This is a genomic window from Actinocrinis sp., from assembly GCF_035650855.1.
Classification (GTDB): Bacteria; Actinomycetota; Actinomycetes; order Streptomycetales; family Catenulisporaceae; genus Actinocrinis.
Window position 1 is genome coordinate 1 of the sequence record NZ_DASRGV010000092.1, and the last position, 49,341, is coordinate 49,341.

Annotated in this window: 35 protein-coding genes and 2 pseudogenes; 15 read left to right on the forward strand and 22 right to left on the reverse strand. The window is 70.1% G+C overall.

All coding sequences use genetic code 11. From position 1 onward, the window contains the following. Nucleotides 1-663, forward strand: a 663-nt coding sequence (locus tag VFB40_RS07280) for a 2-phospho-L-lactate transferase CofD family protein (RefSeq protein ID WP_324848524.1), incomplete at its 5' end; no start/stop codon positions are given. Beyond that, the gene (locus VFB40_RS07285) at nucleotides 660-1,982 is read left to right on the forward strand and encodes a coenzyme F420-0:L-glutamate ligase (protein WP_324848525.1); all 1,323 of its coding nucleotides are present in this window, start codon (nucleotides 660-662) and stop codon (nucleotides 1,980-1,982) included. The genes VFB40_RS07280 and VFB40_RS07285, both read left to right, overlap by 4 nt. Nucleotides 1,983-2,019: 37 nt before the next feature. On the opposite strand, the gene VFB40_RS07290 is transcribed toward VFB40_RS07285, so the two are convergent. The 3 genes from VFB40_RS07290 to VFB40_RS07300 are packed head-to-tail and all read right to left on the reverse strand — an operon-like array spanning nucleotide 2,020 to nucleotide 5,816. Beyond that, nucleotides 2,020-3,015: a DNA-3-methyladenine glycosylase family protein gene (locus tag VFB40_RS07290; RefSeq protein WP_324848526.1), complete on the reverse strand. Its 996-nt coding sequence runs from the start codon at nucleotides 3,013-3,015 to the stop codon at nucleotides 2,020-2,022. Further along, entirely contained in the window at nucleotides 3,005-4,108 is a 1,104-nt protein-coding gene (gene manB, locus VFB40_RS07295) for a mannose-1-phosphate guanylyltransferase (RefSeq protein ID WP_324848527.1), read from the reverse strand. Before manB ends, VFB40_RS07290 begins: the two co-directional genes overlap by 11 nt. Next, nucleotides 4,101-5,816 carry a DUF2079 domain-containing protein gene (locus tag VFB40_RS07300; RefSeq protein ID WP_324848528.1) on the reverse strand — a complete coding sequence of 572 codons (1,716 nt, stop codon included), beginning with the start codon at nucleotides 5,814-5,816 and terminating at the stop codon, nucleotides 4,101-4,103. The genes manB and VFB40_RS07300 overlap by 8 nt, the downstream gene beginning before the upstream one ends. Nucleotides 5,817-5,919: 103 nt before the next feature. Here VFB40_RS07300 and VFB40_RS07305 point away from each other — a divergent pair, with 103 nt between their 5' ends. After that, on the forward strand, nucleotides 5,920-6,696 hold the full coding sequence (locus VFB40_RS07305; protein ID WP_324848529.1) for a TIGR03089 family protein: 777 nt from the start codon (nucleotides 5,920-5,922) through the stop codon (nucleotides 6,694-6,696). Nucleotides 6,697-6,847: 151 nt separating this feature from the next. Beyond that, on the forward strand, nucleotides 6,848-8,164 hold the full coding sequence (locus VFB40_RS07310; protein WP_324848530.1) for an LCP family protein: 1,317 nt from the start codon (nucleotides 6,848-6,850) through the stop codon (nucleotides 8,162-8,164). Between the two features lie 61 nt (nucleotides 8,165-8,225). On the opposite strand, the gene VFB40_RS07315 is transcribed toward VFB40_RS07310, so the two are convergent. Both VFB40_RS07315 and VFB40_RS07320 read right to left on the reverse strand, forming a co-directional pair. Continuing rightward, a complete protein-coding gene (locus VFB40_RS07315) occupies nucleotides 8,226-9,293 on the reverse strand; it encodes a glycosyltransferase family 2 protein (RefSeq protein WP_324848531.1) in 1,068 nt (355 codons plus the stop codon). 95 nt (nucleotides 9,294-9,388) lie between these two features. Further along, nucleotides 9,389-9,907: an acyl-CoA thioesterase gene (locus tag VFB40_RS07320; protein ID WP_324848532.1), complete on the reverse strand. Its 519-nt coding sequence runs from the start codon at nucleotides 9,905-9,907 to the stop codon at nucleotides 9,389-9,391. A gap of 163 nt (nucleotides 9,908-10,070) precedes the next feature. Here VFB40_RS07320 and rfbC point away from each other — a divergent pair, with 163 nt between their 5' ends. Further along, the gene (rfbC, locus tag VFB40_RS07325; RefSeq protein ID WP_324848533.1) at nucleotides 10,071-10,679 is read left to right on the forward strand and encodes a dTDP-4-dehydrorhamnose 3,5-epimerase; all 609 of its coding nucleotides are present in this window, start codon (nucleotides 10,071-10,073) and stop codon (nucleotides 10,677-10,679) included. Between the two features lie 75 nt (nucleotides 10,680-10,754). On the opposite strand, the gene VFB40_RS07330 is transcribed toward rfbC, so the two are convergent. Both VFB40_RS07330 and VFB40_RS07335 read right to left on the reverse strand, forming a co-directional pair. Further along, nucleotides 10,755-13,289, reverse strand: coding sequence for a hypothetical protein (locus VFB40_RS07330; protein WP_324848534.1), 2,535 nt, complete (start codon nucleotides 13,287-13,289; stop codon nucleotides 10,755-10,757). A 245-nt stretch (nucleotides 13,290-13,534) separates the two neighbouring features. Then, nucleotides 13,535-14,734 (reverse strand): cellulose-binding domain-containing protein, encoded by a 1,200-nt coding sequence (locus VFB40_RS07335; protein ID WP_324848535.1) that lies wholly within the window; start codon nucleotides 14,732-14,734, stop codon nucleotides 13,535-13,537. A 387-nt stretch (nucleotides 14,735-15,121) separates the two neighbouring features. Here VFB40_RS07335 and VFB40_RS07340 point away from each other — a divergent pair, with 387 nt between their 5' ends. After that, nucleotides 15,122-18,190 carry an RICIN domain-containing protein gene (locus tag VFB40_RS07340; protein ID WP_324848536.1) on the forward strand — a complete coding sequence of 1,023 codons (3,069 nt, stop codon included), beginning with the start codon at nucleotides 15,122-15,124 and terminating at the stop codon, nucleotides 18,188-18,190. A gap of 125 nt (nucleotides 18,191-18,315) precedes the next feature. Here VFB40_RS07340 and VFB40_RS07345 read toward each other — a convergent pair whose 3' ends face one another. Further along, a complete protein-coding gene (locus VFB40_RS07345; protein ID WP_324848537.1) occupies nucleotides 18,316-19,344 on the reverse strand; it encodes a LacI family DNA-binding transcriptional regulator in 1,029 nt (342 codons plus the stop codon). A 442-nt stretch (nucleotides 19,345-19,786) separates the two neighbouring features. Here VFB40_RS07345 and VFB40_RS07350 point away from each other — a divergent pair, with 442 nt between their 5' ends. After that, a complete protein-coding gene (locus VFB40_RS07350; protein ID WP_324848538.1) occupies nucleotides 19,787-21,901 on the forward strand; it encodes a glycoside hydrolase family 127 protein in 2,115 nt (704 codons plus the stop codon). A gap of 196 nt (nucleotides 21,902-22,097) precedes the next feature. Here VFB40_RS07350 and VFB40_RS07355 read toward each other — a convergent pair whose 3' ends face one another. Beyond that, on the reverse strand, nucleotides 22,098-23,933 hold the full coding sequence (locus VFB40_RS07355) for a protein kinase domain-containing protein (protein ID WP_324848539.1): 1,836 nt from the start codon (nucleotides 23,931-23,933) through the stop codon (nucleotides 22,098-22,100). Nucleotides 23,934-24,123: 190 nt separating this feature from the next. Continuing rightward, on the reverse strand, nucleotides 24,124-25,287 hold the full coding sequence (locus VFB40_RS07360) for an acyl-CoA dehydrogenase family protein (RefSeq protein ID WP_324848540.1): 1,164 nt from the start codon (nucleotides 25,285-25,287) through the stop codon (nucleotides 24,124-24,126). A gap of 136 nt (nucleotides 25,288-25,423) precedes the next feature. On the opposite strand from VFB40_RS07360, the gene VFB40_RS07365 reads away from it, so the two are divergent. Further along, nucleotides 25,424-26,755: a UDP-glucose dehydrogenase family protein gene (locus VFB40_RS07365; RefSeq protein WP_324848541.1), complete on the forward strand. Its 1,332-nt coding sequence runs from the start codon at nucleotides 25,424-25,426 to the stop codon at nucleotides 26,753-26,755. A gap of 13 nt (nucleotides 26,756-26,768) precedes the next feature. Here VFB40_RS07365 and purE read toward each other — a convergent pair whose 3' ends face one another. Together purE and VFB40_RS07375 are read right to left on the reverse strand one after the other, a co-directional pair. Continuing rightward, nucleotides 26,769-27,299: a 5-(carboxyamino)imidazole ribonucleotide mutase gene (gene purE / locus VFB40_RS07370; RefSeq protein WP_324848542.1), complete on the reverse strand. Its 531-nt coding sequence runs from the start codon at nucleotides 27,297-27,299 to the stop codon at nucleotides 26,769-26,771. After that, on the reverse strand, nucleotides 27,292-28,416 hold the full coding sequence (locus VFB40_RS07375) for a 5-(carboxyamino)imidazole ribonucleotide synthase (protein WP_414642053.1): 1,125 nt from the start codon (nucleotides 28,414-28,416) through the stop codon (nucleotides 27,292-27,294). The genes purE and VFB40_RS07375 overlap by 8 nt, the downstream gene beginning before the upstream one ends. 416 nt (nucleotides 28,417-28,832) lie before the next feature. Here VFB40_RS07375 and VFB40_RS07380 point away from each other — a divergent pair, with 416 nt between their 5' ends. Next, nucleotides 28,833-29,402, forward strand: a complete 570-nt coding sequence (locus VFB40_RS07380) for a GtrA family protein (RefSeq protein WP_324848544.1) — start codon at nucleotides 28,833-28,835, stop codon at nucleotides 29,400-29,402. A gap of 184 nt (nucleotides 29,403-29,586) precedes the next feature. On the opposite strand, the gene VFB40_RS07385 is transcribed toward VFB40_RS07380, so the two are convergent. The 4 genes from VFB40_RS07385 to VFB40_RS07400 form a co-directional block, all read right to left on the reverse strand. Beyond that, a complete protein-coding gene (locus tag VFB40_RS07385; RefSeq protein ID WP_349260140.1) occupies nucleotides 29,587-30,846 on the reverse strand; it encodes a sensor histidine kinase in 1,260 nt (419 codons plus the stop codon). Nucleotides 30,847-30,910: 64 nt separating this feature from the next. Continuing rightward, entirely contained in the window at nucleotides 30,911-31,582 is a 672-nt protein-coding gene (locus VFB40_RS07390; protein WP_324840214.1) for a response regulator transcription factor, read from the reverse strand. Between the two features lie 187 nt (nucleotides 31,583-31,769). Continuing rightward, nucleotides 31,770-33,722 (reverse strand): ABC transporter ATP-binding protein, encoded by a 1,953-nt coding sequence (locus VFB40_RS07395; RefSeq protein WP_324848545.1) that lies wholly within the window; start codon nucleotides 33,720-33,722, stop codon nucleotides 31,770-31,772. 5 nt (nucleotides 33,723-33,727) lie between these two features. After that, nucleotides 33,728-35,680 (reverse strand): ABC transporter ATP-binding protein, encoded by a 1,953-nt coding sequence (locus VFB40_RS07400; RefSeq protein WP_349261380.1) that lies wholly within the window; start codon nucleotides 35,678-35,680, stop codon nucleotides 33,728-33,730. Nucleotides 35,681-36,030: 350 nt separating this feature from the next. On the opposite strand from VFB40_RS07400, the gene VFB40_RS07405 reads away from it, so the two are divergent. Both VFB40_RS07405 and fdhD read left to right on the forward strand, forming a co-directional pair. Continuing rightward, nucleotides 36,031-36,234: a cold-shock protein gene (locus tag VFB40_RS07405; protein ID WP_324848547.1), complete on the forward strand. Its 204-nt coding sequence runs from the start codon at nucleotides 36,031-36,033 to the stop codon at nucleotides 36,232-36,234. Between the two features lie 171 nt (nucleotides 36,235-36,405). Then, nucleotides 36,406-37,344, forward strand: a complete 939-nt coding sequence (gene fdhD, locus VFB40_RS07410; RefSeq protein ID WP_324848548.1) for a formate dehydrogenase accessory sulfurtransferase FdhD — start codon at nucleotides 36,406-36,408, stop codon at nucleotides 37,342-37,344. A 27-nt stretch (nucleotides 37,345-37,371) separates the two neighbouring features. Here fdhD and VFB40_RS28480 read toward each other — a convergent pair. The 5 genes and pseudogenes from VFB40_RS28480 to VFB40_RS07430 all read right to left on the reverse strand — a co-directional run. Continuing rightward, nucleotides 37,372-37,560: pseudogene (locus VFB40_RS28480) on the reverse strand (helix-turn-helix domain-containing protein); the annotation flags it as partial. A gap of 75 nt (nucleotides 37,561-37,635) precedes the next feature. After that, nucleotides 37,636-37,806 (reverse strand): annotated as a pseudogene (locus VFB40_RS28485) (response regulator transcription factor); the annotation flags it as partial. 163 nt (nucleotides 37,807-37,969) lie between these two features. Continuing rightward, nucleotides 37,970-39,898 carry an ABC-F family ATP-binding cassette domain-containing protein gene (locus VFB40_RS07420; protein ID WP_324848550.1) on the reverse strand — a complete coding sequence of 643 codons (1,929 nt, stop codon included), beginning with the start codon at nucleotides 39,896-39,898 and terminating at the stop codon, nucleotides 37,970-37,972. A 63-nt stretch (nucleotides 39,899-39,961) separates the two neighbouring features. Continuing rightward, complete coding sequence (locus VFB40_RS07425; protein WP_324848551.1) at nucleotides 39,962-41,992, reverse strand: glycoside hydrolase family 31 protein; 2,031 nt, start codon at nucleotides 41,990-41,992, stop codon at nucleotides 39,962-39,964. Nucleotides 41,993-42,094: 102 nt separating this feature from the next. Continuing rightward, a complete protein-coding gene (locus VFB40_RS07430; RefSeq protein ID WP_324848552.1) occupies nucleotides 42,095-43,120 on the reverse strand; it encodes a LacI family DNA-binding transcriptional regulator in 1,026 nt (341 codons plus the stop codon). A gap of 503 nt (nucleotides 43,121-43,623) precedes the next feature. Here VFB40_RS07430 and VFB40_RS07435 point away from each other — a divergent pair. Beyond that, the gene (locus tag VFB40_RS07435; RefSeq protein WP_324848553.1) at nucleotides 43,624-44,616 is read left to right on the forward strand and encodes a hypothetical protein; all 993 of its coding nucleotides are present in this window, start codon (nucleotides 43,624-43,626) and stop codon (nucleotides 44,614-44,616) included. A 118-nt stretch (nucleotides 44,617-44,734) separates the two neighbouring features. Further along, nucleotides 44,735-45,133, forward strand: a complete 399-nt coding sequence (locus tag VFB40_RS07440) for a hypothetical protein (protein WP_324848554.1) — start codon at nucleotides 44,735-44,737, stop codon at nucleotides 45,131-45,133. A gap of 106 nt (nucleotides 45,134-45,239) precedes the next feature. On the opposite strand, the gene VFB40_RS07445 is transcribed toward VFB40_RS07440, so the two are convergent. Next, nucleotides 45,240-47,267 carry a dolichyl-phosphate-mannose--protein mannosyltransferase gene (locus VFB40_RS07445; protein ID WP_324848555.1) on the reverse strand — a complete coding sequence of 676 codons (2,028 nt, stop codon included), beginning with the start codon at nucleotides 47,265-47,267 and terminating at the stop codon, nucleotides 45,240-45,242. Nucleotides 47,268-47,321: 54 nt separating this feature from the next. On the opposite strand from VFB40_RS07445, the gene rsmI reads away from it, so the two are divergent. Then, nucleotides 47,322-48,245 carry a 16S rRNA (cytidine(1402)-2'-O)-methyltransferase gene (gene rsmI / locus VFB40_RS07450; protein ID WP_324848556.1) on the forward strand — a complete coding sequence of 308 codons (924 nt, stop codon included), beginning with the start codon at nucleotides 47,322-47,324 and terminating at the stop codon, nucleotides 48,243-48,245. A 110-nt stretch (nucleotides 48,246-48,355) separates the two neighbouring features. Continuing rightward, the coding region (gene metG / locus VFB40_RS07455) for a methionine--tRNA ligase (RefSeq protein ID WP_324848557.1) at nucleotides 48,356-49,341 on the forward strand (986 nt) is incomplete at its 3' end.

A 49,341-nucleotide genomic window follows, 5' to 3' on the forward strand; every position in this document is an offset into this window, starting at 1 on the left:
CTGGTGCGCACGCAGATGCTCGACGCCGGATATCCGCTTTCCGCGGTAACTGAGGCGCTGTGCGCGCGCTGGAAGCCCGGTGTGCGGCTGCTGCCTGCCACGGATGATCGCGCCGAGACGCACGTGGTGCTGCGCGACGAGGAGGGCAAGCGGCGGGCCGTGCACTTCCAGGAGTACTGGGTGCGGATGCACGCTCCGGACGCCGAGTCGGTCGTCTTCGTGGGCGCGGAGAAGGCGCAGCCGGCGCCCGGAGTGCTGGAGGCGATCGTCCAGGCGGACGTGGTGGTGTTCCCGCCCTCGAACCCGGTGGTGTCGATCGGGGCGGTGCTCGCGGTGCCGGGCATCCGCGAGGCGCTGATCGCGGGTACCGCTCCGGTGGTGGGGCTTTCTCCGATCATCGGATCGGCCCCGGTGCGCGGGATGGCGGACAAGGTGCTCGCGGCGATGGGCGTCGAGGAGACGAGCGCGGCAGCGGTCGCCGAGTACTACGGCGCGGAGCTGCTGGACGGCTGGCTGATCGACGAGAGCGACGCGAAGCAGGCGGAGCGGGTCGAGGCGGCCGGAGTTCGCTGTCGGGCGGTGCCGCTGTTGATGCGGGACGTCGACGCGACGGCGGCCATGGCGCGGGCCGCGCTCGACCTGGCGGCGGAGCTGCGGTCATGACGGAACGTCAGACGCCGAGCAGCTACTCGGTTTTCGGGCTCGCCGGGCTGCCGGAGATCGAGCCCGGCGCGGACCTGGCCGGCTTGATCGCGGCCGCGGCGAACGAAGGTGCCGCGCTCGCGGACGGCGACATTCTCATCGTCACCTCGAAGATCGTCTCGAAGGCGGAGGGGCGCGTCGTCGCGGCGGCCGATCGCGAGGCCGCGATCGACGCGGAGACTGTGCGCGTCGTCGCCCGGCGCGGGCCGCTGCGGATTGTCGAGAACCGGCAAGGTCTGGTGATGGCCGCCGCGGGCGTCGATGCGTCGAACACGGCCAAGGGCACGGTGCTGCTCCTACCGGAGGATCCAGACCGTTCGGCGCGTGAGATCGCCGACGGCGTGCGTACGCGGCTCGGCGTGTCCGTGGGCGTCATCGTCTCGGACACCTTCGGGCGGGTGTGGCGCAACGGGCTCGTGGATCAGGCGATCGGAGCGGCCTACATCTCGCCGGTCGAAGACCTGAGAGGTCGTCAGGACAGCCACGGCAATCCGCTGGCGGTAACGGTTACCGCGCTCGCCGATGAGTTGGCGTCGGCCGGTGAGCTGGTGAAGGGCAAGCTCGGCGGGGTACCGGTCGCGGTGGTGCGCGGCTTCGGGCATCTGGTCGGCGAGGATCCCGGCCCCGGCGCGCGGGTGTTGTTGCGTCCGGCGGAGGAGGACTTGTTCTCGCTCGGCACGGCGGAGGCGCGAGCGTCCGCGGTAGCGAATCGCCGCACGATCCGGGGGTTCACCGACGCCGACGTGTCACCGGGAGCGATCCGGCGTGCGGTCGCCGCTGCGATTACCGCGCCGGCGCCGCATCACACGACGCCGTGGCGTTTCGTCGAGGTGCGTTCTGAGGGGGCGCGCAAGGCGCTGCTCGACGCGATGCTCGCGGCCTGGGTGCAGGACTTGCGCGGCGACGGCTTCAGCGAGCAGTCGATCGCGCGGCGGGTGCGGCGCGGCGATGTGCTGCGTGGCGCGCCTGTGCTGGTGGTCCCCTGCCTGGAGATGGCGGGTTCGCACACGTATCCGGACGCGCGGCGCAATGCGGCCGAGCGGGAGATGTTCTTGGTCGCCACCGGGGCTGGTGTGGAGAATCTGCTGATCGCACTGGCGGCGGAGGGGCTGGGCTCGGCCTGGGTGTCCTCGACGATGTTCTGCCGCGAGGTCGTGCGCTCGGTGCTGGACCTGCCGGAGAGCTGGGATCCGATGGGGGCGGTCGCGGTCGGGCACCCGGCGCAGCCGCCGCGCGACCGGCCGCCGCGCTCCCCGGATGACTTCCTGGTTGTCAGATAACGTCGCCCGATCCGCGGACGAGATAGGCGCGCCGCGCTCAGTGCCAGCGATGGTCCTGGATGCGGGCACGCGGAGTGTGGCGCGGCTGGCCCGGCCCGGTGAGCAGGATCAGTCGCGCCGCCCGATAGCGATGCGGGCGGAAGGGCTCAAGCAGTTCGATCATGCGCGCGTCGTCGGCGTCGCGTTCGCCGGTCAGCGCGTATCCGATGTGCTTTGAGAGGTGCAGGTCACCGACTGACAGCGCGTCAGCGTGCCCGTGCGAGCGTTGTGTTGTCTCGGCAGCGGTCCAGATGCCGATGCCGGGAATCGTGCACAGGCGTCGTACCGCTTCCTCGCCGCTCATCGTCCCGGTGCGTTCCAGCCCGTTCGCGACGCGTACTGCACGCATGATCGTCGACGATCGGTGGACGTCGACACCGTGCCTGTGCCACTCCCATGAGGGGATACGTGCCCACGCCTCCGGGGGCGGCGGGACGCGGAGTTCCTGCGGTGCCGGGCCGGGAGCCGGTGAACCGTGCCGCTCGACGATGCGACGCCAGGCACGGAAAGCCTCCTTGGTCGTCACCCGCTGCTCCAGGATCGCCGGAATCAGCGACTGCACGACCAGGCCGGTGCGGACTAGGCGCAGCCGCCGCAGCCGACGGTGAGCCTCCGCGAGCAGCGGATGCCCGGCGACCAGGTTCGCAAACTCGCCGAGGTGGTCGTCCGCGCCGATCATCGCGGGGCCCCGATCCACGAGCCAGTGCGCCCCCTCGCCCCAGGCCGCGATCTCCACGTGCTCGCCGTTGCGGCGGAGACGGATGGAACCGGGGCCGTGCGGCGTCAGGCAGGCGCGCCAGATGGCTCCATCAGGTGCCATGCGGTACGTCGGATCCCCCGGTCCCCGGCGCAGCACACCGAGGGAGAGGGGGAGGTCGACGTCGCAGTGCACTGTGGCGACGGCGTCCGGCAGCGCTCGCGGATCCGGCGGCTCCTGCCGTGGCTGCGGGACCGCGAGCGACTGCCTGTGTTCCTCGTCAGTCTCAGGACTCATCGGCGGAGAAGCGTACTGCTCCGTCGCCGAGGACCACATCGCACCAGACTCGGGCACCGCCGCGCAGCTCGTTGCGAGCGCCGACCCGCGCGCCGTCGCCGATGACGACCCCGTCGAGCACCGTGCCCGCGCCGACCCGCGCGCCGCGCCCGACGATCGAGTCGCGCACCACGGCCCCGGCCTCGATGTGCGCGCCCTCGCTGATGACCGAGCCGGTAACCTCCGCGCCGGAGGCGATGCGGGCCCGCGCTCCGACGGTGCTGCCGCCGCCGACCTTCACGTCGACGTCGAGGTCCGCCCCCGGCAGCACCAAGGCGTCGGCCAGGTCGGCGCGCGTGGTGGCCGGGATCGCCGCGGACTCGATCGCCCCGAGCACGAGGTCGGCCGAGCCGTGCACGAACGCCTCGGGCGTGCCCAGGTCCCGCCAGTAGGACTGCTCGACCACGCCGAGCAGGTTCGCGCCCGCCTCCAGCAGGCCGGGGAAGGTCTCGCGTTCCACCGACACCGGGCGGTCGGCCGGGATGCCGTCGATGATCGAGCGGCGGAAGACGTAGCAGCCGGCGTTGATCTGGTCGGTGACGATGTCCTCGGCGCGCTGCGGCTTCTCCCGGAACGCGGTCACCCAGCCGTCGGCGTCGGTCGGCACCAGGCCGAAGGCGCTCAGCTTCTCCCGGGCGACGCAGGTCAGGTGCAGCGTCACGTCGGCCTGCCGGGCGCGGTGCGCCTCGACGAGCGCGACCAGGTCGACCCCGGAGAGGATGTCGCCGTTGAAGATCAGCACCGGCTCGTCCGGCCCGCTGCGCAGCCGGTCGGCCACGTTGCGGATCGCGCCGCCGGTGCCCATCGGCTCGGTCTCGGTGACGTAGTCGAGTTCGAGACCGAAGGCGGAGCCGTCGCCGAAGTAGGCCTCGAAGACCTCAGGCCGGTACGCGGTGGCGAACACGATCCGGTCGATGCCGGCGGCCTTGGCCCGGACCAGCTGGTGGCTGAGGAAGGGCACCCCGGCGACCTCGAGCATCGGCTTGGGTGTGTGGACGGTCAGCGGCCGCAGCCGGGTCCCCTTGCCCCCCACGAGAAGGATCGCTTCAGCCACTGTTCCTGTTCTCCTGACCGGCTCTGGTGAGAGGCGCTGCCGCGCCGTGACTGTCGGTGATAGACGCAGGTCCTTGGTGATACACATAGACCTTCGCCTGGTTGAAGACAAGCTGGTAGCCGTTCTCGCGCAGCCAATCGCCACGCCTGACCGCCGAAAGGATGTCATTGAGCGGGTACGACGGCTGCGCTGTCTGCAGCACCACCCACGGACAGCCTCGCGGCACCTGATCGAGCAGGATCACCTGATCCCGGCTGCTCAGATGGGTCGCGATGTCGTCGTCCGCCTCCACGCAGACGCCGCTGGGGATCACCGCGGTTGCCGCGGCCTCGGCCGTGGTGAGGCTGTCGGAGGCCCACTGATCGGCGTTGAACACGCTGCGGATCGGGAACGTGTGCGTGATCACCACCGCGAACAGCAGGATGAGCGCGGGCCACGCGACCGCGACCCACGGGCGCGCGCCGGGGAGGCGCCGGAAGCGGTGCATACGGCCGAGACGGCGCAGCGGCTCGAACCGGGAGAGGCCGCGCACCACCCGGATCAGGCCGTCGACCGCCGCCATGAGCAGGATCGCGGCGAGGAACGCGTTGTAGTGCTGATCGAGGGTCCAGTGCTCGGGTTTGTCGGAGAACAGCCGCTCGGCGAGCAGCGGCACCGCGAGCAGGCAGACCGGCGAGGCCAGGCTGAGGTAGAGGTAGGGCCAGAACAGGAAGTACAGCGTGTTGATCTTCACCTCGGGCTGGGTCGCCACCTGGTAGGCCGTCCCGGGGGCGGTGACCAGGGTTTTGAGCGCGCCAAGCATGTCCGGGCCGAGCTGACCGTAGTACCAGTAGAAGCCGACTCGGCCGCCGAAGGCCGGAATCCACAGGTGCAGCACGGCCATCGCGAAGGCGACGCCGCCAACACCGAGGCAGGCTCCGGTGATGCGGTAGCGGCGGCGTTCGGCGCGGTCCAGCGGTTCGCCGTTGACGTGTCGGGTGACGATCAGCAGCAGCCCGAAGGCGGCCACCACGTACCCCATGTCCTCCTTGACGAACAGCAGCGCCAGCGCGCACGCGACCGCGTGGCCGAGCCGCCTGGCCTGGTACCGCTCGATCATCAGCGCACTGAGCGGTACGAAGAACGCGACCTCGTGGAAGCCGGCCTGGGTCGCCTCCTGCAGCGGCCAGCAGAGCGCGAAGGCGGCGGAGGCGAGGTAGGCGCCGAGGGCGGCCGCACGCGGCGGGGCGATGCGCAGCAGGGCGCGGCGGCTGAAGGCCCACACGCTCGGCACCGCGAGCGCGAACAGCACGGCCTGGGCCAGCAGCAGCACCTGCGGGTTGTTCCAGATCCAGTAGAGCGGGGCGAGCAGCGCCAGGATCGGCGAGAAGTGGTCGCCGAGGATGGAGAACGGCTGGGTGTAGTCGGGGGCGGCCTGCGCGGCGTCGTGCACGTTCTTGAACATGGAGACCGGCGGGTGGCCGTGCGCGTAGTTGCGGATCGCCTGGTCGAAGATCACCAGGTCGTAGGCGCCGACCCGGAACCGGTGGTACTGCTGCACCTCGAAGGCGCCCTGCAGCAGCGCGGCGGCCGCGGTCAGCGCGGCCACGCCCCAGAAGTGCGCCCTGGTCACGAGCGCGTGCAGCGCGGTGCGCGCCCGGGCGAGCCGCGGTATCGGCCGGCGGATCGCAGCGGGCAGTGCGGAGGCGCGCGCTGCTGACTGGGTCACGGGCTTACAGCCTAGAGGGAGGGGCGGGGGTCCTTCGGCGTGCGGGCCCGGTGACACGGCGCCGGGCGGCTGGGCGCGCGCCCGGATGCGTAGGCTCGCTCCCGTGACTATTCCCTCTTCCGGTGGCGACCAGCGCGGACTCGCGGGTGCTCGTGACATTGCGTCGGCGTGGCAGCGCCTTATCGCGACCAAGGCGGCGCAGCCCTTCCTGACTTATCACGACGACACGACCGGTGAGCGGGTCGAGCTGTCATACGCGACCTTCGGCAACTGGTTGGCCAAGACCGCGAACCTGGTGCAGGACGATCTGCTGGCCGGGCCCGGCGACCGGATCGTGGTCAGCGCTCGGCCGCATTGGCTGACCGCGGTCTGGCTGGTGGCCCCGCTGCTGGCGGGGGCGGTGGTCGATCCGTGGGGCGAGGCGAAGTCGGCGCACACGGTGGTCGCCGGACCGGACGAGCAGGCGTTGGCGGCGGCGCGGGAGTGCCCCGGTGAGCGGCTGGCCCTCTCCCTGTTGCCGCTCGGGCGGCCGTTCGACGTCGTCCCGGACGGCTTCCGCGACTATTCGGCCGAGGTGCGCGCGTTCGGAGACCGGTTCGCCTCCTTCAATCCGCCGCGCCCGGACATGGACGCCTTGGTGCTCGACGGCGAGACGGTCACGCACGGCGAGCTGATCGAGCGCGCCGCCGGCTGGGAGGGGACGGGCCGGCTGCTCGTGGACGTGCGGCAGGATCGGTTCACCGGAGACGCCCTGCTGAGCTGGCTGTTCGGGCCGCTGCTGACTGGCACGGCGATCGTGTTGGTGCGCGGAGCCGGGCCGGAACGGCTGGACCGGATCGCCGAGATGGAGCGGACTACGGGCAGGTTCACGCTGGGCTGAGCGGCACTCACCGGTTAACACTTCGGTATCCGCAAGGGCCGAAAGGTAGCAGCCTTCGAAAGTCACAGCGAAAATTCATGCGAGGCGCGCAACCAGGCGGTGGGCCGGATGGTCTCTCATTGCGCACCGGCTGGTCTAGAGGGGTGGGGCAATGGCAGCGCTGGGACGACGGCGGTTGCGCGAGTTGCGGGTGGCGGTCGTGGTGGCGTCAGCGCTCGCGATCGCCATCAGTGGCGCGCTCGGCTACATCTATCTGCACTTGAACGGCAATATCAAGACGTTCAGTGACGTCGGCGTCTCCAAGAGCAGGCCGCCTGCGGCGACCCCGGCCACCACCGCGCCCGGCGAGCCGGCCGCGCAGGCCCCGATCAACCTGCTGCTCATCGGCTCGGACACGCGGGCCGGCGGCAACGAGTCGCTCGGCGGCGGCGTCGCGGTGCAGGGCGCGCGCTCCGATACGACGATCCTGCTGCACGTCTCCGGCGACCGTAAGCACGCGATCGGCGTCTCCATACCGCGCGACGCGCTGGTGAACATCCCGGCCTGTTACGCCAACGGCAGCTGGCTGCCGGCGCAGACCGGCGTGATGTTCAACTCCGCGTTCTCCGAGGGCGACCTGGCCGCGGGCAACCCGATCTGCACGCAGAACACGGTCGAGGCGATGACCGGCGTCCGGGTCGACCACACCGTCGTGATCGACTTCTCCGGCTTCGCCGCGATGAGCAGCGCGGTCGGCGGGGTGCCGGTGTGTGTGCCGACGGTGGACAGCCCCTATCTGGAGCACGAGTACGGTGTCACGCTGAACCCCGGGATGCAGACTCTCTCCGGCCAGGCGGCGGTGGAGTACGTGCGCGCCCGGGAGGGCTTCGGTGACAACAGCGACATCGGCCGGATGAAGCGCCAGCAGGCGTTCCTGTCCGCGCTGATGAAGAAGATGCTGAGCAGCGGCACGCTGGAGAACCCGGTCAGGCTGTATCAGCTCGCGGACTCCGCGACGAAATCGCTGACCGTGGACAGTTCGCTGGACTCGGTCAGTGCCCTGGTGTCGCTGGGGGCGGAGCTCAAGGCGGTGCCGTTGTACAACTTGGAGTTCGTTACGACGCCATGGCAGTACGACGGGGCGCGCGTTGACCTGATCCAGCCGGACACCGACGTGCTGTGGTCGCTGCTGCGCGCGGATCGGACGCTGGAGGGGCAGGACGCCTCCGGCGCGACCCCGGCGACCGGCACGAACGGCAGCGGAGCCACGCCGGGGGCCACGCCATCGCTGTCTGCGACCCCCGGGCCGAGCGCGGCGAGCGAGCGGATGCAACTGCAGTCGCTGAGCGGCACCGCGGCCAATTCCACCGCGCCGGCCACCGCTTCGGCTTCCGGCGCGAGCACGCCGAGCGCGATTCCCAGCGGCATCACCCAGAACATCCGCCGCGCGGACTCCGACCCGTGCTCGGATCTGTCCTACGGCAACTGAGGGCGGCGTCCGGGGCCTCCCGCCCCGGACGCCCAACGCCTGACCGGCTAACGCCTAGCGCCTAACGCCGCGTCGACTCGTACAGCGAGCGCGGTGAGGTGAGGAAGCCCCAGCCCCAGGTGAGGTGCATCGTCGCGAGGACCAGCGGGAGCCGCGTACGCACCGCGCCGTCCTGGCCGCGCGACTCCAGCAGCGCGCCGAGCGTGATCAGCAGCGCGTAGCCGACGGGTGCGACGAACCCGATCGCCAGGAGGGGCAGGCCCGCGGCGAGGCCGGCGATGCCGAGCAGCGTGCCCAACGTGACGGCGATAAGCACGATCGGCGGGGCGAGGTACCGCATACTCGCGGTGCCCTCATGCGTGCGCATGACGACGCGGCGCCAGCGGCCGTACTGCCGGTACTGGTTCGCCAGCGCTTTGAGGTTCGGCCGGGGACGATAGGTGACGCGCAGCTCGGGCGAGAAGTAGACCAGTCCCCCGCCCTGCCTCAGCCGGTGGTTCAGCTCCCAGTCCTGCGCGCGGATGAACGCCTCGTGGTAGCCGCCGAGCTTGTCGAGGACCGCGCGGCGGAACACCCCGAGGTACACCGTGTCGGCGGGCCCGGCCTCGCCGCCGGTGTGGAATTTCGCGTTGCCCACGCCCAGCTTCGAGGTCATCGCCACCGCGACGGCGCGTTCGAACGGAGTCTCCCCCTCGGCGTGCATGACGCCGCCGACGTTCTGCGCGCCGGTCTCCTCCAGCAGCCGGACCGCGGTCGCGATGTAGCCGGGCGTCAGCAGGCCGTGCCCGTCCACGCGCACGACGATCTCGTTGCGCGAGGCGGCGATCGCGGCATTGAGCGCACTCGGGGTGCGGCCGGACGGATTCGGCACGGTGCGCACGCGCGGATCGGCCGCGGACAGCTCGGCGGCGATCTGGTCGGTGCGGTCGCGGGAGGGACCGAGCGCGATGATGATCTCGAGCTCGCCGGAATAGTCCTGCCCGAGGATGTGCCGCACGGCCGAGGCGAGGTGCCGCTCCTCGTTGAGCACCGGCATGATCACCGAGACCGAGGGCCAGGAACGGCCCGGTGCGGCCGGGGCGGGGGCCTGGCGGGCAGGCTCCGGTTCTATCGTCGCATTGGCGTTCATTGGGCCTGCACTCTATCGAAGCCGGGGCCCGCGAAATCCGGTCCGGCGGCTTCGCGGCCGGGCGGTCGCGCCGACTCGCGGCGGCCCGGTCCGGCTCAGGGCGCCTCGCGGGAGGCGAGGATGGCGGCGCGCCGGGCGAGCCGGTGCGTGCGCCGGATGCCGGCCTCGTGGTTGCGCCGCTCGTCCTCGTGCGTCTCCATCAGCAGCGGAGCGGTCGGGCGCGGCTTGCCGTCGGCGTCGATCGCGACGAAGACCAGGTAGGCGCTGGCGACGTGCGCGGGTTCGGCCCCGGCCTGGTCCCAGCGCTCCGCCTCCACGCGCACGCCGATCTCCATCGACGTGGTGCCCGTCCAGTTCACCTGCGCGTGCGTGTGCAGCAGGTCGCCGACGTGCACAGGGTTGAGGAAGGCCATCTCGTCGACGAACGCGGTGACCGCAGGGCCGCCGGAGTGCCGGGTCGCGACCAGCCCGGCGACGTCGTCGACGAGTTTCATCATCACCCCGCCGTGCACGTTGCCCAGCAGGTTGACGTCGAGCTGGGTCATCACGCGGGCGAGCGAGACCCGCGTCTCGGAGACCGGTTTCCCGGGTAGCTGGTCTGGCGTCTGAGGCATGATCACACGATAGGCCGCCACACGAGGGAACAACCACCGGGTAGGGTGCGACGCGACGGCGGGCATCCGAGCCGCAGAGACTCGGAGTCAGTCCGAGCCAGTCAGTCAGAGACAGTTCAGAGTCAGTCAGCGCCGAACCGAGCCGAACGCCACAGAGGTCCGCATGAAGATCACGCCGCTGTCCGTCCCCGGAGCGTGGGAGATCCTGCCGCAGCAGCACGGCGACCCGCGCGGCCTGTTCATGGAGTGGTACCGCTCCGACAAGCTCGCCGAGGCGGTCGGCCATCCGCTGGACCTGGCCCAGGCCAACCTGTCGATCTCCGCGAAGGACGTGGTGCGCGGCGTCCACTTCGCGCAGGTGCCGCCGAGCCAGGCCAAGTACGTCACCTGCGTGCGCGGCGCGGTCCTCGACCTGATCGTGGACATCCGGCTCGGCTCGCCGACCTTCGGCCGCTGGGAGTTCGTCCGCCTCGACGACGAGGAGCGGCGCGCCGTATACATCGCCGAGGGCCTTGGGCACGGCTTCTGCGCGTTGTCCGATGACGCGACGCTGGTCTACGGCTGCTCGGCGACCTTCAACCCCGAGCGGGAGTTCTCGATCAACCCGCTCGACCCGGAGCTCGGGATCGAATGGCCTACCGAGACCCCGCAACTGTCCGCCCGTGACGCAGCGGCCCCCTCGCTCGCCGACATGCGCGCGGCCGGCACGCTGCCCGAGTACGAGGCCTGCCTGGAGTTCTACGCGGCCAAGTCGGCGCAGTTCTCCGGCTGACGCGCCGCACCTGGAGCGCTGTGGCCCGCACCCTGGACGGATGCGGGGCCACAGCGTTCTGCTATGCGGGGCCGATCAGCTGAAGTAGCCGAACATGTCGGCGATCAGGTCGGTCGTCCCCGCGCTCGCGTTGAACAGGTTCACCGTTCCGCTGCCCGCGCTGACCATGACCATGTTCGGCACGGTCTGCCCGGCCGAGAAGTCCAGGTTCGACGCGGTCGGCCGGGGCGCCGTGGACGGATAGGCCGTGATGTAGCCCCCTGACTTCGGGTTGGTGACCGTCACGTTGAGCACCAGCGCGCTCTCGTCATGGACCTCGTCGCCGACAAACCACACCGCGTTGCTTTCCGACGCCACCGGAAGCGGGTTGGCCGACTCCTGCCCGGTCCCGATGCGGGTGTCCAGCAGGCGCCGCGGATCGGTCGGCACCAGCGCGTGGCCGCCGGTCGTCGAGTAGTAGCCGGCGACGTCCGCGATGAGCTGGACGGTGCCCGACGAGGTATTGCGCAGGTCGATCTCGCCGTCGCTGCCAACCTTGACCACGACCATGTTGGGCACGGTCTGCCCGGCCGAGAAGTCCAGGTTCGACGCCTTGGGCATCGTGGTCCCGTCCGGGTACACGGTGATGTATCCACCACCGGCCGGGGCCGTGACGGTCACGTTGACCGCGACGGCCGATACGCCGGACGCCGGGATGCCGCTCACGCCCTCGACCTTCAGGACCACCGTGCCGCCCGGGGCCACCGCCTTCGCCGGAGCACCGATGCCCTTGCGCGTGTCGAGCAACCGGGTCGGCGCCATCGGCACATAACCACTCCCGGCCGCGTCGACGTAGTAGCCCTGGACGTCGGCGACCAGATCCGTCGTGCCCCCGGAGCCGTTGTAGAGGTCGATCTTGCCGTTGCGTACCTTCACCGTGACCAAGTTCGGCACGGTTTGGCCGGCGGCGAAGTCGAGGTTGCTCGCCTTCGGCCGGGCCGTGCCGTCCGGATAGGCGGTGATGTAGCCGCCGCCCGCCGGGTTGACCACCAACGCGTTGAGTACCACAGCGGTGATGGTGTCCGCCGCAGGTGCGCCCACGACGCTGTTGGTCACGTCGACGGCCAGGATGCCACCGGCGGCGACCCTGGCCTGCGGGGCGCCGGTGCCGTTGCGCGTGTCGAGCACGCGGGTCGGGGCCACCGGGACATAGTCGCTGCCGTGAGTCGTCACGGTCAGCGTCTTGGTGACCGTCTGCGCGTCGTCGGTGACCGTCTCAGTGATCGTGTGCGGTCCCCTGGACGCGTACATGTGGTTGTATTCGAAGGTGCTCGAGCCGGTCGCACTCTGGGTGGAAGCGGCGCTGCCGTCACCCCAAGCCACGGTGTACATAGCCGACTGGCCCCAGGCGAAGCCGTGCAGATCGAGTCCGACGGTCACCCGCTGCGGCTCGTCGAGATAGGCGAAGCTCGTAACGCCCGCAGCCGAGAACTCCTGGTACTCCACGGCGCCGCGGTCGTAGTACGAGTACGTGCCCGAGCCGGTGTTGGGAACGGACGAGTCGTCGGTGCGGGAAGCGCCGCTGATGTCTGTCGCCGGCTCTCCCGGAGCGTCCGAATTCGCCGAGTCGATCGCCGGGTTGTCGCTCGAAATGACGCTGGGGTTCAGATCGAAGGTCGGCGGGTCGATGTCGGCCGTCCCCTGGCCGGTCGCCGTCTGGAACGCGGCCTGGCTCGGGTACTCGGTGCCGCCCCAGGAGTACGGGGCGGCATTGCTGTTAGCGGTCGTGAAGATGTTGTAGCCGACAGTGGTAGATGCTGTGGAAGCCGCGTCCACCACCAGGTCGGCCGGGTAGCTGGAGCAGAACGCGGACTGCACGGCGACGTTGTTCTCAACGCTCGCCTGCGTGACTGCGGACAGCGTGATGGCCGGGTCGCAGTTGGGCGAGAGTGTGTTTCCGGTGACGTTCAGACCGGTGGTCCCGGTTGCGGCGACGAGCGCCGAGCCCGGCATGAACGCGGTGAGCCGGTTGGTCGAGACCGTGATGTTCCGGGCCTGGCTGTCGATCTGGATCGCGTGGCCTGGGTTCCAGCTGGAGAAAGCCGAGCGCTCAACAGTGTCGTTCGTCGCGGTGCCGGTGAACTGCACGACGGTGGGACCACCGCCTCCGGCGGATGATTCGTCGATGACGTCGTTCGCTCCGGAGACGACGATCGGCGGGTTTGAGCCCACCGAGCTCACCGATGCACCCTCGACTTGGATGTAAGAGCCGTTGAGTTGGAGCGACGTATTGTTTCCGTAAATGCGGAACGTCTCCTGCGCGGCCTTGATGATGATGGGCGCCGACGCGGTTCCCGAATTACTGACGACGACGTTCTCGCCATAGGTGGCGTAGCCCCAGTCATCGCCGCTGATGAGCACGGTGTCTCCGGCTACCGCGGCGTTGGCTGCGGCCTGGATGGTGCAGTAGGGCGCCGCCTGGGTGCCCGTGCCGGAGTCGGTGCACGTGGCCGCGCCGCGGTCGACGTAGAGCGTTGTGGCACCGGCAGCTAGCGCCGGTTGTTGAAATGCCGTGAAACCCGCCGCCACGATGGCGAGCGCGGCTGTCGACGCCAGTGAGCGAATGCGCACCGGATCCCCCTCGTTCGTGTTTATCGTCCCGAACCCCGCCCCGGCCCGTTTGTGACCGCGGCCCTACCGAACAGGTCGGCGGTTGATACTCCCACGGGTGACAGGCCGAGGCTGATACCGCAGGGATATCGCCCTTGTCACAGCCCCGTGACCGGTCAGGACGCGCTGTGGCCCCGCACCGCTCGCCGGATCGAGCGGCGCGGGGCCACAGCTTTTCAGCGGCGCGAGGCCGTCAGCCGTCCGCGTCAGTCGGCGATGGCGCAGCCGCTGTCTTGGTTGGACCAGACAGAGGTGACGGGGAAGGAGCCGGTGGTCAGGGTCAGGTTTCCGTCGGGGCCGCACAGGTCGGCGACCTCGTTGGTCTTGTCCGCGGTGGTCCAGCCGGCGTTCACGTCGGTCATGGTCTCGGCGTATTCGTGGGAGGTGACGATGGTGTTCTGTTCGCCGTAGGCGGCGTTGATCACGTTGTAGCCGTCGGAGGTGGTGGTGTGCCAGGAGTAGCCGCCGCCGGCGGAGGTGCCGGCCGGGGAGAAGATGATGAAGATGGAGCGGGCCAGCTGGCCGGTGGCGCCGAAGTGGGCGGCGGCGCTGCGCGCTTCGGTGATCAGGTCGTCGCCGGGTTGCGCGGGGGCGGGCTTGGAGGAGTCGAACCAGGTGCCGCCGTACACGGTGCTGGTGGGATACGGGATGTGCACGGCACCGGCGGGGCAGGTCTGGGTGCCGGCGGGTACGGCATTGCAGTACTGGGTCAGCACGTTGGACCAGCGTTCCCCGCCGGTGCCCAGACCTTTGAAGAAGCCTTCGTTCTGGGTCTGGGTGGAGCCGCCGGTGCCGCCCCATTGAGAGCCGTAGAAGACCAGGTAGACCTTCGGGCTCTGGGTGATCACGCCGTTGCTGCCGCCGTTGTACTGCACACACGTACTCGCGTGGCAGGCGGCGGGCGGCGGGGAACTGGGCGTCGGTGAGGCTGACGGCGAGGGCGAGGCGGAGTGCGTGGGCGTCGGGCTCGGTGAGCCGGGGGTGACGCTGCCGGTGCAGGTGACGCCGTTGAAGCTGATCGCGCTCGGGGCTGAATTCGTGCCCGAATACGAGCCGTTGAAGCCGAAGCTGACCGACCCGTTCGTGCCGACCGAGCCGTTGTAGGACGCGTTGGCGACGGTGACCGACTGCCCGGACTGGTTCGCGGTGCCGTTCCACAGCTGGGTGATCTGCTGGTTGCCCGGGAAGGTCCAGGCCGCCGTCCACGAGGTGACCGCGCTGCCGAGGTTGGTGATCGACACGTTGGCCGAGAACCCGGTGTTCCACTGGCTGGCGATCGAATATGTGGCCTGACATCCGGTCGCGGCGCTCGCGTTCGTGGTCGTGACGGCGACCAGGGCCGCGGCGATCGGCGCCAGCGGCGCGAGCAGCAGGGCCCGCTTGTGCCGGAGTAAGTGCTGATACATGACGGTCTTCCTTCGCTGGCGGCGCGCCTGAATCGCTGCTTCGGTGGGTGCTGCGCCAGGCGGCCTGGGGTCTACGGGCATGCGGTCAGGTCGCGCGGACGGGAATCACGCGCGCCCGCTGGTCGTCATGGGGTGCCCGCGCGCAGAACGGGAACTGCGCGCCCCTGCCATCAGCGTCCTGACCCGCGGACGCGGCCGCGGGTCGGTCGGGCTGGACAGTACGACGGCGGCTGCCGAGCGTCAAGGTGCGTCGAGGTCGGCGGCCCGATAGCGGCTCGGACTGCGGAAACTTGCATGTGGCGTTGACAGGTCGGCGCGGCGGCTCTACGGTTCCCGCGATATCCGGGCACCGATTCATCCCTTCATGGCAACAGGGAGCGGTAGCCCATGCGTGTCAGACCTCGTATCAAACCCCTCAGACACCGGCGGGTCGCGGCCGTAGCGGTCGCGGCGTTGTTCGCCGCCGGGCTGAGCGCGATCACCGGAGCGGCGCCGGCGGCGGCCTCCGTCGCCTTCACCTCGACCGCGGCGAATCAGGGCGGTGGCGGCTGCCTCGACGACCCGAACTCCTCCACGAGCACCGGCACCCAGCTGATCCAGTGGACCTGCAACGGCGGCACGAATCAGAACTGGACCTTCACGCCGGTCGCCGGCACCAGCGCCTCCTACACCGTCACCAACGGCGCCTCCAACCTGTGCATGGACGTCTCCGGACGCTCCACGGCCGACAACGCCCAAGTCATCCAGTGGACCTGCAACGGGCAGACCAACCAGCAGTTCACCCTGGTGCCCGCCTCCGGCAGCAACGTCTTCGAACTGCAGGCCGTGCACTCCGGTAAATGCGTCGTGCCCAGCGGCGACAGCACCGCCAGCAACACCGTGATCGTCCAACTGCCCTGCTCCACCGCCAACACCCGCACCTGGCAACTGCCGGCGTACAGCAGCGGCGGCACCGGCGGAAACACCGTCTCCGTCTCGAATCCGGGAACGCAGACCACGACTGTGGGCAGCTCGGTCTCGCTTCAGATCAGCGCCAGCGACTCGGCCTCGGGACAGACGCTGACCTACTCCGCCTCGGGCCTGCCCGCCGGACTCTCGATCAGCTCGTCCGGCCAGATCACCGGAACGCCGAGCACGGCCGGGACCTCCAGCGTCGTGGTCACCGCCAAGGACGGCACCGGGGCGTCCGGGACCGCGTCCTTCAGCTGGGTCATCACCGCCTCCGGCGGCCAGACCTACCTCGGCATACCAGCCGTTGCGCCCAACGCCTGCGGCAACTCCAGCCTGCCCAACGCCTACGGCACCAACTTCCCGACCCCGACCGACCCGTACGGTCAGGGCTTTTACAACGAGACCGCGCTCGGCTGGGACGGCAACTACTGGCCGGTGTTCGAATACCTGTCAGGGTCCTTCTTCGCGCGCGGCGTGCCAACCACCTACAACGCCAACGGCACCACGATCTGCGGCGCGATGTACTCATTCAGCATCTACAACCTGAACGGCAACCGGGCGGCGCAATCCGTGCAGTGGACTGAGGAATCCGGCTACCTGCCCGCGATGACCACCTCCTTCTCCTCCGGCAGCACCGCGGTCGCGATCAAGGAGTTCGAGGACAAGGTCACCATCGGCGGGCACCCGGTCGGCGTAATCTACGCGCGGGTCTCGGTCACCAACAACGGCGGTTCGGCGATCACCGCCGATCCGGGCGGCTCCGGACCGAACCTGGTCCGGCTGACCAGCACCTCGCTCAACACGGTGCAGCCGGGCGCCACCAACAACAACGACTACCTCGTCGCGGTGGACAACTTCGGCAGCGGGGCGGCCCTGCCGACCGGCTCGACGCTGTCCTCCAGCGCCCCCGGCTTTGACACCGCGGACAGCCAGATGGCCGCCTACTGGAACGGCCGCATCGGCGAGACCGCCTCGTTCTCGCTGCCGAACCTGAGCCTGCCCAACACCGGCAGCCTGGCGAACCCGGGCACCGCTCTGGTCAACGCGTACAAGGCCGGAACGGTCTACAGCCTGATGATGCAGGTCGGCGAGGCCCAGTTCTCCGCGGCGGACAACTACGCCTGGCTACTCAACCACGACGTGCCCGGCGAGCTGAACGCGCGCCTGGAGACCGGCGACTACCACGACGCGCAGAACCTGCTGCTCACCGCGCGCATCTCGCAGAACCCGAACTTCGACGAGCACGGCGCGAACTGGTACTACGACGGGGACTGGAAGACCCCGAGTTCGTGGGCTTACTACCTGGCCAAGACCAACGACACCGGGTTCGTGAGCCAGTACTTCCACGACGACGCGAGCGGCTCGAGCCAGTGGGGACCGAGTCTGTACACGATCATGCACTCGATCTACACCGGGCAGCTGGCCTCCGACGGAGTGCTGTCGACGAGCTTTGACAACGACTCCTCCGGCCGCTGGCTGTTCGACGACTACTCGGCGCTGCAAGGGCTGGCGGCGTACAAGTACATCGCCACCCGGATCGGCAACACCAGCGAGGCGCAGTGGGCTGATTCGGCGTACACCTCGCTGCTCAGCCATCTGAACACGGTGGTCGGCAACAACGAGTCGGCGCACGGCTTCAACTACCTGCCGTGCACGGTCGACCAGACCAACTCGGCCAACCGGTGCAACACCTACAACGACGCGAACTGGGCCTCGCCGGTCTGGGTCGGGCAAAATCAGTGGTCGACGATGCTGATGGGTGGCACGCTCAACGGCGTGGTCGGCGACCCGGCGCAGGCGGACAACATGTACGCCTGGGGCTTCGCGCGGCTCGCGTCCAACGGTCTGCCGTATCCGACCTTTGGCGCGTTCAACGGATATTCGACCGCTTACAACACCGCCTACGCGAACGACGGGCTGTACGGCACCAACTACCGCGACCTGCCGATCACCAGCTACGCCTGGCAGATCGCGACCACCACCGGCGGCCCCAACGCCTGGTGGGAGGCGAACGGCTCGGGACCGAGCTCGAGCAACCCGTGGATCGGCAACCATGCCGGCCCCGAGTTCGGCGCCTGCCCTTACGCCTGGCCGATCTCAGCCCAGCAGGAGGGTCTGCTGCAGTCCATCGTCGCCGAGGGGCTGACCGCGACCGGCAGCGGCCCATACACGTACACCCGTCCGCTCTACATCGGCCGTGGCGTTCCGAACACGTGGATCGCGGCCGGGCAGACGATCTCCGCGAGCAACCTGACTACGTCCTATGACATGAGCAGCGGCTCGCGCAGTACCTACGGCGTGTCGATCGCGGTCACCAAGCCGTCGACGCGCGTGGTGACCATCAACCTCTCCGGCAGCCTGCCGGGTGGCGCGGTGCTGATTCAGCTACCGATCTTCAACTCGGTCGGCGTGTCCTCAGTCGGCGGCGGAACCTACAACTCGAGCACGCACACGGTGACCGCGAATTCGGGAGCCACCCAGGTGGTGGTCACCCTGGCCAGCTGACGGATATCCCAAGCAGGTGACGGGCTGGGGCGTCCACGCGGCGCCCCGGCCCAGCGCTACCCGCAGTGGCTTCGCCACAGCGACGAAATGACGCTGGCTACACAGCAGCGGCTCAATGCCAGCGCCTACATGACAGAGGACTCACGCACCACCAGCCGACACGGCACCGTCTCGACCCCCGCGGCCTGACGGCCGCCGATCGCGTCGAGCAGCCGCAGCGCCGCGATCCGGCCGATCTCGGCCAGGTTGAGGTCGACCGTGGTCAGCGGCGGACGGCCGGCGGCCGCGATCAGCTCCCAGTTGTCGTAGCCGACCAGGGCCACGTCCTCGGGGGTGCGCACCCCGGCCTCGCGCAGCGCGTCGGCGACCCCGCGTGCGATCAGGTCGTTGCCGCAAAAGATCGCGTCGCAGTCGGGGTCCGCGCGCAGGATAAGGCCGGCTGCGTGGCGGCCCCACAGTTCGGTCCACTCGCCGTGATAGATCCGGCCACCGGACAGTTCGAGGTCTGATTCGATGAGCCGCTGCCGGGCGTTTTCGGCGCGCACCACCGCGGCGGCGTGGTGCGCGGGACCGGTGACGTGGGCTATCCGGGTGCGGCCGGAATCGATCAGGTGCGCCACCGCCATGCGCGCTCCCCCGGCCTCGTCGGGCACGACCGAGGTGTCGCGGGGGTCGGTGGACGGGCCGAGCGCGTACACGGTGGGCACCGAGGGCCGCCCGGCCAGCGGCGGTCGGGGGTCGGTGCGCCGTCCGGTGACGATGATGCCGTCGATTCGGCGGGCCAAGAGGTTGCGCAGATGCTGCTGCTCGCGGATCACGTCACCCCGGCTGTCGCAAAGCAGCACTGAGATTTGCTCAGGGCCGAGGGCGTCCTCGGCGCCGAGCAACACGGGAATGCTGAACCGCCCGATGCTGTCGGTGGTCAGCAGGCCGACGGTCCAGCTGCGCCCGGCCAGCAGGCCGCGGGCGAGCGGGTTCGGCTGGAAGTTCAGCTGCTCGGCGGCCTCCAGGACCCGCTGCCTGGTCTCCGGCCGCAGCCGGCCGCGGTTGTTGAGCGCCTTCGACGCAGTGCCGACGGTGACCCCGGCGAGGGCCGCGACATCGCCCAGCGTTGGCGGAGCCGAGCCGGACTCGCGCCGGGCACGCGAGGCCAAAGCTGACGCGGATTGCGGCTGCGCGGACGAGTCAGTACCCAACTCACGCCGGGCGCGCGAAGCCGCGCCGGAACGGTCCTCCGTGGGCGCAGCCGTCGCCGACCCGTTCCCGGCATCCCGCGCCGTAATGGGGTTTTCGGCGTTTTCGGTCCCGTCGCCGGCCCGCTCCTGCGCGACCGGCGCGGCCGGGTAACTTTCACGGTCGTCGAGCGCGGGCCGCCGCGCCGCGGACGTTCGCTCTCGCCCGCGTGCTGCTTCCGGCTCCGGCATCGAACAACCCCTTTCCCACCACCCCGGTAAGGATCTCACGCCGCAAACGTCCACCCGCGGTCTTGACGCGGCGGGCCCGGAAGCCTACCTTCCGGAGTTAGGAAAAGGTTTTCCTCATCTTTCCTAGCGCAGCGTTCCGAAGGTGTCTCGCCGCGAAATCCGGGAGCCGAGCTTGACCAGTCGCCCACAGTCCAGGACAGCGAACCGGGTCGGTCCGCTGCGTCCGACTGCCGGTGCGCACTGCGTCCTGCGGCCGGCCGGATGGTCGCGGATCGCCGGCGGGTTCTGGGGCGAGCGGCGGCGGATCAACGCCGAGGTCTGCGTTCCGCAGGGCCCTGCCTTGCTTGAGGCGGCCGGGAATCTGCACAACCTACGGCTCGCGGCCGGGCAGGCCGAGGGCGCCTATCGGGGTATCTACCCCTTCCTCGACACCGATGTGTACAAGTGGCTGGAAGCGGCGGCGTGGCAGGCTGCTGATGACGACTCGGCCGATGAACACTCGACCGCCGGACTCACATCAGTCGGGTCAGTCAGATCAGTCGAATCAGAGCACTCATCGGGCAGCGCGACGGCAGACATCGAAGACATCGATGCGATAGTCGCCCTGATCGCCGCGGCGCAGCGGCCCGACGGGTACCTCAACAGCTGGTTTCAGGTGGTGAAGCCCGGCGAGCGCTACACCGATCTGCGCTGGGGCCACGAGTTGTACGTCGCCGGCCATCTGATCCAGGCCGCGATCGCGCTGCATCGCAGCACCGGCCGCGTCGACCTGCTGCAGGTTGCGTGCGGATTCGCGGACCAGGTCGACGCGACCTTCGGCCCCGGCAATGCGGTCGACGGCGTGTGCGGCCATCCCGAGGTGGAAACCGCGCTGGTCGAGCTGTACCGGGAAACCGGCGAGCCGCGTTACCTCTCCCTCGCCCGGTATTTCGTCGATCGCCGCGGCCACGGCCTGCTCGCTCCGCCCGACCAACGCGATGCAGTAGTCGGACCGGTGTACTGCCAGGATCACGTCCCGGTACGCGAGGCCACCGAGGTCGCCGGCCACGCGGTGCGGCAGCTGTACTTGCTCGCCGGGGTCACCGACGTGGCCGCGGAGGCCGACGACCAGGAGTTGCGGGCCGCGGCCGAGCGGCTGTGGGCGGAGATGGTCGCGCGCAAGACGTACCTGACCGGTGGTATCGGCTCGCATCACGACGATGAGGACTTCGGCGACCCGTACGAGTTGCCGAACGAGCGGGCCTACTGCGAGACCTGCGCGGCGGTCGCCTCCGTGCAGTGGAGTTGGCGGATGGCGCTGCTCACCGGGCAGGCGAAGTACTCGGACTTGATCGAGCGGACGCTGTACAACGCGGTGCTGCCGGGCGTCTCGCTGGACGGCGAGCGGTGGCTCTACATCAATCCGCTGCAGGTGCGCGACGGCTACCAGCACCCTGACGGCGACCACGGCGTGCGCCGCACCCCCTGGTTCCGCTGCGCCTGCTGTCCGCCGAATGTGATGCGGCTGCTGGCCAGCTTGCCGCACTACTTCGCCTCGGCCGACGACTCAGGACTTCAGCTGCACCAATACGCGACCGGGCGCTTTGGCGACGAGACGACGCGGGGCCGGTGCGCAGTACGCGTGGCAACCGACTACCCCTGGCACGGCCGGATCTGGATCGTCGTGGACGAATGCCCCGCCGACACCGCCCCGTGGACCCTGTCGCTGCGAATCCCCGCCTGGTGCAAGGGTTTCCGGCTCGTCGTCGAGGGCGAGCCGACCGAAGCAGTGCCCGAAGAGGGCTGGCTGCGCCTTCGCCGCGCCTGGCGCCCCGGTGACGCGCTCGAACTCGAACTCTCCCTCGATCCACGGCTGACGGTCGCGGACCCGCGCGTCGACTCCGTGCGCGGCTGCGTGGCGATCGAGCGCGGGCCGCTGGTGTACTGCGTCGAAGGGGTCGATCACCCCGGCGGTGGCCTCGACGACCTAGTCTTCGACCCGTCGGCCGGACTCACCGAGAAGCACGATCCGGGCCTGCTCGGCGGCGTGACGGTGTTGCACGGCACCGGCCGACGCCGCGTAATTCCAGCTCTGGACGGTACACGAGGTGGAGGGGACGGTACGGCCGCCTGGTGGCCGTACCGCAGCCTCGAGCGAGCGAAGCGCGCAAGCGCTAGCGTCACCGCTGACTCCCATGCCGCTGCCGATGCGGACGCCGCCGGACAGTTCGAGCTGACTGCGATTCCCTATTTCGCGTGGGCGAACCGAGAGGACGGACCGATGCGGGTCTGGCTGCCCACGTCCTGACACAGACTCCGCTGCCGCCGCACGGTGCCCGCGGCGGCAGCGGCTTTATCCACTACTGCGACGGAACCAGAGGAGGAGAAGCCGCCAACGGTCCGACCGGAGCCGGCCGATCTCGGCCCTGAACGCGTCCCGGTTTTTCGCGGCAGCTTTGCCGGCGTACACGAGGACGTCTCGGGTTTTGTTCAACGCCTGAATTTCAGTCCCAGGACCACTGCTGGTGCGTCTGACCGCTGCACGGTTCGAAGTCCAGCTGCGTGCCGTTGTCGTTTCCCGGCGCGTTCACGCACAGGCCGGAGTGGTCGCCGACGAGCGAGCCGTCGGATCGCATCGTCCATCGCTCATGCGATTGGCTGCCGCAGGTGAACAGCTGCGGGTGCGTGCCGGTCGCGTCGGCGGAGGTGGCGTCGGCGAGACAGTACTGGCCGCCGTCGACGGTCAGCTGCCCGGTCGAGGCCAGCGTGAAGACCTGCCCGATTCCGTTGTCGCAGGTCCAGATCTGCTCCACCACCCCGTTGGCGAAATAGCCGCCGGAGGTGTCAAGGCACGTACCGGAGCCCGCGTTGAACAGCCGGCCGGTGTGGCTGACCTGCTGGCCGGAACCCGACGGGCTCGGCGCGGGAACGGCCGGGGTGGACGCGGCGGCTGACGCGCTGGGCGCATTCCGGCTCGGTGACGGCGTCGCTGATGCGGTGCTGCTCGGCGTTGGAGAGGCGGTCGCGGACGACGTGCTCGTCGGCGCACCAGTCACAGTGCTCTGTGACGTTGCGCTGCCTGCCGGTCCGATGAGGACAGCGCGCGTCGGGAGCGTGGACGCGTTCGCGTGCGGGGAACCGTGCGTCGCCAGACCGAAGGTGATGAAGGCCGCGAGCGCGACGCCACACAGCGATGCGGCGAGGATCGTCCACGGCTGGGTGCCGCGCGTTCGCCGGGTCGCCCGCCCGGCGCCGTGGGCCGCGACGACGGTGCCCGCTCGCCGCGCGACGCCCGTCCCACGCTTCTCGACCAGCGCGGGCAGCCGATCCTGCTGCGCTGCCTGTCCGTCGTCGCCGAAGAAGTCCAGATTCGGGCCAGGAGCGACCTCGACGGCGGGCGGTGGCGGCACGAATTCCGGCGCAATGGCAGCCTCCCGCAGGACGACGGCGAATTCCGCGGCGGAAGGTCTATGCCGCGGGTTCTCGTCGAGGCAGGCGATAAGCGCCTCAGCCACCGCGTCCGGTATATCGGCGGGCATTACGACCGGAGGGGGCACGTCACGCCGCGCCTGTCCCTGCGTCCTACGGCTGAAGGGCGGCTCGCCGGTCAGGGCCTCGCAGAGCACGACCGCGGCGGCGTACACGTCGGCGGACTCCGTCGACGCCTCCCCCGCGCCCAGTTCCGGTGCGACATAGTCGCCCGCCGCGTTCGCCGCCGCGATCTGCGGCGCCACGGTCTGTTGCACCACGGCCCGGCCGAGCAGCGCGGCGATGCCGAAGTCGGTCAGCCGCAAAGCGATGTGCGTGTCCGGATCCGGTTCAAGAAGGAGATTCGACGGCTTCACGTCACCATGCGCGACGCCGACATGCCGCGCGGCCGACAGCGCGTCGCACAGTTGCGCGGTGAGCGAGAGGGCCTGACCGGTCGGCACCGTGCCTTGCCGATCGAGTAGCGCGCGAAGGCTCTCGCCAGGCACCAGCCGGGAGACCAGCGCCACCGTGCTGTTCTGTGACGCAGCGCTGTTCTGTGACGCAGCGCCGTTCTGTGACGCAGCGCCGTCCTCTACCTCTGCGCCGTACTGCATCACGAGGTCATCGACCGGGACGATGTTCGGGTGAGTCAGCTGGCTGATCCACGCGATCGTGGCGCGCAGCCTGGCCAGCGCGCCCTCGTCCTGGACGAGTTCGGGGCGCAGCAATTTCACCGCGCATTGCGTGTCCGCGCTCTCGTCCTGCGCGCGCCAAACCTCCCCGGCGATCCCCTCGCCAAGTCGTTCGAGCAGCGTATAGCGGTCGCCCAGCCGCCATGCGGGATCCGGCATGTCAAGCCCCGTCGTCATGAGCACTGCGTACCAAAAGCGGATTGTATTAATTTGGGCCTGCAGCCAGGGCTATTTTCGGCAATCCACGCCGCGCGTCAATACTTCCACTCTGTCAGAGGCTCATGACACCGTGCGAAAGTTCGCATGTAGCGAAGCGCCGCACCGCCCGGAAACTCAGGCGGTGCGGCGTTCGGCTGAGGGGTCCCGCTCAGCCGCGCAGCAACTGGCGCGCCATCACGACGCGCTGGACCTGGTTCGTGCCCTCGTAGATCTGCGTGATCTTGGCGTCACGCATCATCCGCTCCAGCGGGTAGTCCTGCGTGTAGCCGTAGCCGCCGAGCAGCTGGACCGCGTCCGTGGTGACCTCCATCGCGGCGTCGGAGGCGAAGCACTTGGCCGCCGCGCCGTAGAAGGTCAGGTCCTTGTCGTTGCGCTCGGACTTGGCCGCCGCGGCGTAGGTGAGCTGGCGCGCGGCCGCGATCTTCATACCCATGTCGGCGAGCATGAACTGGACGCCCTGCAGCTCCGCGATCGGCTTGCCGAACTGCTTGCGCTGCTTGACGTACTCGGCCGCGTAGTCGAGGGCGCCCTGCGCGATGCCGAGCGCCTGCGCCGCGATGGTGACGCGGGTGTGGTCCAGCGTGCGCATCGCGGTGCGGAAGCCGGTGCCGGGCTCGCCGATGATCCGGTCGCCCGGGATCCACACGTCGTCGAAATACAGCTCACGGGTCGGCGAGCCCTTGATGCCGAGCTTCTTCTCCTTGGCGCCGAAGGTGAAGCCCGCGTCGCTCTTCTCCACCACGAAGGCGGAGATGCCCTTCGTCCCGATGCCCGGCTCGGTGACCGCCATGACCGTGTAGTACTCCGAGACGCCCGCGTTGGTGATCCACCGCTTGACGCCGTTGAGCCGCCAGCCGTCGCCGTCGCGGACCGCGCGCGTGGTCATGCCGCCCGCGTCGGAGCCGGCCTCGGGCTCGGAGAGGGCGTAGGAGAAGGTCGAGCGGCCCTCGGCGACCGGACGCAGGTACTTCTGCTTCAGCTCCTCGGACCCGGACAGGATCAGCGGCATCGTGCCCAGCTTGTTGACCGCCGGGATGAGCGAGGAGGACACGCAGGCGCGCGCGATCTCCTCGATGACGATGCAGGTCGCCAGGGCGTCCGCCCCGGCGCCGCCGTACTGCTCCGGGATGTGGATGGCGTGCATGTCCGCGGCGTGCAGCGCGTCGTGCGCCTCCTGCGGGTAGCGCGCCTCCTCGTCCACGGCGGCGGCGTACGGCGCGATCTTCGTCTCGACGAGAGAGCGCACCGACTCGCGCAGCAGCTCGTGCTCCTCGCGGACGGTGAAGAGGTCGAAGTCCTGGTCCTGGGTCACCCCGCCATTGTTACTCACCGGTAAGCAGCGCGCCAGCCCCGCCTACCGCGACTACAGCGAGGCGCGAGTCACAGTCATTGGCGGCTGACGCGTTAGGGTCGGTTGCGTAGAAGCGCGCAATGGAAGGGGACGGCACGTGGCCGCACGAATCAGCGTGATCGGCACCGGATACCTCGGCGCCACGCATGCGGCCTGTATGGCCGAGCTTGGCTATGAAGTCCTGGGCATGGACGTGGACGCGGAGAAGATCGCCGCGCTCACCGCGGGCACCGTTCCCTTTTACGAGCCCGGTCTCGACGAGTTGCTGGCCAAGCACGTCGCGAGCGGTCGGCTGCGCTTCACCACCTCGTACGCCGAGGTCGCCGGCTTCGGCGCCGACGTGCACTTCATCTGCGTGAACACGCCGCAGCGCAAGGGCGAGTACGCGGCGGACCTGCGCTACGTCGAGGCGGTGGTGGACGGGCTCGCCCCGCATCTGGACCAGCCGACGGTGATCGCGGGCAAGTCGACGGTTCCGGCGGGAACGGCGGTCCGGCTGGCCGAGCGCTTCCTGGAGCTGGCCCCGGCCGGCGCCGGCGTGGAGCTGGCGTGGAACCCGGAGTTCCTGCGCGAGGGCTACGCGGTCGGGGACACGCTGCGGCCGGACCGGCTGGTGATCGGGGTCGCCTCGGAGCGTGCCGAGGCTGCGCTGCGGGACGTCTACGCGCCGCTGATCGAGGCCGGCACACCGCTGGTGGTCACCGACCTGGCCACCGCCGAGCTGGTGAAGGCCGCCGCGAACGCGTTCCTGTCCACCAAGATCTCCTTCATCAACGCGATGGCGGAGGTCTGCGAGGCGGCGGGCGGCGACGTGATGCAGCTGTCCGAGGCGCTGTCCTACGACGCGCGGATCGGCGGCAGGTTCCTGGTGCCCGGTCTCGGCTTCGGCGGCGGCTGCCTGCCCAAGGACATCAGGGCCTTCATGGCGCGCGCCGGAGAGCTGGGCGTGGACCAGGCGCTGGCGTTCCTCAAGGAGGTCGACGCGATCAACATGCGCCGCCGGGTGCGGATGGTGGACCTGGCCCGCGAGCAGTGCGACGGCTCGTTCCTCGGCAAGCGGGTCGCGGTGTGGGGCGCGGCGTTCAAGCCGAACTCGGACGACGTGCGCGACTCCCCGGCGCTGAACGTGGCGGCGTCGATCCTGCTGCAGGGAGCGCAGGTGACGGTGTACGACCCGAAGGCGAACGACAACGCGGCCAAGCTGTTCCCGACGCTGGCGTACGCGGACTCGGCGCTGGAGGCGGCGCGCGGCGCGCACGTGATCCTGCACCTGACGGAGTGGCAGGAGTTCCGCGAGCTGGATCCGGAGGAGGTCGGCAAGGTCGTGTCGCAGCGGCGGATCGTGGACGGCCGCAACGCATTGCGGGCACAGCGCTGGCACGAGGCGCGCTGGACGTACCGCGCGCTGGGACGCCCGGTCGTCGGCTAGGCGCGCGCGAGCGTCAGGCCTCGTCGGCGGCGAGCTTCGCGCGCAGCACGGCGCCCTTCGCCCGGGCCTGCGCCTCGAGGTCGTCCTGGAACGCGCGCATCGCCGCCAGCAGCTGCGGGTCGTGCGCGGCCAGGATCCTGACCGCGAGCAGGCCGGCGTTGCGCGCGCCGCCGACCGCCACCGTAGCGACCGGTACGCCGGCGGGCATCTGCACGATCGACAGCAGCGAGTCCATGCCGTCCAGGTACTTCAGCGGCACCGGCACGCCGATCACCGGCAGCGGCGTAACCGAGGCGAGCATCCCGGGCAAATGGGCGGCGCCCCCGGCTCCCGCGATGATCGCCTTGAGGCCACGCGAGGCGGCGCGCTGCCCGTACTCGATCATCGTCTGCGGCATCCGGTGCGCGGAGACCACGTCGACCTCGTATTCGACCTCGAACTCGGCGAGCGCCTCGGCTGCCGCGCTCATCACCGGCCAGTCCGAGTCCGAGCCCATGACGATGCCGACCTGGACTACGCGGCGATCAGCGGCGTCGCTACTCATCGATCTCTCCCCGCAGGTAGGCGGCGGCGTGCGTGGCGCGCTCGACGCAGTCCTCGAAGTCGTCGCCGAGCACGGTCACGTGCCCGATCTTGCGGCCTGGCTTGACCGCCTTGCCGTACATGTGGATCTTGAGCCCCGGGTCGCGGGCCATGCAGTGCAGATACGCCGGGTAGACGTCGGGCAGGTCGAGGCCGAGCACGTTCGCCATCACCGCCACCGGAGCCTGCGGGGTCGGCGCGCCGAGCGGCAGGTCCAGCACCGCCCGCAGGTGGTTCTCGAACTGGCTGGTCACCGCGGCGTCGATGCTCCAGTGGCCGGAGTTGTGCGGCCGCATCGCCAGCTCGTTGACGCTCAGCGCGCCATCGGCGGTCTGGAACAGCTCGACCGCCAGCATCCCGGTCACGTCCAGCTCCCGGGCGATGGTGAGCGCGATGCGCTGCGCCTCGGCCGAGCGGTCCGCGTCCAGACCGGGGGCCGGAGCGTACACCTCGCGGCAGATGCCCTCCCGCTGCACCGTCTCGACCACCGGGTACGCCACCGCCTGCCCGTGCGGCGAGCGCGCGACCTGCGCGGACAGTTCCCGCGTGAACGGGACCAGCGCCTCGGCGATGAGCTTCACGCCGCGCGTCGCCGCGCCCTGCGCCACCTCACGCAACTGCTGCGCGTCCTCGATCCGCCAGACGCCCTTGCCGTCGTAACCGCCGCGCGCCGTCTTGAGGATGAAGGGCCAGCCGGCTTCCTTCGCGAACTCGGTGGCCCTGGCGATCACGCCCTCGACGCCGTCGCCGGAATCGTCGAGGTGGGCCCACTGCGGGCACGGCACACCGATCGCGCTCAGCCGCTCCCGCATGATCGACTTGTCCTGTGCGTGCACGAGGGCGCCCGGACCCGGCCGTACCGCAACGCCGAGTTCGATCAGGCGCTCCAACACCGGAGTCGGCACGTGCTCATGATCGAAGGTGATCACGTCACAGCTGCGGGCGAAGGCCAGGACTGCTTGCGGGTCGTCATGGGCGCCGAGGGCTACATCCGGGATCACCTGCGCGGCCGACTCGTCGGGGCCCGTCGCGAGCACGCGCAGTCGCACGCCGAGCGCGATGGCCGCGGGCTGCATCATCCGGGCCAGCTGGCCGCCGCCGATGACGCCGACCACCGGGGCGCTCACGGCTCCGGAGCTGCCACGTCCCGTATCCGTTAGGGCGGTAGGTGTGCCGATCACAGGAACCAAGCCTAACGGCGGGCAGACCCTGCTCACGCCGAGCGGCAGGTTCGCCGCCCGCCACGCCGGGAACGCCGGGTGAGCTCGGTCACATTCGCACGGCGGTGCCGGAATGCGCCAGAAACGCCCGAGTACTCCTGCTGCCGCGGTCATTCCTTTGTGCTGTCATGGGTTGGCGGCCGCGTCTCGTATACCTTGAACGGGCAATGTGTCCGTCACAGGTCTGCTACGGGACCTATGGCGGCGGTCTGCGGCGGTCAAGAATGGCTACTCTCGTAGTGGTGAGCCCCCGGAAGTCAGGTAGGTAATCCACAGTGGCGGCACTACAAGCTGCATACGCCCGAGTTCGCCGCGGCTTTGACGAGCTGGCGAAGTTCGGCACGATCGGCCTGATCGCCCTTGTGGTGAACATGCTGGTGACCAACCTGTGCTGGCAGGCCATCCCGCACAAGCCGGTCATCGGCTCCGTGGTCGGCACCGTGGTGGCCACCATCGTCGCCTACGTCGGCAACCGGTTCTGGACCTACAAGGACCGCGACTCGATCGGCCGCAGCCGCGAGCTGGTGCTGTTCTTCGCGGTCAACGGCATCGGGATGCTGATCGAGACGGTGCCGCTGGCGTTCTCGCAGTACATCCTGCACTTCGACGGCGCGCTCGCGAACAACGTGGCCAAGTACATGTTCGGCATGCCGCTCGGAATGGTCTTCCGGCTGTGGACCTACCGCACCTGGATCTTCCCGAAGGCGGACCCGGCGCTGGCCGGCGAGCAGTTCCAGTTCCCCGCCGCCGAGCCGCTGCCCACCTCGCAGCTGCCGATGGCGCCGAGCAGCAGCCCGCGGCACAAGCGCTCCGGCTCCGGCGACCTGCTGCGCGCCGAGCGGTAACCGGCCTCAGCCAAGACTTCCGCACAGCTTCAGGGCGGGAACCCTCGGGTTCCCGCCCCGCTTTTATGTAGCGTGCGTGCCGCGTGCCATAACTTTCACGACTTACTTTCACCGGACGGGTACCGCCGGGAGCGCGTTCGCGGACCGCCGCGCGCCCCGCTACATGGCCCGCTGCACGGCCCCGCTACATCACCGGGTCGAAGGCGGTGAGGAACACCGCGAACACCGGCGGCCGCTGCTGGAGCAGCTCCAGTCGGCCACCGTCGGCCTCCGCCAGCTCCCGGGCCACGGTCAGTCCGAGGCCGGTGGAGGCCCGGCCGGACACCGACCGCTCGAAGACCCGCGCGCCGAGCTCCGGCGGCACCCCGGGGCCCTCGTCGCACACCTCGACCACGACCGAGCCGCCGGTGGTCCGGGTGCGGATGGTGACCGGGCCGGCGCCGTGCATCAGCGAGTTCTCCATGAGCGTGGCGAGCACCTGCGCGAACGCCCCGGGCGTGGCGACCGCGGCCAGGCCGCGCACGCCGTCGACCCGGATCGGGCGGCGCGCGCTGCGGAAGGCCGGCCGCCATTCGAAGATCTGCTGCCGGATGACCATGTCCACGTCGATCGGCACGGTCGAGGTGGACCTGCGGGTGTCGCGCGCGTCGGTCAGCAGCCGCTGCACGACGTCGGTCAGCCGCTCGACCTGGGTGAGCGCGACCGCCGCCTCCTCCTTCACGTCCATCAGATCCTGCGCCGCGATGATCTCCTCAAGGCGCATGGACAGCGCGGTAAGCGGCGTGCGCAGCTGGTGTGAGGCGTCCGCGGCCAGCCGGCGCTCGGTGGCCAGCATCCGGGAGATGCGCTCCGCGGTGTGGTCGATCACCTCGGCGACCCGGTCGAGCTCGGGGATGCCGTAACGGCGGTGGCGCGGGCGCGGGTCGCCGGAGCCGAGCCGCTCGGCGGTCTGCGCCAGGTCGCTCAGCGGGCGGGCCAGGCGGCGCGCCTGGAGGAAGGCGACCCCGCAGGCCGCCACGGTGGCCAGCACCGCCACGCCGAGCACCAGCAGCAGGCTGCCGCGGATGCGCGTCTCGGTCGGCGACCAGGACTCGGTCAGGATCGCGGTCACCGAGCGCGGCGGCGGTCCCTTGTACACGTCGCTGGACCTGGGGTGGTCGGTGACCTGCGGGTTGATGATCACCGGCTGCTTGGCGTGGCCGGGATAGGTGACGGCCACGCTGTCGCCCCGCGGCACCAGCTTCTTCAGCGCGTCCAGGTCGACCTGCTGGTTGACCGCCAGCTGCTGGTCCAGCTGGAAGCCGATGAGCTGCACCTTCTGATTGAGCGCGGCGTGCTCCGCCTCGCTGATGCGCAGCGCGTCGATGATGCCCAGCGGCACTCCGAGCAGCACGACGACGATCAGCACGGCGGAGACCGTCGACTTGATCATCCGGCGGCGCATCGAACCCCCCTGGCCCTGGACGGTGCCTTGCTGGTCCGGGTTCGACCGCCGCGGGACACGTCAATCAGCCGCGCTCGAACCGGAAGCCGACCCCCCGCACGGTGGAGATGAACCGGGGGTTGGCGGCGTCGTCGCCGAGCTTCTTACGCAGCCAGGAGATGTGCATGTCGAGCGTCTTGGTCGAGGACCACCAGGTAGTGTCCCAGACTTCGCGCATCAGTTGTTCCCGGGTTATCACGCGGCCGGCGTCGCGCACCAGCACGCGCAGCAGGTCGAACTCCTTGGCAGTCAGGTTCAGCTCCTCGTCGCCGAGGAAGGCGCGGTGCGACTCGACGTCGATACGCACGCCGCGGGCCGCCGTTCCGCTGTCCGGGGAGCCGCGGCGCAGCAGCGCGCGCACCCGGGCCAGCAGTTCGGCCAGCCGGAAGGGCTTGGTCACGTAGTCGTCGGCGCCGGCGTCGAGGCCGACCACGGTGTCCACCTCGTCGGCGCGGGCGGTGAGCACCAGTACCGGGAAGCCGTGGCCGTCGGTGCGCAGCCGCCGGCACACCTCCAGCCCGTCCATGCCGGGCAGCCCCAGGTCGAGGACGAGCAGGTCCACCACGCCGGACTGGGCCAGGGCCAGCGCCCCTGGGCCGTCCGCGCGCAGGTCCACGTCGTAGCCCTCCCGGCGCAGCGCGCGGGCCAAGGGCTCGGCGATAGCCACGTCGTCCTCTGCGAGCAGTACGCGGGTCATGGGGCGATCGTAGGCTGCTTCGGTCGATTAGCGGGATACTCCCTGGTAACTCGCCTGCGTTTCGGGCCCGCGAACTTGGTTTCGTCCGGTTTCGCGGCTTTCTCCGCCGGTTCGCACCCGCCGCCGAACCAAGGGTTTTCCCTATTGATTTCGGTTCGCCGAACTCCGGCGGAATATCCGGTGCCGGTCAGGCGAGCGAATCCACCCACGCGGAGTGCAGCCCGGCGAAGTGGCCCGCGGCGGCGTCGAGCAGTTCGGCCGGCGTGCCGTCCTCGACGATCCGCCCGCCCTCCATGACCAGCACCCGGTCCGCGATCTCCACCGTGGAGAGCCGGTGCGCGATGATCAGCGCGGTGCGCTCGGCCAGGATGGTGCGCAGGGCCCGCTGCACCAGCCGCTCGCTGGGCACGTCGAGCGAGGAGGTGGCCTCGTCGAGCACCAGCACCGCCGGGTCGGCGAGGAACGCGCGGGCGAAGGCGACCAGCTGCCGCTGCCCGGCCGAGAGCCGGCCGCCGCGCTTCTTCACGTCGGTGTCGTAGCCGTCCGGGAGGGCCGCGATGAACTGGTGCGCGCCGATGGCCTGGGCGGCCTCGCGCACCTGCGCGTCGGTGGCGTCGGGCCGGCCGAACCGGATGTTGTCCGCGACGGTGCCGGTGAACAGGAAGTTCTCCTGGGTGACCATGACCACGGCGCGGCGCAGGTCGGTGTCGCGCAGCTCGCGCAGGTCGATCCCGTCGAGCCGGACCGCGCCGGCGTTCGGGTCGTAGAAGCGGCACATCAGCCGGGCCAGCGTGGACTTGCCGGCTCCGGTGGCGCCGACCAGCGCCACGGTCTGCCCGGCCGGGATGGTCAGCTCCAGGTCCGGCAGGATGACCTTCTCGGGGGTCGCCTCGCCGTCCGGGGACTGCTGCTCGCGCCGCGGGTAGGCGAAGCGCACGTGCTCGAAGCGCAGCTCGCCGCGCACCGGGGAGGGCAGCTCGGCGGGGTTGGCCGGCTCGGGGACGCTGGCCTCCTCCTCCAGCACGCCGGAGAGCTTCTCCAGGGCGGCGGTGGCGGACTGGTAGGAGTTGTAGAACATCGCCAGGTCCTGCAGCGGGTCGAAGAACCTGCGCAGGTAGAGCAGGTAGGCGGTGAGCACGCCGACCTCGAGCGCGTGGTCCATCACCTGGAAGCCGCCGAAGATCAGCACCGCGGCGGTCATCACCGCGCCGACCGTCTTGATGCCGGGCATGAACCAGGCCATCAGCCGCATCGCGTCCGCGTTGGCGTCCTTGTAGTCGCGGCTGAGCTGGTCGAAGATCGCGTCGTTGCGCGGCTCGCGGCGGAAGGCCTGCACGGCGCGGATGCCGTTGAGGGTCTCGACGAACTGCACGATCAGCGCGGCGATGGCCTCGCGGGTGCGGCGGTAGGCGACCCGTGAGCCGTTGGTGTACCAGCGCAGCAGCAGGTAGAGCGCGGGCAGGCAGATCAGCAGGAACAGCGAGAGCTCGGGGTCGAGCACGGCCAGCAGGATGCCGATCACCGCGATGTTCAGGGTCGCGTCGATCAGGCCGTCGAGGCTGGCGTTGACCAGTTCGCCGAGGGCGTCGAGGTCGTTGGTCAGCCGGGAGATCACGCGGCCGGAGGTGTACCGCTCGTGGAAGGCGATCGGCAGCTGCTGGAAGTGGCGGAAGACCCGGCCGCGCAGGTCGAACAGGACGTCCTGGCCGATGCGCCCGGCCACCTTCAGGAACCGCAGCCGCAGCAGGGCTCCGGCGAGGGCGGTGACCAGGATGCCGCTGACCGCGGCGCCGATCGGGGCCCAGTCGCCGCGGTGGATCGCCGGGATGCCGGAGTCGATGCCGACGGACACCAGGTACGGGCCGGCCATCTCGGCGCCGGTGACCACGACGATCAGGAAGGTGGCCCAGGCCAGGGCGCGGCGGTGCGGGCGCAGCAGCATCGCGAGCAGCCGGCGGGAGCGGGCGCGCAGGAACAGCCCGCCGCTGGCCGAGATCTCGTCGGCCCTCTCGGCGGCGACGCCGCGCCAGTCGTCCAGTACGGCGGGGTTTTTGTCGGCGGCGTTCTTGTCGGCAGCGTTCTTGGCGGAGTCGGCGGATCGGGCGGCGGATGCGTCGGAGTCGGTGTCGAGCGCGGTCATGCGGGTTAAACGCCTTCCTCGACGAGTTCAGAGCTCTGCGACAGTAGGTCGCGGTAGGCGGGCTCGGTCTCCAGCAGCTCGTGGTGGGTGCCGAGCGCGGTGATGGTGTGGCCGCCGTCGGGGTGCGGGCCGAGCAGCGCGACCCGGTCGGCGAGCAGCACGGTGGAGGCGCGGTGCGCGACGACCAGGCCGGTGGTCTCGGCGAGGACCGCGCGCAGCGCCTGCTCGACCAGGCCCTCGGTGTGCACGTCGAGCGCGGAGAGCGGGTCGTCGAGCACGAGCACAGGCGGGCGGCCGATCACGGCCCGGGCCAGGGCGAGACGCTGGCGCTGTCCGCCGGAGAGGGACAGGCCCTGCTCGCCGACCCGGGTGTCCAGGCCCCAGGGCAGGTCGTGCACGAAGCCGGCCTGCGCGATCCGCAGCGCCTCCTCGACCTGCTCCGCGGTGGCCTCGGGCCGGCCGAGCACGAGGTTCTCCCGGACGCTGGCGGAGAACAGGGTCGGGTCCTCGAAGGCGCAGGCGACCCGGGCGCGCAGCTCGGTCAGCGGCAGCTCGCGCACGTCGGTCCCGTCGACCAGCACCCGGCCGCCGGTGACGTCGTAGAGGCGGGGCACCAGCGAGGTCAGGGTGGTCTTGCCGCAGCCGGTCGGGCCGACGATCGCGATGGTCTCGCCGGGGGCGAGGCGCAGGTTCACGTCGGTGAGGATCGCCTGCTCGGACACCCGGCCGAGGGCGACCGGGTAGCTGAAGCTCACGTGCTCGAAGGCGAGGCGCGCGTCGTCGGCCGCGGGAGCCGGCCGGGCGTCCGGGCGCGGGCGCTCGGTCAGCCGGGCACGGGCGGGGACGTCAGCGGCCGCCGAGGCCTGCGCGGGCAGCTGCGTGGCGGCCCGCGCGGCGTGGACCTGGGGACCTGGGACCTGGGGATCTGGGACCTGGGGGCTGGCGATCTGCGGGCTGAGGATCTGCGGCTCGGCGTCGAGCACCTCGAAGACCCGCTCGGCCGCGGTGTTGGCCTCCTGGGAGGCCGCGAGCAGCCAGCCCATCGACTCGATCGGCCAGATCAGCAGCAGGTAAAGGGAGATGAAGGCGACCAGGGTGCCGAGGGTGAGGGTGCCGTCGGCCACAGCGGCGCCGCCGCCGAGGACGATCAGCCCGAGCACCACCTGCGGCTGCGCGATGATCAGCGCCCAGATCTCGGCCAGCGTCTTGATCTGGGTCAGCTGCAGGCCGCGCAGCTTGAGCGACTTGGTCAGGTAGCGGTCGGTCAGGAAGCCGGCCCGGCCGAAGGCCTTGATGGCGCGGATGCCGAGGGCCGACTCCTCGACGTCGGTGGCCACCTCGCCCTGCTGGTCCTGCACGGCGCGGATCTGCCTGCGGTACACCCGCGAGTACTTGAAGATCACGAAGCTGAGCGGCAGGCCGAAGACCACGATCAGGCCGCCGAGCAGCGGATGGATGACGATCAGCAGCACGCCGACCACGCCGAAGGTGATCGTGTTGACCACCAGGAAGATCAGCGCGAAGCCGAGGAACCGCCGGATCGCGGAGATGTCGCTGGTCATCCGGGCCACCAGCTGGCCCGACTGCCAGGAGTCGTGGAAGCCGACGTCGAGCCGCTGCAGGTGCGCGTAGAGCTCGTCGCGCAGGTCCTTCTCGATGCCGAGCGCGCTGTTGGCCAGGGTGAGCCGGCGGGCGAGGATGAGGGCGGCCTCGGCCAGGCCGAACAGCAGGGCGTAGAAGCCGAGCAGCCAGAGCGCGCCGCGGTCGCCCCGGCGCAGCGGTCCGTCCACGACCGCCTTGGTCAGCAGGGGTACGGCGACGCCGACGAGGGTGCCGCCGAGGGCGACGGTGAACATGAGCAGCATCTGCCACCGATACGGACGAACATAGGTCTTCAGACGCCATAGGGACGCGAAAGAACCGCCGGACGGCGATGAAGGGGGCATGATAAGGACCATAGGCGCTGTACGACCATCACGCACCCGGTTTTTGACCTGGTGGTACCGCATACGATGGTTTGTGCCAGGTCTCGGACGCCGTTCGCCGGTAGCGAACGGGGATCTTTTCGAATTTCACCCGTTCGAACGAGGGACGTGGCGGTAGTCACGTGTTAAGGTGGCCCCGGTTGCAGCTGCAGTTCCCTGAATGCTTCGTTTGAACGCCCGCGGGAGTACGACGGCCGCGGGCCTTTGTGTTTCGTGGCGCATCCTCTCCCGGCGTGACTGGCAAAGCGGGACGGTTCGTGGAGGGCAACCCGGGCCCCACGCAGTGTGGGACCTGTCCGACGTCCCCTTCCTAGAGGAGAGAGATGGCTTCCGGTACGGTCAAGTGGTTCAACGCGGAGAAGGGCTACGGCTTCATCTCCCAGGACGACGGCGGCGCCGACGTCTTCGTCCACTTCACTGCGATCCAGACGAGCGGCTACCGTTCGCTCGACGAGAACCAGCGCGTCGAGTTCGACGTCACCACCGGCCCCAAGGGTCCGCAGGCGGAGAACGTCAAGCCCCTGTAGTCCCGGCCGCTGTGTAGTCACAGGCCGCTGTAGTCAGCTGCACCAAGAAGCCCCTCTTCGCTGAACGGGCATCTCGCGCGCTCCGCGTCCACCGGGACGCGGAGCGTCGTGCTTTTTGCGCCGGCTCGTGCGGCACGTTGCGCTTCGCGCAGCGGGGGTACCGTGCATGGCATGGGCAGGGTGACGACGCGCGAGGCGGTGCTGAAGCTCGGCGGTGACGCGGGCGGCGGTGCGCGGCGCTCGCGGGACACGCTGGCCGCCGAGGAGCCGCTGGAGATCCGGGTCGCCGGCAAGCAGATCGCGGTGACGATGCGGACGCCGGGCGACGATTTCGATCTGGTGGCGGGTTACCTCGTCGGCGAGGGCGTGATCCGGGACGCGCACCAGTTGGCCCGGATGCGGTTCTGCGGCGACTCGGCCTGCTCGGGTCCGGTCGGGCTCGGCGGCGCGTGGTCCTCGGCAGAGCACATCGAGACAGAGGACATCGAGACCAGGCACATCGAGGTCGGGCGCATCGAGGCGGCACACGACACGTACAACATCGTCGACGTCGATCTCGCGCCGGGCACGGCGCTGCCGCTCTGGTCGCTGGACCGGAACACCTACACCACCAGCGCCTGCGGCGTGTGCGGCAAGTCGAGCATCGAGGCCGTCCGCGCCAACGCGCACTGGAGCGTCGAGACCGATCCCGTGCGGATCACGCCCGAGGTTCTCTATTCGCTGCCGAAGACGCTACGCGGCAGTCAGAAGCTGTTCTCGAAGACCGGTGGCCTGCACGCGGCCGGGCTGTTCGCGTCGGACGGGACGTTGCAGTGCGTGCGTGAGGACGTCGGGCGACACAACGCGGTGGACAAGGTGATCGGCTGGGCGGTGCGCGACGGTCGCCTGCCGCTGCGCGGGCATCTGCTCGCGGTGAGCGGGCGCGCTTCCTTCGAACTCGTGCAGAAGGCGGCGGCCGCCGGGATTCCGCTGCTCGCCGCAGTGTCGGCGCCTTCCTCGCTGGCGGTGGAGCTGGCGCGGGAGTCCGGCATGACGCTCGCGGGCTTCGTGCGCGGCGAATCCGCCAACGTCTACTGCGGCGCGGAGCGGATCGTGGTCCACAGTCCGTAGCAGGAGCGCATAGCGCCGGCCGGACGGCTAAGCCCACTTCGAGACGAGCGCCACGGCTTCCGGAGTCGAGTGCACGCCGAGCTTGGCGAGGATGTGGCGCACGTGGGTGCGCACGGTGTTCGGGGAGACGCCGAGCCGCGCGGCGATCGAGGCTCGGGCCAGCCCTTCGACCATGCAGCCGAGCACTTCGCGCTCGCGACGGGTCAGCGAGTCGACCGGGTTCGCGGGTACGGGCTGCGGCACGAGCGCCGGGATCGAGACCTGAACCGGCTGCGCGGAGGCGATGGCCAGAACCCGTGAGCTGACGCCGAGTTTGGTCAGCACGTTGCGCGTGTGCGTGCGGGCCGTGGACGGCGTGATGGACAGGTTCTTGGCGATCTGCCGGTTCGACTCGCCCTCGGCCAGGCGCATCAGCACGTGACGCTCCCGCTCGGTCAAGTTATCGCAGCTCCCGAACGTCACGGCTCAACCCCCGACGACACGACGCGGTCAGTACACATCGACCGTAGGCGCGCGCGATAGCCCGCGTGGCGAAATCCGCCGCCGTCACTCGAAAGCGTGAAAGTCGTGGCCGGTATATGTGTGCTGCGAAAATACGAAATCCTGAACCGCTAGGCGAATCGGATTACTCGGCGAGCGCCAACCACTGCTCCTCGAGCCGCTCGCGCTCGGCGGCGAGGTCGCGCAGTTCCGCGTCGAGCTTGCCGACGGCCTCGTAGTCCGTCGCCGACTGCGCCATCCGCTCGTGCAGTTCCGCCTCGCGGGTCGAGATCTTGTCCAGCTGCCGCTCGATGCGCGCCATCTCCTTCTGCGCGGCGCGCTGGTCCCGGGCGCTGGGCACGGCGCGCTCGCCCGTGGCCGGACCCGAGCCCGGCGCGCCGGTCGAGCGCTCTGCCGCCGCCTGCCTACCGCGCTGCTGTGCCGCCTCGGCCGCGGCGACGGACTCCGCGCGGCGCTGGAGGTACTGGTCCACGCCGCCCGGCAGCATCCTGATCGCGCGATCGCCGAGCAGCGCCGCGATCCGGTCCGTGGTGCGCTCGAGGAAGTAGCGGTCGTGCGAGACCACGATGAGCGAGCCGGGCCAGCCGTCGAGCAGGTCCTCGAGCGCGGTCAGCGTGTCGATGTCCAGATCGTTGGTCGGCTCGTCGAGAAGCAGCACGTTCGGCTCGTCCATCAGCAGCCGCAGCAGTTGCAGCCGCCGCCGCTCGCCGCCGGACAGGTCGCCGACCGGGGTCCACTGCTTCTCGCCGGGGAATCCGAAGCGCTCGAGCAGCTGAGAGGCCGTCAGCGTGCGGCCCTTGCCCAGATCGACGGCGGCGCGTACGTCCTCAACGGCCTTGAGCACGCGCGTTTCCGGCGGGATCTCGGTGATCTCCTGGGAGAGCAGCGCGGGCTTGACGGTGACGCCGGCCACGACCTTGCCGGAGTCCGGCGTGACGGCGCCGGTCAGCAAGCGCAGCAGGCTGGTCTTGCCCGAGCCGTTGACGCCGACGAGGCCGATGCGCTCGCCGGGCGCGAGCTGCCAGGTGACGTGCTCGAAGAGGGTGCGCGCCGCGGCGGTGCCGCTGCCTTCGTTGCCGCTGCCGTCGTTGTCGCTGCGGTCGGCGCCGACGCCCGAGTCCGCGCCCTGGGCGGAGTCCGCGCCGCCGACCGAGTACGTGACGTCTTCGAGCTCGTAGACGGTCCGCCCGAGGCGCGCGGTGGCGAACTGCATCAGCTCGGCCGCGTCGCGCGGCGGCGGCTCGGCGGCGATCAGGGCGTTGGCGGCCTCGATCCGGAACTTCGGCTTCGAGGTGCGCGCCGGGGCGCCGCGCCGCAGCCAGGCCAGCTCCTTGCGCAGCAGGTTCTGCTTGCGGTCCCAGTCCGCCGAGGCGACCCGGGAGCGCTCGGCCCGCGCCAGCACGTAGGCCGAGTAGCCGCCCTCGTAGGAGTGCACTTGGCCGCTGGTGACCTCCCAGGTCATGGTGCAGATCTCGTCGAGGAACCAGCGGTCGTGCGTGACGACGAGCAGGGCGGATCGGCGTGCTTTGAGATGCGCGGCCAGCCAGGCGATCGCCTCGACGTCGAGGTGGTTGGTGGGCTCGTCGAGCAGCAGCAGCCGGTCACCGCGGTCTGCTTCGAGCAGCGCCTTCGCCAGCGCGATCCGCCGCCGCTCGCCGCCGGACAGCGGCCCGACGACCGTGTCGAGCCCGTCCCGGTACGCGGGCGCGCCGATGCCGCCGAGCAGGCCGGTGAGCACGTCGCGCACGTGCGCCTGCCCGGCCCATTCGTGCTCAGCCATACCGGCCAGCAACAGTTGCCGGATCGTCGCGGCCGGGTCGAGCTCGTCGTGCTGCCCGACCACGTTGACCTGCACCGAGCCGCTGTGGATCACCCGGCCGGCATCAGGCGTCTCAAGCTTGGCGAGCAGGCGCAGCAGCGTCGATTTACCGCCGCCGTTGCGCCCGACCACGCCGATGCGGTCGCCTTCCGCGATGCCGAGCGACACGCCGTCGAGCAGCGTCCGGGTGCCGTACGCCTTGCTCACGGCCTCGATGTTGACCAGGTTTGCCACGACAGCAACGGTACCCGGACGCGACGTGTGCTCTGCTTTCGCGCTGTTCAGCGCCCTACACGACTACTCGGCGATCGGCAGTACCGCACCGTCGCGCAGGAAGAGCGGAATGCGTTCCAGCGGAGCGTCGACAGTCACCGACTGGCCACCGTCGTACTCCTGTCCTGTCCACGCATCGCGCCACGAGGCGCCCGACGGCAGGTACACGGTCCACTCACGCGCCCCCGCCTCAAGCACCGGCGCGACAAGCAGATCCGGGCCGAACAGGTACGCCGTGTCGATCTCCCACGCCTTCGGGTCGTCCGGGAACTCGACGAAGAAGGGCCGCATCGGCGTAGCGCCGCTCTCGTGTGCGTCACGCATCACCTCGGCGATGTACGGCTTGATCCGCTCGCGCAGCGCGATGTACGAGGCCATGATCTCGGCCGCTTCCTCGCCGTAAGACCAGATCTCGTTGGGCGCGCCGGTCATCTGCGGGCCGAAGGCCGTGGCCGGGGAGCGCACGCCGTGCAGCCGGAAGATGGGGCTGAACGCGCCGAACTGGAACCAGCGGACCATCACCTCGCGGTAGTCCGGGGAGGTCGGGTCGCCGCCGTGGAAGCCGCCGATGTCGGTGTTCCACCACGGAATCCCGCTCAGCGCGGTGTTCAGCCCGGCCGGGATCTGCTTACGCAGCGTCTCGAAGTCGGTGAATATGTCGCCGGACCAGAGGATCGCGCCGTAGCGCTGCGAGCCGGCCCAGGCCGAGCGGTTGAGGGTGACCACCTCGGTGCGGCCCTCGGTGAGCATGCCCTCGTGGAACATCCGGGAGTTCTCGCGCGGGTACATGTTGCCGACTTCGAGGCCGGGGCCGGCGTGGTAGCGCAGGTTCGCCGAGTAGCCGGGCTTGAGTTCGGGTTCGCAGGCGTCGGCCCAGAAGACCTCGATGCCGAGGGAGAGGTAGTTCTCGCGCACCTTCGACCACACGAACTCGCGGGCCACCGGGTTGGTCGCGTCGTAGAAGGCGACCTGCACGGTCTTGTCGATGCCCTTGTCCGGCCAGTCGGCGTGCGCGACCGGGCCGAACTCGGTGCCGATGAACAGGCCGCGCCGCTCCATCTCCGCGTGGAACTCGGACAGCGGGCTGACGGAGGGCCAGACCGACACCATCAGCCGGGTTCCGTACTGCTCCAGCTCCTTGACCGCGGCCTGCGGGTCCGGCCACTCGGCCGGGTCGAAGCGCCACTCGCCCAGGTGCGTCCAGTGGAAGAAGTCGGCGACGATCACCGCGAGGGGCAGGCCGCGGCGGTGGTATTCGCGGGCGACCTCAAGCAGTTCCTCCTGCGACTTGTAGCGCAGCTTGCACTGCCAGAATCCGGCCGCCCACTCCGGCAGCAGCGGGGCGTGACCGGTGGCGTCGGCGTAGTTGCGCTGAATCTGCGCGGGCGAGCCCGCGGTGATCCAGTAGTCGAGCTGGCGGGCGCTGTCGGCGACCCAGCGGGTGCCGTTGACGGCCAGTTCCACGCGGCCGATGGCCGGGTTGTTCCACAGGAAACCGTAGCCGCGCGAGGAAACCAGAAAAGGGATGCTGACCTCTGAGTTGCGCTGTACGAGCTCGACGACCGCGCCCTTCTGGTCGTAGAGGCCGTGCTGGTGCTGGCCGAGGCCGTACAGCCGTTCGTCGGGGTACGCCGCGAATCGCTGCTCAAGGCGCGCGTAGCCGTTGCCGTGTGCGGTACGCAGTCGCGGGCCGGGCCACCAGAAGTGCGCATCCTGCTCTGCGAGCAGTTCGGTGCCGTCAGCGGTACGGGTAAAGGTGATCCGGCCGATGGCGGAGATCGTCGCGGTAACCGCACCGTTGACGACGGTCGCCTCACGCGTGCCGATGACGACGGTCGGCTCGGTGTCGAGCGGCGGAGCGGTCTCGGCGACCAGGGCGCCCGGCAGAGCGTCGAGGATCGGCCCGCCGACCCGGGAGCGGACTCGCAGCGCGTCGGCGCCCCAGGCCTCGATCCGTAGGGTCTCCTGGCGGCCGGTCCACTCCAGGCCGCCGGGGGCTGCGCGGAACTCGCCCTCCTCGTGGGCGAGCGAGGCGAGCGGCGCTTCGTCAGACATTCATGTGCCTTTCGGACGTGAAGAGGTGGGGCCGACGGCGGCCCCGGGGTCGCCTCGGGTCCGTTGGCGCGGGCGGACTCGGGCCGGTGCTGCGGGCGGAGGTCAGGAGGCGACGAAGCCGGCGGTGGCGAGGGGTGCGGTCGATTCCCGCACGGTGAGCGTCGGGGGGATCAGGGTGATCGACTCGGAGCGATCGCCCTCAAGCTGGGCCATGGCGAGCCGGACCGCGCGCCGCCCCATCTCCTCCGCCGGGATGGACACGCTGGTCAGCCGCGGCGAGGACTGCAGCGCGACCTGGTCGGGGCAGATCGCGACGACGCTGGTCTCCTCGGGCACCGCACGGCCGGACAATCGCAGCAGGCTGAGCAGCGGCGGGATGGCCGACTCGTTCTGCACGACGAAGCCGGTGGTCGAGGGGCGCTCCTCCAGGATGCGCGACAGTATCCCCGCGGTGGACTCGTACGTTCCTTCGCAGGCCCGGTGCATCGCGCGCAGGCCGCGTTCGGCGGCGCGGCGCTGGAAGCCGGTGAGCGTGCGCGCGGCGAACCCGGTGTGCCGCTGGTAGACGCCCTCGCCCTCGCCGATCAGCGCCACGTCCCGGTGGCCGAGGTCGGCCAGGTGGTCGGCGCAGGCCGCGCCGGTGGCCTCGAAGTCCAGGTCCACGCAGGCCAGGCCGGCCGGGTCGGCGGGCAACCCGATCAGCACGGCCGGGGTGTCGGTCTCACGCAGCACCGGGATGCGGTCGTCGTCCAGCTCGATGTCCATCAGGATCATCGCGTCGGCCAGGCCGCTGCCGGCGATCCGGCGCACCCCGCGGGTGCCCTCGTCCTTAGTCAGCAGCAGCACGTCCTGGCCGTACTCGCGGGCCTCGGTGGTGACCGCCATCGCGATCTCCATGATGACCGGCACGTACATGTCGCTGCGCAGCGGCACCATGAGCGCCAGAATGTTCGAGCGGTTGGAGGCCAGCGCCCGGGCGCCCGCGTGCGGGTGGTAGCCGAGCGCCTCGATCGCGGCCTCAACCTTGCGCCGGGTGTCGTCGGAAATGGACCTTTTCCGGGAGAGCACGTAGGAGACTGTGGAGGGCGAGACGCCCGCCTGGCGGGCGACTTCGGCCAGGGTCACCATGGAATCCTCCACGCCGTCCCGGTGGATGCCATCCGGGCTCGGACAGTATGAGCGGTTGACGGAACAGATCAGTCGGGGCGAGCGAGACGGCGGCGAGCCGGGCCGAAGCGGTGGGGAGCTGCTTGGTGAAGCGCTTCGACTCGTTTCCGACGGGGCCGCACCCGGTCTTGCCCATGAAGGGTAGACCGGGCAGGTAGGGAATGTCCATGGGGACCGTCGAAGCGCTTCGATAACCCTGCTGAGCCGGTTGCCGGGAACGGCCGCTGCGAACCCGCCCCGATCTTCCGCTCGCCGCGTCGCGCCCTCCGCCGCACAGGCGTTCACAAGGCCGGAAAGCCGTCAGTGACCGCGCTACGACAGAGTTCGAAGGTCGAAGTTGGTTAGAACTTTGCGATAGTGCGATGAATTCTTGGCGAACAGCGTCTTGTAGGTGACACGTGCCGTCTCTTTGATGACTGCGAGGCGATCGCCTCACCTCGCGAGTCCCTCAACAAGGAGAGACAATGCGCCACCGCATACCCACCGGTGTCCTCGCAGCGGCCACAGCCACCGCCGCCCTGGTCGCCGTCGCGGCGCCGGCAAACGCAGCGTCGAGCACCACTTCGCACAAGGCCACGGCGGTCGCCACCGCCCACCGCCACGCCGCCTCCCCCGCGTACAGCGGCAGCGGCCTGCTGTCCTACGGCGGCGGCACGGTCGTGACGTCCCCGACGATCTACATCGTGTACTGGGGCAACCAGTGGGGCACCGGATCGACGGTGACCAGCGACCCCTCGGGCGAGGCCGCGCTCCAGCTTTCCTTCTTCCAGCACGCGTACGGCAGCGGCGACACGTACTTCACCTCGCAGACCCAGTACTGCGAGGGCGTCGCCACCGGCACCAAGCAGTGCGGAAGCTCCGGAACCCACGTCGGTCACCCCTCTTCCAATCCGGTCAAGGGCACCTGGCTTGACAGCGCTTCTGCCGCGCCGAGCAAGCCGTCCGACTCGCAGCTGGCAGCCGAGGCCAAGCGCGCCGCCTCTCACTTCGGTGTCTCCGGCGACAACATCCAGATCATCGTTGACTCGCCGCACGGCGTCGTGCCCTCGGGCTTCAAGACGCAGTACTGCGCGTGGCACGACGTGACGAGCAGCTCGAGCGGCGCCGACGTGCCGTACACGAACTTCCCGTACATCACCGACGCCGGCAGCGGCTGCGGCGCGAACTTCGTCAGCGCCAGCAACGGCGTGACGGGCTCGAAGGAGGGCATCACGATCGTCGGCGGCCACGAGTACGCCGAGACCCTCACCGACCCGCAGGCCGGCAGCGGCTGGCTCGACGCCTCCGGCTACGAGACCGGCGACAAGTGCGCCTGGATCTCCAGCGGCCAGGGCGCCTCGACGATCATCAGCATGAACGGCGCCTACTTCGCGGTCCAGTCGGAGTTCAGCAACAACTACAACAACAACGCGGGCAACTGCGTCAGCTACTACGCCAGCGCGACCAACCAGCACTGACGACCGTCTGATCCCACCCACGATCACGCCGTGGCGCCGCCGGCCCGAAGGCGGCGCCACGGCCGGAACTCAGGAGCCTTCCATCCGCGCGCGCACCCTGGCCGCCCTCGCCTCCGCGGTGTTCGCGGCCGCTCTCACCGCCGGCTGCAGCTCGGCGCATACCGCACCGTCGGCCGCCGCCTCCGCGAGCCTGCCGACCTGCCGCGCCCCCGAGCCGGCCACCCTCCCGCACGCCGCGGGCAGCCTCACCGAAGCCGACTCCGGCGCGTTCTGCCTAGCTGCCGGTCAGATCCTCGACGTGTTCCTCACCGCGCCCGCCAGCGCACCGGCCGGAACGCGGTGGGGCGACATCCGCGTGACCGACACGTCAGTGATCGGATACGGCAATAACGGAGTCCTTACCCCGCCGGTGAATGTCACGGCAGGCGTGTTCGTCGGCGCGCACCACGGCGTCACGACGTTGAGCAGCACGCTTCCCGGTGGCACTACGTGGCACGTCACCATCGTCGTGCAGTAGAAGACGCGAGTCCGCAGAGCTGCCGAGCCCTCGACGCGCGGCGCCGCCCGCCCCGAGATTCGGGCAGGCGGCGCGCGGTGGGCCGGACGAGCAGCGCGTCAGCGCGTCAGATCCATGACGGCAGCCACATGTGGTTGGACCAGTCCGTGTACGGGATCGTCTGCCCGGTGTAGATCGGATAGAAGTACGCGAACAGCGCCACGACGCCGATGACCAGCGTTCCGGACACCGCCGCGCCCCAGACGCGTCTGGTCGGCGACGCGTCCGCGCGGCCGAGGATCGCGCCGATGGCCATCGTGGCGCCGAGCACCATGAAGGGCAGGAACGCGATCGCGTAGAAGGAGAAGATCGTGCGCTGGGCGTACCACATCCACGGCCCGACGCCGGCCGCGATGCCGGCCAGGATGGCGGCCGCGCGCCAGTCCCTGCGGCCGATCCAGCGCCAGAACAGGAACAGGATCGCCGCGGTCGCGAACCACCACAGCAGCGGGTTGCCGAGCGCGAGCACCTCGGCGGAGCAGGTGCCCATCGATGGGGTGCAGCCCTGCTGGCCGGTCTTCGGCGACTCGTAGTAGAAGGCGACCGGGCGGCCCATGATGAACCAGGACCACGGGTTCGACTGGTACGGGTGCGGGGTCTGCAGGTTCGAGTTGAAGCCGTACTGCTGGTCCACGTAGTTCCACAGCGACCGGAACGGGTTGGTCCAGGTCGGCCAGAAGTTCGAGGGGTGCGTGTTGGCCCAGAACCGGTTGTAGCCGCCGCCGTTGCTCGTGTCGAAGAACCAGCCGGCGTAGGAGGCCACGAACACGAACGCGGCCGTGATCGGCAGCGCCAGGAACGCCCACAGAACTTCACGCAGCTGCGCGAGCGCCACCGACCCCAACGCCGAGATCAGCACCCAGACGATGGCACCGATCGCGAGCACGAGCCAGACCAACTTGAGCGCAGGCAGCGGAGTTTTCATCACCGCCGCGACCGCGCCCGCGAGAATCAGGACCGAGGCCCAGAGCCAAACGGCCGATGCCCGGCGCACGCCGATCGCACGACGAGCACCGATGTCCCAGCTGACGGTCAGCAGCGCGAAAACCGCGACGAAGAAGATGGCGTTCCATTTGGTCGCTGTCGCCAGCCCGAGTGAGAGACCCGCGATCCACCGCCAAGGGCGCCAACCGAGCTTCGGGCCGAACTCACTACGCGGCAGCATCACGGTAAGCCCGCGTTCCTCGCGCCAGTCGGCGAATTTCGCCCGGGTCTTGTCCCGGTCGACCAGCAGCGCCGCGAAGGCGGCGAGGATGAAGAACATCTGGATGCCGTCGAGCAGCGCGGTGCGGGCCATCACGAAGGCCAGGCCGTCGAAGGAGAACAGCAGGCCGGCGATGCAGCCCATCAGGGTCGAGCGGAACATCCGGCGCGCGGCGCGGGCGATGATGAAGATCGCCAGCGTGCCGAGCACCGCCTCCATCAGCCGCCAGCCGACCGGGTTCAGGCCCCAGATCTGCTCGCCGGCGCCGATGACCCACTTGCCGAACGGCGGGTGCGCCACGAACTCCTGGCAGCCGGAGGAGCAGCTGAAGTCCGCGATGCCGCTGTGGCCGAAGGTTCCGGGGCCGACCAGCTTGCCGTTGGCGACCGAGCCGTTGCTGGCCGGGTCCCAGCCGTGCTCCCAGCCGTAGACGTACATCGACCAGGCGTCCTTGGCGTAGTACGTCTCGTCGAAGATCACCGAGTTGGGCCACACCAGGTTCCAGAACCGCAGCACGCCGCCGACGATGGTGATCGCCAGCGGCAGGATCCAGCCGGCGCCGCGGAAGAACTCCGGGTAGAACGGCGGCACCAGCCGGTCGCGCAGCGGGGCGCGCGGCTCCGGAGTCGGCGTGCCGTTGGCGCGATACCAGACCCGCCCGCGTTCCCAGCCGCGGCGCATGCGGCGGCGCCAGGGCGCGTCGAAGGGCTCTGCCTCCGGCCACGCCTCCGCCGCGCCGCCCTCGAACTTCGCCTCGCCGTTCGCGGTCGCGGTGCCGGGCGCGTCGTGCTCGCCGCGCCGCGGCGCGCCGCCGAGCTCCTCCGCCGGGCTCGCAGGCTCCGGCCAGTCGGGCAGTTCGGCCGCGTTGTCGCTCTGCAGGTCGCTGGTCACGCGGGCCATCGTACGGATTGGCCCCCGCCCCGCGCACCAGGGGACGATGGATTCGTGAAACCTGATCGTCCGTTTTTGTACTCGGCCCCGCGTTCGCAGGACGGCGCCGGCGTGCTCGTCCTGGCCGGCACGCCGATCGGCGATCCCGCCGACGCCCCGGCCCGGCTGGCCGCGGAACTCGCCGCCGCGGACGTCATCGCAGCTGAGGACACCAGACGGCTGCGGCGGCTGACCCAGGAGCTCGGGGTCGAGCCGGCCGGGCGTGTCGTGTCGTACTTCGAGGCCAATGAGAGCGCCCGCACGCCGGAGCTGGTCGCGCGGCTGGTCGAGGGCGCCCGGGTGCTGCTGGTCACCGACGCCGGGATGCCGTCCGTCTCAGATCCCGGTTTTCGGCTGGTCACGGCGGCGGTGGCGGCCGGAGTGCGGGTCACCGCGGTGCCCGGTCCCTCGGCGGTGCTGACGGCTTTGGCGCTTTCCGGACTCCCAGTCGACCGGTTCTGCTTCGAGGGCTTTCTGCCGCGCAAGGCCGGCGAGCGGGCGCGGACCTTGGCCGCCAATGCCGACGAGCCGCGCACCATGGTGTTCTTCGAGGCTCCGCACCGGCTCGGTGAAACTCTCACTGCGATGGCTGACGCGTTCGGCGCAGACCGGCCGGCCGCGGTGTGCCGCGAGCTGACGAAGACCTACGAAGAGGTACGGCGCGGGCCACTCGGCGAGTTGGCGGCGTGGGCGGCCGAGGGGGTGCGGGGGGAGATCACGGTGGTGGTTGGAGGGGCGGAGCCAAAGCGCGCCGAGGACACGACGCCCGAGGAGTTGGCGGCGCTGGTGGCCGAGCGGGAGGCGGGGGGCGAGCACCGCAAGGCGGCGATCGCGGCCGTGGCGGCGCAGACCGGCGTGCCGAAGCGGGCGGTGTTCGACGCGGTGGTGGCCGCGAAGGAGGAAAAGGAGGGATCGGCGAGCGAGCCCCCGGAGGGATGAGCGCTCGCCACCGTCCGCTGCCGGTAAGAGCGACCGCGGAGTGGGGGCCCCACTCCGCGGTCGCTCTCAACCGTGCCGGATCGGGCGAACAGCCCCGTTAGGATTTGGGCATGGCTTCTGGCAGCGACGCCCCGGGCTCCGGGGACAAGACCTTCTACGTCACCACGCCGATTTACTACGTGAACGACGCGCCGCACATCGGGCACGCCTACACGACGACGGCCGGTGACGTCCTCACGCGTTGGCACCGCCAGCGCGGCGAGTCCGTCTGGTTCCTCACCGGCACCGACGAACACGGCCAGAAGGTCATGCGCACGGCCGAGGCCAACGGCACCACGCCGCAGGAGTGGACCGACCGGCTGGTCGAGTCCGCCTGGAAGCCCGCGCTCGTCACCATCGACGCGGCGAACGACGACTTCATCCGCACCACCGAGCGGCGGCACACCGAGCGGGTCCAGGAGTTCTGGCAGCGGCTCTATGACGCCGGTGAGGTGTACAAGGGCTCGTACGAGGGCCCGTACTGCGTGGGCTGCGAGGAGTTCAAGCTGCCGGGCGAGCTGCTCGATGGCGAGGGCGAGTACGCCGGCCAGAAGGTCTGCGCCATCCACGGCACGCCGGTCGAGTACATCGCGGAGGAGAACTACTTCTTCCGGATGTCCGCGTACACCGAGCGGCTGCTGGAGCACTACGAGGCGCACCCGGAGTTCGTCCAGCCCGCCTCGGCCCGCAACGAGGTCGTCTCGTTCGTCAAGCAGGGGCTGCAGGACCTGTCGATCTCGCGCTCCTCGTTCGACTGGGGCATCCCGATCCCGTGGGACCCGAAGCACGTGCTCTACGTCTGGATCGACGCGCTGCTCAACTACGCCACCGCGATCGGGCTCGACGCACCGTCGGCCGCGGACAAGGAGAAGTTCGAGCGCACCTGGCCGGCCGACGTGCACCTGGTCGGCAAGGACATCCTGCGCTTCCACGCGGTGATCTGGCCGGCCATGCTGCTGGCCGCGGGGCTGCCGCTGCCGAAGCAGGTGTTCGGGCACGGCTGGCTGCTGGTCGGCGGCGAGAAGATGTCGAAGTCGAAGCTGACCGGCATCGCCCC

Excerpts from the sequence above, each read along its gene's own strand:
- VFB40_RS07425 (WP_324848551.1), bottom strand. The coding sequence starts at position 41,992 with ATGTCTGACGAAGCGCCGCTCGCCTCGCTCGCCCACGAGGAGGGCGAG.
- VFB40_RS07400 (WP_349261380.1), bottom strand. The coding sequence starts at position 35,680 with ATGGTCCTTATCATGCCCCCTTCATCGCCGTCCGGCGGTTCTTTCGCG.
- rfbC (WP_324848533.1), top strand. The coding sequence starts at position 10,071 with ATGAAGATCACGCCGCTGTCCGTCCCCGGAGCGTGGGAGATCCTGCCG.
- VFB40_RS07285 (WP_324848525.1), top strand. The coding sequence starts at position 660 with ATGACGGAACGTCAGACGCCGAGCAGCTACTCGGTTTTCGGGCTCGCC.
- VFB40_RS07375 (WP_414642053.1), bottom strand. The coding sequence starts at position 28,416 with ATGATGCAGCCCGCGGCCATCGCGCTCGGCGTGCGACTGCGCGTGCTC.
- VFB40_RS07430 (WP_324848552.1), bottom strand. The coding sequence starts at position 43,120 with ATGGTGACCCTGGCCGAAGTCGCCCGCCAGGCGGGCGTCTCGCCCTCC.
- VFB40_RS07435 (WP_324848553.1), top strand. The coding sequence starts at position 43,624 with ATGCGCCACCGCATACCCACCGGTGTCCTCGCAGCGGCCACAGCCACC.
- VFB40_RS07385 (WP_349260140.1), bottom strand. The coding sequence starts at position 30,846 with ATGCGCCGCCGGATGATCAAGTCGACGGTCTCCGCCGTGCTGATCGTC.
- VFB40_RS07405 (WP_324848547.1), top strand. The coding sequence starts at position 36,031 with ATGGCTTCCGGTACGGTCAAGTGGTTCAACGCGGAGAAGGGCTACGGC.
- VFB40_RS07310 (WP_324848530.1), top strand. The coding sequence starts at position 6,848 with ATGGCAGCGCTGGGACGACGGCGGTTGCGCGAGTTGCGGGTGGCGGTC.
- VFB40_RS07335 (WP_324848535.1), bottom strand. The coding sequence starts at position 14,734 with ATGTATCAGCACTTACTCCGGCACAAGCGGGCCCTGCTGCTCGCGCCG.
- VFB40_RS07390 (WP_324840214.1), bottom strand. The coding sequence starts at position 31,582 with ATGACCCGCGTACTGCTCGCAGAGGACGACGTGGCTATCGCCGAGCCC.
- VFB40_RS07290 (WP_324848526.1), bottom strand. The coding sequence starts at position 3,015 with ATGAGTCCTGAGACTGACGAGGAACACAGGCAGTCGCTCGCGGTCCCG.
- VFB40_RS07340 (WP_324848536.1), top strand. The coding sequence starts at position 15,122 with ATGCGTGTCAGACCTCGTATCAAACCCCTCAGACACCGGCGGGTCGCG.
- VFB40_RS07395 (WP_324848545.1), bottom strand. The coding sequence starts at position 33,722 with ATGACCGCGCTCGACACCGACTCCGACGCATCCGCCGCCCGATCCGCC.
- fdhD (WP_324848548.1), top strand. The coding sequence starts at position 36,406 with ATGGGCAGGGTGACGACGCGCGAGGCGGTGCTGAAGCTCGGCGGTGAC.
- VFB40_RS07320 (WP_324848532.1), bottom strand. The coding sequence starts at position 9,907 with ATGCCTCAGACGCCAGACCAGCTACCCGGGAAACCGGTCTCCGAGACG.
- purE (WP_324848542.1), bottom strand. The coding sequence starts at position 27,299 with ATGAGTAGCGACGCCGCTGATCGCCGCGTAGTCCAGGTCGGCATCGTC.
- VFB40_RS07315 (WP_324848531.1), bottom strand. The coding sequence starts at position 9,293 with ATGAACGCCAATGCGACGATAGAACCGGAGCCTGCCCGCCAGGCCCCC.
- VFB40_RS07355 (WP_324848539.1), bottom strand. The coding sequence starts at position 23,933 with ATGACGACGGGGCTTGACATGCCGGATCCCGCATGGCGGCTGGGCGAC.